Here is a 57,671-nt window from a genome sequence, read left to right as displayed (position 1 = left end):
TCCACAACTACACCTTCTTTCTATTGTCTAGCTTCAGCGCCTAGGAAAAAATGAACTGCATTTTTCCCTGTTCAAGGCGCTTACGCTTTTCTTAAAACTGCAATATAAAATCCATCAGACCCAAAATCTTGGGGGAAAATTTGTAAATCAAAACCTGTAATCAACGGCTGAACGGCTTCAGGCATCCTATCTTTAAAAGAAAGATCTCCTTCAAATTCTGGATTATTTTCTAAAAATGTTTTGACTGTATTTTCATTTTCTTCTTTATCAACGGTGCATGTACTATATACTAGAATGCCACCTTTTTTTAATAATGGAGCAACGGAGGTTAACAGATTTTGTTGAATGGTACTTAACCGTTCTAAATCTTTTTCGGTTTTCGTATATTTCATATCTGGTTTTCTTCTCATTACCCCAAGGCCAGAGCAAGGAGCATCGAGAAGAATTCGATGGAAAGATTCATTGTTAAACTTTTCTTGTAGATGTCTTGAATCAGAGACATTTGTTTTTATATTTGATAACCCTAAACGACGGGCATTATCATTAATTAATTTAACCTTGTGCTGGTGAAGATCAACGGAAATCACTTCACCCGTATTATTTAATTTTTCAGCAATATGCGTGCTTTTTCCTCCAGGAGCTGCACACGCATCAAGGACAAATTCTCCTTCTGATGCACCTAGTGCATAGGTCGCAAGCATCGAGCTCTCGTCTTGAATCGTAAACATTCCATATTTAAAGGCAATGGTAGAAGCTAAGTTTCCCTTTAATGACCTTATCGCCTCAGGAATGATTGGGCTTTTTTCAATTTGAAACCCATCTTCCTCAAGCACCGAAACACATTCATCTCTAGAAATCTTTGTAAGATTAACTCGTGCTGTTTGCATAGGCGCTGTTAAGTTAATTTCACACATTTCTTTTGTTTTATCATAACCAAATTGATTCACCCATCTATTTACAAGCCAAAACGGGTGGCTGGTCTCGAGTGAAAGACGTTCAATAGGATCAACCACTTCACTTAATGCAGGGATTCCTTCTCTTTGAATACTGCGAAGCACTCCGTTTACCAGACTGGCTATCCCTTTATGCCCGCGTTTTTTGGCAATTTCTACCGCCTCAAAAATGGCAGCCCGGTCAGGTATTTTATCAAGATAAACCATTTGATAAAGTGTCATTCTTAGTAAATGATGAATCCAATCCGCTAATTTCTTGTTATCTTTGACAAATGGCTTTAAATAGTAATCCAGAGCCATTCTCCTTTGCAATGTTCCATATGTCAATTCAGTAAGTAATCCGACATCTTTTGGAGATAATTCGTTTTTTTCAATGGTGGTATTTAGCAGCAAATTGCTATATGAATGGTTTTTCTCAATGGTTGTCAAAAGATCCATTGCGGTTTCGCGAACATTGTTTTTCTTTGATGTCATGTTATTCTCCCAGTAGGCTGCCTAGTGAAATTTTTGAGCCTGCTCCTCTTAAAAATTGTTCACTCATCATTTTCGTTTTTCCGGAAGGCTGAAGTTCAAGGATTTTAATAGAGGTATCATTCCCAGTACTCACTGTAATACCATCTGATTCTAGTTTTACAATGGTTCCAGGCACTTGGCTCTTTATACCTAAAACCTTTTCAGCACGCCAAATTTTTAATACTTGTCCATCCATCGTCGTAAAAGCAACAGGCCAAGGGTTTAATCCGCGAATATGATTGTATATATTTTCTCCGGTTTTCCCCCAGTCAATCTTTTCCTGTTCCCGTTTAATATTAGCAGCAAAGGTCGCTTCTCCATCATTTTGCGGAATTGGTTTGAGTTTTCCATCCAATAATAACGGTAATGTTTCTGAGAGCAACTTTGCTCCCGCCTTACTTAACTTATCATGGAGCGTACCAACATTGTCATCTTCCGCGATAGGCACTTCTACTGACGTTAAAATATCTCCTGCATCTAGTTTCTCCACCATATACATGATGGTTATTCCTGTTTTCTTTTTCCCTTGCATAATCGCATAGTGGATAGGCGCTCCGCCGCGCAATTCAGGAAGTAGGGAAGCATGAACATTAATACAGCCATGAGCAGGGGCTTCTAACAGCTTCTTTGGCAGAATTTGGCCAAAAGCAGCCGTTACAATTAAATCTGGGTTTAGTGAGAGGATCTTTTGAAGCTCATCTTCCTGACGGATTTTTTCCGGTTGAAAGACGGGGATCCCTTGTTTTAAGGCTTCCACCTTTACTGGAGGAGGTGTTAAAACTTTTTTTCTTCCTACCGGCCGATCTGGCTGGGTTACAACACCAATTACTTCATACCCATCCGCAAGTATTTGTCTAAGTACCGGAACGGAAAAATCAGGTGTCCCCATAAAAACAATTTTGGTCATTCACTTTCTACTCCTTTTAACTCATCTTCCTCAAGGTATCTTGATACTTTTGTGGTGAATAATATCCCGTCAAGATGGTCGATTTCATGCTGAATGGCTCTAGCAAGAAACTCCTCTGCTTCTAGCGTGTATTGTCTCCCTTTCCGATCGAGAGCTTCTATTTTCACATAATTTGGTCTGGTAACTTCACCATATAATCCTGGAAAGCTTAAACATCCTTCTGGTCCTGTTTGCTCTCCTGATGTAGATAAAATCCGAGGATTTATCATTTCGATGGTTCCTGACTCATCATCAATATCAACGATTGCAATTCTAGCATTTAAGCCTATTTGCGGGGCAGCAAGTCCAACCCCATCATATTCAATCATCGTGTCGTACATATCATCAAGCACTTTCACTAGCTTTCGGTCAAACTTGTCTACTTCTTGGCATTTTAGCTCGAGAATGTCGGCAGGATGAGTCACAATTTTTCGTATTGCCAAAGCTTTTCCTCCAATATTTATCATGGGTATGGTTTTTATTTTATTTTTTCCACTATTACATTAAGATAAACGGGTTTACGTCAATCGAAACCTGAAGCCCTTTTGCTGCATCCTTTTGATGCTGGTCAAGAATGATCTTTAGTGCCGCATTCAGGTTCGGTTCCCGCTTGTATTTTATCAGACATTGATAGCGATATCTATTATTTATCCTTGGTATGGGCGATGCTGCTGGCCCAAGTACAACTGCTTCGCTTGAAACCTGTGATCGGACAAAGTTCACAATCTTTTCCGTCGCTGCTACAACTGTCATAAGCTGCTCATGACTGACAGTGATCAATGACAGATAATAAAAGGGCGGATAATGATGCAATTTTCGTATCATCATCTCACGTTGATAAAAAAGGTCATAGTCTTGCTTACCAGCAAGTTCAATACTGTAATGCTCAGGCGTATAGGTTTGAATAATTACCTCCCCAGGCAATTGATGCCGGCCAGCCCTTCCGCTGACTTGTGTTAACAATTGGAATGTTTTTTCCGAGGACCTAAAATCCGGCAAATGAAGCATCGTATCGGCGGAAAGAACCCCAACAAGTGTTATATTAGGAAAATCTAAACCTTTGGCAATCATTTGGGTCCCTAGTAAAATATCAGCCTTCCCATCCTGAAAATCCTTTAATAACCGTTCATGCGACCCCTTTTTCCCAGTTGTATCGACATCCATGCGAATGACCTTTGCTTCAGGCAATATTTTTCCCAGCTCATCTTCCACCTTTTGTGTCCCCGTTCCAAAATAGCGGATATACTCACTTGAGCACTCGGGACAGACCTTTGGAACATAGGTTTCGTAACCACAGTAATGACATTTCATTTGCCCGCCAGCACGATGGTAGGTAAGGGAGATGTCACAGTTCGGACAATTTACCACATATCCGCAATCCCTGCACATAACGAAGGAGGAATGTCCGCGTTTATTTAAAAATAAAACAGACTGCTGTTTTTTCTCAATCCGGTCTTTTAACATCTCAAAAAGCTTTCGAGAGAACATCGAACGATTCCCTGAGCGAAGCTCTTCCCGCATATCAATGATTTCAACAGAAGGAAGCGTCTGCTTATTCATCCGAGATGGAAGCGTTAAAAGCTGGTACACATTTTTTTGCGACCTGGCAAACGATTCAAGAGACGGAGTGGCACTTCCTAATACGACTGGACAGTTATAGGTCTTCGCCCTTTCGATTGCCACCTCTTTTGCATGATAACGCGGCATTTCCTCTTGCTTATAGCTCGTTTCATGCTCTTCATCTATAATGATGATGCCAAGATTTTCAAATGGGGCAAAAATGGCTGACCTGGCCCCGACTACCACCTTTACTTCTTTTCGCTGAATTTTTCGCCATTCATCATATTTTTCCCCGGCAGACAACCCGCTGTGCAATACGGCAACCAAATCGCCAAATCTTCCTTTAAACCGATTTACCATTTGAGGTGTGAGAGATATTTCCGGGACAAGAACAATTGCTTCCTGACCTTTTTCAATGACCTGTTGAATCGATTGAAGGTATATTTCTGTCTTGCCGCTTCCTGTTACACCATAAAGTAAAAATACCTCATGACTATTTGTTTCGATAGCATTCAGAATCGGTGCAATGGCCTTCGCTTGATCCTCTGTTAATGGCAGGGCTCGAGTTCGTTCAAAAACTCGATTTTCATATGGATCGCGATAAACCTCCATCTCACTCTCTGTCAGCAGCTTCTTATCAATCAAGGCTTTGACAGTTGCAGATGAGATATTAAGGTTTGCAACAAGTTGACTTAATTCGATGGCGTTTTTCTGCTCTAGAAAAAAGGCCAGAACTTTTTTTTGTTTTTCTGCATTTCCGGGCAAACGGTCCATTTCTTCTTTTAACCTATCAGGTGGAACATGCGGCTGAACATATCTTACTTTTTTTTTCTTGACCCTTTCTTTAACCTCGTAAATAACTTCGAGATGCCCCTTTGCTGATTCCCGTTGAAGAAGTGAAACAATTCCACTTTTTAATGCTTCCTCCCAATTCAGCACGCCATTATGTTGAAAATAAGAGTGAAGTACTTCAGGTAAATCTGATATTACAGCACCCGGAGCGAGCTTTACCTTTTTTTCATATTTTGCTTTTAATGCCGCTGGCAGCATGGCCTGGTAGGCAAATATTTTAAAGCAAAGAGTATTTTCCGTTAACCAGTTTCCAAGCTCTAATAATTCTTGATTTAAAACAGGCTTAAGGTCCATAGGCTCTATGATTTCCCGAAGCTGATTAAATTCTGATTCAGCTTTTATTTCCGTAACAAAACCTTGAATATTCCTTGGTCCAAATGGAACAACGACTCTCATCCCAGGCTGGATTGTTTCCCTCCATTGCTCTGGGATGAGATAATCGAAGGATTTATCCGTTTGTTTAGTTGGCACATCAACGATTACAGCAGCAATTTCCATTTCATTTCATATCCTTCAGAAGTGAAGTTGTTTCTTCAATAATTTTTTCGGCCACCGCTGTTTTTGACATCATCGGTAATGTTGCAACTGATCCATCACGCTTGAATAATGTAACAATATTGGTATCCGTTCCAAAACCGGCGCCTTCTGTTTTGACATTATTGGCAACAATCATATCCGCATTTTTCGCCGCTAATTTCTTGCGTGCATATTCTTCTACGTTATCTGTTTCAGCAGCAAATCCAATCAGCAATTGATGTTTTTTCCTTTGGCCGAGTTCCAATAAAATATCTTTCGTTCTTTCTAATTCAATATTAGAGTCCCCGGGCTTCTTTTTCACTTTATAATCAAAAGCGTTTTTAGGGCGATAGTCGGCAACGGCTGCTGTTTTAATGACGATATCTGCTCGTTCATAAAAGCTGAGAACAGCATCGTACATTTCTTCTGCACTTTCTACCCTCACCACATTTATTCCAGCTGGTGCAGGAATTTGTACTGGACCTGATACCAAGATAACTTCGGCACCTTGCTTTTTTGCTTCTTCAGCAAGAGCATATCCCATTTTTCCACTCGAGTGGTTTGAAATAAAGCGAACAGGATCAATTTTCTCTCGTGTGGGTCCTGCCGTTACGATAACTGTCTTACCATTAAGTGGCTTTATTTCTTTTTTTGTAAAAAACTCCCGTACCAATTCAACTATTTTCTCAGGCTCTTCCAAACGCCCTTTTCCGATATAACCACAGGCCAGAAACCCTTCACTCGGTTCAATAAATTGATAGCCGAATTCGGATAAAATCGATAGATTATTTTTCACCGCGGGATGGTCGTACATATGTACATTCATAGCTGGGGCAATCCAGACTGGTGCCGTTGCAGCAAGCAGGGTGGTTGTAATCATATTATCGGCAATACCACCAGCAAGTTTTGCAATCGTATTGGCTGTTGCTGGTGCAACGAGGATAAGATCGGCCCAGTCCGCAAGGTCAATATGGGCGATTACATGCGGATTTTTTTCATCAAAGGTATCGGTATAAACCTCATTTCTAGATAATGCCTGGAAGGTTAATGAGGTAACAAATTTAGAAGCTGATTCGCTTAAAATCACTTTTACTTGCGCCCCTGCTTGTACTAGCTTACTGGTCAATGCGACTGCCTTATAGACTGCAATACCTCCGGTCACACATAATAGTATTTTTTTATCATTTAGCATGTTTTAACCCCCACTTCAAATCCAACACATTTCATCTCTTTCATTATGCTAGAATATAAGCCATTTTTCAAAATAAAAAAGGCTGACCGTTAAGGTGTTAGCCCTTCCAAAGTCACGCCTTCATTAAAGTCTTCATTTTTTTACTCAGCAGGAGTTTCTGCTTTCTTCGCAATCCGATAAGTCAGCTCGCCGCTGTAAATTTCCTCCAGTGCTTTGCCAACATATTTATAAGAAACATACTTCGGTAATCTTTCATCTCTTACTTGGGACATCGCGCGGGCACGCTTCGCGGCAACCGATACAAGCGAGTATTTTGAATCAATTTTTTCAAGCAATGAATCAATAGAAGGATATAACATTTTATTCAACCTCCAGTAATTTTTTATAGCGATGTTCGACTCGTTCTCTGCGGCAATGTTCGGCTACGACAATAGCTTTAACCCGTTCACAGGCACGTTCGACTTGATCATTTTCAACGACATAATCGTATAATTCCATCATTTCAATTTCTTCGCGGGCAGACAGCATCCGATTATGAATAATGTCTTCTGTTTCAGTTCCTCTTGTCACAATCCGGTTTTTTAACTCCGACAAGCTCGGAGGCATTAAGAAGATGAATAACCCTTCAGGAAATTTCTCACGGACCTGCCGTGCACCCTTAACTTCTATTTCTAAAAATACATCTTTTCCGGCATCCAAAGTTTCACGAACATAATCAACAGGAGTGCCATAATAATTCCCAACAAATTCGGCGTACTCTAATAACTTTCCTTGGTCAATTAATGTTTCAAATTCTTCTCTTGATTTGAAAAAATAATCTACCCCATCGACTTCACCAGCTCGCGGCTTTCGGGTTGTCATCGAAATAGAATACTCAAATGCCGTATCCGGATGGGAAAAAATCTCTTTGCGAACCGTTCCTTTACCAACCCCGGATGGTCCTGAAAGCACGATCAATAATCCTTTTTCCTTCATTAGCAGTAATCCTACCCTTCCTCAATTGATTCATCACGGTCCGTTAAGCGATGTGCAACCGTTTCTGGCTGTACGGCAGATAAAATGACATGGTCACTATCCATTACAATCACTGCTCGGGTACGTCTTCCGTATGTAGCGTCTATTAATGATCCCCGATCCCTGGCATCTTGAATGATTCTTTTTATAGGAGCAGATTCCGGGCTTACAATGGAAATAATTCGATTTGCCGATACAATATTTCCAAAACCAATATTAATTAACTTAATCGACATGGTAATCATCCAATCATCAATAATATATTTTGACCGTGTCAAACTGTTTCTAAACAAGGCCTATTCGATATTTTGAACCTGCTCTTTTAACTTCTCGAGTAAGCTTTTCATTTCAACCACCATTTTGGCAATATTTGAATCATTTGCCTTCGATCCAATTGTATTTGCTTCTCTGTTCATCTCCTGAACGAGAAAATCCAGTTTTCTTCCGATGGGTTCCTGGTCGGTTAAGGCTTGCAAAAATTGTTGGATATGGCTCTTTAATCTTGTAATTTCCTCATTAATGTCAGCCTTATCGGCAAAAACAGCAACTTCCGTTAAAATCCTGGTTTCATCTAATTGTCCATTCACGAATTCCACCATTCTTTTTGTTAAGCGCTCTTTAAACGACTGAACAACAAGAGGTGCAAATTTCTGAAGTTCAAAAATAATTGATTCCAATTGGGAGATGATCGCAATTAAATCTTTTTTAATTTCTTCCCCTTCAGAAGTCCGCATTTGTTTCAATAAAAGTACTGCTTCCTCCGTAGCGGCAAGGACTAAATTTTCTAAATCCTCATTCCCAGCTTCACTTTCTTCAATATGTATAAGATCCGAACGATTTAGCAAATCCTGAAGTGTTACTGTACCTTCAATACCATACTTTCCATGTACTTCCTTGATAAATTGATAATATTCTTCAATTAGCTTCCAATCAACATGGAGTTTCCTGGTTACAGCACCTTCGCCCTCTAAGCTTACATAAACTTCTACTCTTCCACGGCGAATATGCTGATTGAGCTTCTTCTTGATTTTATCCTCTATTTTTAAAAGCTGTCTTGGCATGCGAATATTCATTTCACAAAATCGGTGATTGACCGTTTTTACCTCAACGTTCACTGAGAAAGAACCTGAATCAGCCTTCCCTCTTCCAAAGCCTGTCATACTTATAACCATCATTTGCACATCCAATCTTTGAAAAAATGATCGGTTCTAAAAACTAAAATAAACACAAAAGGTAATAGAGGGTTCTATTACCTTTTGGATTATAACATACTTTATTTTGTTTTTCTTAACAAAAATGATCCAGCTAGTAAAAAAGTTGGTATTGATGATAACCCGACAATCAACAGCCAGTCTTTTGCCGCGATCGGCAGCGTATGGAATATTGGCTGTAATGGCGGATAGTAAATAACCACAAACATGAGGGCAAGGGAAGATATGACTGCCCATACTAAATACGGATTTCCAAACGGGTTTCTGGATAGAACTGATTTTTCACTGCGGCAATCAAAAACATGGATTAGCTGTGCCATAACAAGTGTTGCAAAGGCCACCGTTTGTGCATATTTCAATTGGCTAGGATCATTATGATAAACAACGATAAAAGCAAGTAAGGTCACAAGTCCAATCAAAAATCCTCGGGATACAACCTTCCAACCTAGACCACGCGAAAAGACCCCTTCATTCGGGCTCCGCGGCCTCCGTTTCATCACATTTTCTTCTGGGCGGTCAAGACCTAGCGCCATGGCTGGCAATCCATCCGTCACTAAATTTACCCAAAGAATTTGAATAGGTACTAACGGCAGTGGCAGTGCTAAGATCATCGCAAACAACATAACCAATATTTCTCCGACATTGGAGGCAAGCAGATAGCGGACAAACTTTCGAATATTTTCATAGATATTCCGGCCTTCTTTAATGGCTGCTTTAATTGTTGCAAAATTATCGTCCAATAAGACAAGGGCCGAAGCTTCCTTCGCTACATCTGTACCGGTAATTCCCATGGCAACTCCAATATCTGCTGCTTTGATAGCAGGCGCATCATTCACCCCGTCGCCTGTCATGGCCACAATATGCCCTCTATTTTGCAAGGCTTTGACAATTTTCAATTTATGTTCTGGTGAAACCCTGGCAAAGACAGATACATCATCGACGATTTCCTCGAGCTCCTCAACGGACATATCAGACAATGCTTTCCCATCAAGAACTTTACTTTTCTGCGTTAGAATTCCTAACTGTGAGGCAATCGCTTTTGCTGTGATGACATGGTCACCGGTAATCATCACCGTTTTAATTCCAGCCTCTTTACATTCTTTTACGGCTGCTTTAACCTCAGGTCTTGGCGGATCGATCATTCCCTGTACGCCGATAAAAGTTAATTTTTTCTCAGCTTCTTTTTCACTTAAGATAAGTGTATTAGCTGAAACAGGTTTAAAGGCAATTGCAATTGTACGCAGTGCCTGTGAGGCAAGTCCATTGATCGCATCCTGAACCTTCACTTGCGTTTCTTTGTTTAAATATTGAGTCCGTTCATCCCAAAGAATGGATTCACTTATTCCTAAAATGACATCAGGTGCTCCCTTGGTGACGATGAAGTGGCGCCCTTGTTTGTCCTTTACGTGTATACTCATCATTTTTCTGGCCGAATCAAATGGAAATTCATTAATGATGGTAAATTCATCTAATAACTTCTTTCTTGCAAAGCCTGCCTTCATTGCACTTACAAGCAATGCTCCTTCAGTTGGATCCCCGTCGAGAATGTAATCATCATCCTTCATTACTAAATCTGAATGGTTGCAGAGCATCCCGAATATCAGCATTTGCTGCAAGGCTCTCTCGTCTTTTGGCTGAACAGTTCGATCATTCCGATAAAAATTTCCTTGCGGCTGATAGCCCACTCCATCTACTGTCCAAGTATTTCCCCCGCTCCATAAATGGGTAACCGTCATTTTGTTTTGCGTCATGGTTCCCGTTTTATCAGAACAAATAACCGAAGCACATCCGAGCGTTTCGACCGCCGGCAGCTTCCGGACAATGGCATTTTTCTTTATCATTTTTTGCACTCCAAGAGATAAGGCCACCGTCACAATCGCAGGCAATCCTTCCGGTATAGCTGCAACAGCCAAGGATACTCCAGCTAAAAACATCGTGTAAAGGTCATGTCCCTGAATGACACCGACCGTCACAACCAGCACGGTCAAGGCTAGAGCGACTGTTATTAATATTTTTCCAAGCTGCTCCAATCGGCGCTGAAGTGGTGTTTCTTGTGATTCCGCCCTCTGCAGTAAATCTGCAATTTGTCCCATTGCCGTTTTCATTCCTGTGGCAATGACAACTCCGGCGCCGCTTCCCCTTGTAATCATCGTTCCCATGAAGGCAATATTTTCCATATCACCAATACCTGGGTTAGGATTCGTTAAACACTCTATATGCTTTGAAACAGGCACTGACTCACCAGTAAGTGCGGATTCTTCAATTTCTAAACTTCTTGATTCTATGATTCGTACATCGGCGCCAATTCGGTCACCGCTTGAGAATTTTAAAATATCGCCGCTGACAATGTCTTTCGAAGGTAATTTAATCCACTGTCCGTCCCTAAGGACAGAAACTTGCGGCGCTGATAATTCCTTTAATGCCTCTAGCGATTTTTCCGCCCGCCTTTCTTGGAAAAATCCAAGAAACCCATTTATGATCACGATCGCAATAATAGCAATGGCGTCAATATACTCTCCTAACAAACCGGAAATCAAGGTCGCTGCCAGCAGCACTAAAACCATAAAGTCTTTAAATTGACTAAAAAATAAGAGTAAAGCTGATTGCTTTTCTCCTTCGTCCAATTCATTTAGTCCGTACTCTGCGATTCTCCTTTTCGCTTCTTCCTGTGATAATCCAGTTGAAAAGTCGGTTTCTAAGGCCTTTTCTACTTGATCTATCTCCATCTCATGGAACTTCATCCGACCATCTCACTTCCCCCTTGTATAACATGTCTAAAGAAAGCTTATTCAGGGTCGTCCAAAAAAATGCTATCATTAACCTTCTTGCAAGGGGAAAATAGGACAGTTTTTATTGAATTAGGATATAATTAAACATATGTTTGAAGAAAAGGATGTTTTCCATGTCATTTGATGGTCTATTTACAAAAGCAATGGTCGATGAACTTTCCCGTTCATTAAAGGGCGGACGTATAAATAAAGTTCACCAGCCCTATAAAAATGAAGTCATTTTAACAATTAGGGCAAACGGAGTAAATCAAAAGCTGTTATTATCAGCTCATCCCAGTTATGCCCGGGTGCAGTTAACGAATGAGGGATACGAAAATCCCAGTGAGCCGCCAATGTTCTGTATGCTGCTGCGAAAACATATTGAGGGCTATATATTGGAGGATTTATATCAAGTTGAAAATGATCGGATGATTATTTTTGAAATTAAAGGAAGAAATGAAATTGGCGATATCAGCTACAAGCAGCTCATTATTGAAATCATGGGCAGACATAGCAATATCGTATTAGTGGATAAAACACGCAATGTTATTCTTGATAGCATTAAGCATATTTCTTTTGCCGTTAACAGTCACAGAGCGATTATGCCGGGCCAGCCATATATTTTTCCGCCTGAACAAAACAAATCTAATCCTTTTTTTGTTACGGAAGAGGATGTTTTAAAGAAAATTGATTTTAATAGCGGGAAACTGGATCGGCAGCTGGTCGAGCATTTTGGCGGCACTTCTCCGCTGTTTGCAAAGGAAGTCATTTTTCAAAGTGGTCTCGCGAATAGAACGACCCTTCCTCGGACTTTTGTTGGTTTGGTTAAGAAAATTAAGCAAGGCGAGCTATCTCCATCTATCATGTCTTATGGTGGCAAGGAAGCTTTTTATTTATTTCCGCTTGGTCATTTAAAAGGAGAGGTAAAAAGCTTTGGAACGCTTAGTGAAATGCTCGATCGCTTTTATTTTGGCAAAGCAGATCGAGACCGGGTTAAGCAGCAAGGAAATGATATTGAACGGTTCATTATCAATGAAAAAGAGAAAAATGAAAAGAAAATCGAAAAGTTGGAGAATACATTAAAGGAAGCCGAAAAGGCAGAGCAATTTCAGCGTTATGGTGAGCTATTAACAGCTAACCTTTATGCCGCAAAAAAGGGCATGAAAGAAATTGAAGTTCTCAATTATTACGATGAATTGGGAGGAACGATTGCCATTCCTCTTGATCCTCGTAAAACTCCTTCAGAAAATGCGCAAAAATATTTTTCTAGATACCAAAAAGCTAAAAATTCGGTTGCCGTTGTGATGGAGCAAATTGAGAAGGCGCAGCTTGAAGTGGAATATTTTGATAATTTATTGCAACAGGTAGTGTCTGCGTCACCGAAGGATCTTCAAGAAATTCGTGAGGAGCTTGTCGAGGGCGGCTATATCCGCGAACGTCAAAAAAGAAATGGGAAAAAGATCCAAAACGCCAAACCGGTCCTAGACCACTTTTTATCAACTGATGGGACCCATATTATCGTCGGAAAAAACAATAAACAAAATGATTATTTAACCAATAAACTTGCAGCGAGAGATGAGATTTGGCTCCATACCAAGGATATTCCTGGTTCACATGTAGTCATTCGAAGTAAGGAACCATCGGAGGAAACCATTCTTGAAGCCGCCAATTTAGCTGCTTACTTTAGCAAGGCGCGAAATTCCAGTTCGGTTCCTATTGACTTTACAAAGGTTCGCCATGTTAAAAAACCGAGCGGTGCCAAACCTGGATTTGTGATATATGATAATCAGCAGACCATTTATGTTACTCCGAATGAGGAACTTGTGCTTAAATTGAAAAAAAATTAGTAAAGCCCCGGGGGTCCGGGGCTTTTTTAGTTTATTGCCACTTCTTGCTCCATTCACCTGGATCCTTGCTCCAAGAAAGCAAACTTTCTTGATCATTTTGACCAATATACCCATTATCAATAGCCGACTCCACTAACGCGGCAAAATTTGTTAGAGAAAAACTCGTAATTCCTTCCTGCTCAAAAGCCTCTTTACCTTTATCCAGCCCATATGTAAAGATGGATACGACACCAAGTACATCACAGCCAGCCTCTCTTAATGCCTGCACAGCTGTGATCACACTTCCGCCAGTTGAAATTAAATCCTCAACCACGACCACTTTTTGGCCTTGCTCTACTTTACCTTCGATTTGATTTCCTTTCCCGTGCCCTTTTGCTTTTGAGCGGACATAGCACATAGGTAAATCCATTAACTCACTCACCCAGGCTGCATGAGGAATACCAGCCGTGGCAGTCCCGGCAATTACATCCACTGTACCAAAGTATTCAACGATTAGCTTTTGTAAGCCGCTGGCAATTTCCCGACGAACCGCAGGAAAAGATAATGTTAAGCGATTATCACAATAAATCGGAGAACGAAGACCAGAGGTCCACGTAAACGGATCTTGCGGCCTTAACGCAACCGCGCTTATTTCTAATAATTTTTCAGCAATTAAGTGTTTCATTGATGTTCTCCTCTCCATGCTTTCATCCAATCATTATAGCTTTTCAACGGGTCGGCGGACCTTGTTATCGAACGACCGACTACTATCGCACTAACTCCTGTAATTCTTGCAAACGTAGGGGTAGCAACCCTTTTTTGATCCCCAACAAGATCCGTCTCCATACGAATTCCAGGGGTGACAGTTAAAAAGTCAGATCCCAATTGTTCTCGTATCGCGTGAGCCTCCCAGGCTGAACACACGACACCGTCTAAACCAGCTGCTTTTGTTAACGAAGCATAGTGAAGAACGGACTCATTTAAGGTAACAGGAATCAGCTGTTCCTTATTCATTTGTTCTTCGGATGTGCTTGTAAGCTGCGTAACTGCGATACATTTTGGACGGTTCCGCCCGGCAGCAGTTCCAACCTCTAGGCCTTCAAGCGCTGCCTCCATCATTTCTTTTCCGCCCGCCGCATGAACATTAACAAGATCACATTCCAATCTTGCAAGCCCCTTCATGGCACTTTTCACGGTGTTTGGAATATCGTGTAGCTTCAAATCAAGAAAAATCTGATGTCCCTGCTCTTTTAACATATGAATGATGGAAGGACCTTCCTGATAAAATAGCTCCATGCCCACTTTTACAAAAAGCTGTTTACCCGAGAATGGCTGTAAAAACCGGCTTACTTCTGCTCCGTCAGCAAAATCAAGCGCGATGATAAGCGAGTTGTTCATGCTGCTTCCAGCTCCTTCCTGTGCATTCGCTGATATGTTCAAAACCTAATTTTTCTAATAAAATCGGCAATTTTTCAATAATCGTCGGACAAACAAATGGATCCACAAAATTAGCTGTCCCCACGGCTACTGCACTTGCCCCTGCATAAAAGAATTCAATCACGTCTTCTGCAGACTGAATGCCGCCCATTCCGATGATCGGAATATTTACTGCTTGACTGACTTCATAAATCATCCGTATCGCAACCGGTTTAATCGCTGGGCCGGATAGTCCGCCCGTCCGGTTGGCCAGTATCGGTTTCCCAGTTTTTATATCAAGGCGCATGCCAACGAGCGTGTTTATCATCGTCAAGCCATCAGCACCGCCATCTTCAACAGCCTTTGCCATTTCAACGATATTTGTGACATTCGGCGATAGTTTCACATAAACTGGAACTTCAGAAACTTCTTTAACCTTTCTGGTCAATTGCTTTGCTACCTCTGGAATCGTTCCAAAGGCGATACCGCCGGTTTTAACGTTTGGACAAGAGATGTTAAGCTCAAGAGCATGTACGTTTGGAGCTTTAGATATTTCTTTTGCCACTTGTACATAATCTTCTTCTAATGAGCCAGCAACATTCGCAATAATTGGTACATCATATTGCGAAAGCCATGGAAGTTCTTCGGACATGACTTTGTGTAAGCCAGGGTTTTGCAGGCCGATGGCATTTAACATTCCAGCACGTGTCTCCGCCACACGCGGTGTAGGATTGCCAAACCTAGGTTCTACGGTTGTTGCCTTAATCATAATCGCCCCAAGCTCACTCAAATTATAAAATTGGCTGTACTCTCTGCCAAATCCGAAACATCCGGAAGCCGGCATGATTGGATTCTTTAAATTTAAGCCCGGTAACGAAAGTGTTAAACGACTCATATCAGCACCTCCCCAGCACGGAAAACAGGCCCATCACTGCAAACTTTTTTATAAGAAACTCCAGATGGGTCTCCTGCACTTTTACACACACATGCAAAGCATGCACCCACTCCGCAGCCCATCCGTTCCTCTAAGGATAAAAATACTTTTTTATCCTGATATGCCTGTTCGATAGCTCTAAGCATTGGAGTAGGCCCGCATGTATAAATACAATCAAAACTTAAGTCCTTCATAACATCTGTTACAAAACCTTTTTTCCCATGAGATCCGTCGACTGTTGCAACATAGGTTTCACCATTTTTCATAAATTCTTTTTCGTAAAAAACAGCAGACTTTGTTTGAAATCCTAGCACATGAATGACCTTGACACCCTTAGCCGTCAATTGATTGGATAGTTCATAGAGCGGCGGTACACCGATTCCCCCGCCAACGAGGAGAGCCGTATCACCGGTGCTCACTTCCTCAACAGGAAACCCATTTCCTAATGGACCAAGAATATCTACTTCCATTCCCGCTTCCATTTTCGCAAGCAAGGAAGTTCCCTGCCCCTCTTTCCGGTAAATCATCGTAAATTCTTCGTTCGATTTATCATAAGAAGAAATGCTAATCGGCCTCCTTAGAAGGGGGTCCCAGGAATTTGAGACCCGAAGATGAACGAATTGTCCAGGTGCTTGTATGTCATGGGTGAAACTGGCTTTTACAGTAAGCTCGAATATATCTTCTGCAATTTCGTGTTGTGCGACGATTTTGCACAATTCTTTACGGATCATGCAAAAACCGCCTCCTTTTCTGGAGCTTTCATCGCTTCAGCAGAAAAGTTCATTGATTCAATCACTTTTAGAATGGCATCTGCTGTATCCAATGAAGTTAAACATGGCACCCCATTTTCGACGGCTTCTCGGCGAATTCGGAATCCATCACTTTCCGGCTGTTTGCCTTTTGTTAAGGTATTGATGATAAACTGAGCCTCGCCTCCATGAATGACATCCAATAAGGTAGCACCTTCTGAGCCGATTTTACCGACTATTTTTACCGGAAGACCTGCAGCTTCTAAGACAGATGCGGTTCCGCTCGTCGCCATTAAACGGTATCCGATGGCGGCAAACCTTTTCGCAAGCTTTAAGCTTTCCGCTTTATCCTTATCAGCAACCGTGAATAAGACTGTTCCAAACTTGTGAATGTTCATTCCTGATGCAACTAAGCCTTTGTATAACGCTTTTTCAAGGGTAATATCCTTACCCATTACTTCACCAGTCGATTTCATTTCAGGTCCAAGGCTGATATCTACACTTTTCAGTTTGGCAAAGGAGAACACCGGAACTTTGACAAACACGCCATCCTTTTCAGGAACTAAGCCTGCCCTGTATCCTTGATCCAGTATAGAAACTCCCAAAATAGCTTTCGTCGCGATTTTTGCCATAGGAACATTGGTTATTTTACTTAAGAATGGAACAGTTCGGCTTGAACGCGGATTTACTTCAAGAACATATACTTGGTTATCAGATATAACGTATTGAATGTTTAATAGTCCGACAATATTTAAGCCAATCGCTAATTTCTCTGTGTATTCTACTAGCTTTTGTTTAATTTCCGCTGTTAAGGTTTGCGGCGGATATACTGCAATGGAATCCCCTGAGTGTACCCCAGCGCGTTCAATATGTTCCATAATTCCTGGAATCAACACATTCTTGCCATCACAAATCGCATCGACTTCGATTTCTTTACCAGTTAAATATCGGTCGATTAAGACTGGATGTTCCGGATTGATTTTCACGGCGTTCTCCATATAACGGAGCAGTTCATTTTCTTCGTAGACAATTTCCATTGCCCTGCCTCCTAACACATAAGAAGGACGAATCAGAACCGGATAGCCGATTTCCTCCGCAATCAAACGTGCTTCCTCAACAGATAAAGCCGTTTTCCCTAGAGGCTGCGGAATATTTAATTGCTGAAGGGCATATTCAAATTTATCTCTATCTTCTGCACGGTCTAGATCCTCAAGGCTGGTTCCCAAAATTTTGACGCTATTTTCAGCTAGCTTTCCAGCTAGATTAATAGCAGTCTGCCCGCCAAATTGCACGACCACTCCGATTGGTTTTTCCAGGTCAATGATGTGCATAACATCCTCGATGGTAAGTGGTTCAAAATAAAGCTTATCCGAGATACTGAAATCCGTTGAAACTGTTTCTGGATTATTGTTGATAATAATTGCTTCATAACCAGCTTCTTTAATCGCTTTGACAGAATGAACAGTTGCATAATCAAACTCAATCCCCTGACCGATGCGGATCGGACCAGAACCAAGGACAACCACACTTTGTCTGTCGGTAACGATGGACTCATTTTCTTCTTCAAATGTACCATAGTAATATGGCGTTTCTGATTCAAATTCAGCTGCGCATGTATCAACCATTTTATAGACAGGAATAATTTGATTGTTTTTTCTAAAGGTGTAAAGTTCTGTCTCCTTCATTCCCCATAGTTCTGCAATCTTTTGATCCGTAAATCCCTTTTGTTTTGCTTCCAATAAGATTTCAGCGTTTAAAGGATTTTCTAATAGTGTTTCTTCTAGTTTAATAATTCCTTCTAGCTTTTTAAGGAAAAATAAATCTATTTTACTCCATTCGTGAATCGTCTCAATTGAGGTTCCCCTTTTTAAGCTTTCGGCAATGTAGAAGAGTCTTTCATCTCCAGCTTTACGAATTCGCTTTTCGACAAGCTCATCTGCGAATTCATCCGCACCATTCAATTCAAAGTGATAAACCCCCGCCTCAAGTGAGCGGATTGCTTTTAATAATGATTCTTCAAAATTACGGCCAATCGCCATGACCTCGCCCGTTGCTTTCATTTGGGTCCCAAGTGAGCGATTTCCGGATTCAAATTTATCAAAAGGCCATCTTGGAATTTTTGTCACGATATAATCCAGGGCTGGTTCAAAGCTTGCGTAAGTTTTTCCTGTTACAGGGTTCTTCATTTCATCAAGTGTAAGTCCAACGGCAATCTTTGCTGCAAGCTTCGCAATCGGATAGCCTGTTGCCTTTGATGCAAGGGCCGATGAACGGCTTACACGTGGATTCACTTCGATAATATAGTAATTAAAGCTATTTGGGTCTAGTGCAAGCTGTACGTTACAGCCGCCCTCAATTTTTAACGCGCGGATAATTTTCAAAGAGACATTTCTTAATAATTGGTATTCTCGATCACTTAATGTTTGACTTGGAGCGACAACAATGGAGTCACCGGTATGAACCCCAACTGGATCAATATTTTCCATATTACAAACAACAATTGCACTATCATTAGCATCGCGCATGACCTCATATTCGATTTCCTTGAAGCCGGCAATACTTTTCTCCAGCAAGCATTGGTGAACAGGACTGTTCTTTAATCCGCTCGTCACGATTTCTTCTAGTTCTTCTTGATTATGGCAAATACCGCCGCCCGTTCCGCCCAGGGTAAAGGCTGGACGAACAATTACCGGGAACCCAACCCTTTCTACGAAGACTTTTGCTTCCTCTAATTCATGAATGATTTCACTGTCAGGTACCGGCTCCCCTAATTCATTCATTAAATTGCGGAATAATTCACGGTCCTCAGCTTGTTTGATTGCTGACAGTTTCGTTCCAAGAATCTCAACGCCGCACTCATCCAAAACGCCGGAATTTGCTAATTCCACAGCTAAGTTAAGTCCTGTTTGCCCGCCAAGAGTGGCTAATAGGGCATCAGGTCGTTCTTTTCGGATGATTTTGCTGACAAACTCCAGTGTTAAAGGCTCAATGTAAACAGCGTCGGCCATTTCTGTGTCTGTCATAATGGTTGCTGGATTTGAATTGATCAGAATTACACGGTAGCCTTCTTCTTTCAAAGCCATACATGCTTGTGCACCCGCATAGTCGAACTCTGCTGCCTGCCCGATGACGATGGGTCCTGATCCGATTACTAAAATGGAGTTTATATCTGTACGTTTTGGCATGCTGCTGTTCCCTCCTGTTTTTCCGATTCAATCATGTTTAGAAACTGTTCAAATAAGCCGTTTGCATCCTCTGGTCCAGGGGATGCCTCAGGGTGATATTGCACTGTGAAGGCTGGATAATCTAAATGCTTTAAGCCTTCAATCGTATCATCATTTAATGCAATATGAGTAACCGCAAGCCTAGTATTGTTAATCGATTTACTATCAACCGTATACCCGTGGTTTTGGGAGGTTATTGACACTTTTCCACTTGAAAGTTCTTTTACTGGATGATTAGAACCACGGTGGCCGAACTTCATTTTAACGGTATCTGCACCGCAGGCAAGAGCAAATAGTTGATGACCAAGGCAGATGCCGAAAAGCGGAACTTTTCCAAGCACTTCTTTAATCATCTGAATGCCTTCTGGAACATCCTTTGGATCCCCAGGTCCATTTGAGAGCATGATTCCGTCCGGACGAAGCTGAAGAATTTCTTCAGCCGTTGTATGGTATGGAACAACAACAACATCACAGCCCCGTAAATTCAGTTCTCTTAATATCCCGTGTTTCATCCCAAAATCAACAAGGACAATTCTTTTGCCTCTTCCTGGGCTCGGATAGGCATTTTTAGTGGAAACTCTTCTTACTTGGTCAATAGGCAGACGCGTTTGTCTTAATTTCCTCAACACTTCATCCGCATCGTTTTCAATGCTGCAAATAGCTCCTTTTAATGTTCCATACTGGCGAATAATCCGCGCTAATTTTCTTGTATCAATGCCGGCTATGCCAGGAATTTTCTTCATTTTAAAATACTCGTCTAAGGTAAATTCACTTCTCCAATTAGAAGGGAAATCTGCGGCTTCCTTGACAATAAATCCTTTAACGGCAGGATTAATTGATTCAAAATCATCACGGTTAATACCGTAATTTCCGATTAAAGGATATGTTAGCATGACAATTTGTCCGCAGTAGGATGGGTCAGATAGAATTTCTTGATAACCAGTCATACCTGTGTTAAAAACCACTTCACCAAAGGTGTCCATATGGCTTCCAAAACCTTCTCCGATAAAAATCGTTCCATCTTCTAAAATTAGCTGTGCTTTCATGCTGTTACACATCCTTTTTCCCAAACTATTTTTCCTGCTGCGATCGTTAATTCTGGCCAGCCTTTACATTTCCAGCCGCCGAATGGAGTGTTTTTCCCTTTAGATAAAAACTCATCAGGATTTATTTCACGTTCTTCATTTAAGTTTAATAATACGATATCTGCCGGCTCCCCAACTTCAATTTTCCCATATGGAAGTTCAAAGGTTTCAGCAGGCTTTTGAGTCATATAACCAATAAGCTGCTCAAGTGAGATGATATTTTTTAGCACCAAGTTAGTATATAGGAGTGGGAAGGCTGTTTCTAAGCCAACAATGCCAAAAGGCGCTAATTCCATCCCTTCACTTTTTTCTTCCTGTGTATGTGGTGCATGGTCGGTTGCAATAAAATCAAGCGTTCCATCCAATAGTCCTTCTAATAAGGCAAATTTGTCTTTCTCATCCCTTAATGGAGGGTTCATTTTATAATTGGCATCAAGCCCTGGAATATCATCTTGAGTTAATAGTAAATGGTGCGGCGTCACTTCTGCTGTAACTTTAATGCCTGCCCGTTTTGCGTCCCTAATCACACGGACAGATTCTTTCGTACTGACATGGCATACATGGTAATGACAGCCTGCTGCCTCAGCGAGAAGTACGTCTCTTGCAATTTGTACAGACTCACAAATGGAAGGAATGCCATTTAAGCCATTTCTTTTCGAAAAGCTGCCTTCGTGTACACAGCCTTTATTGATGAGAGAATTTTCTTCACAGTGGGCAACAATTGCCATATTTAAATTTGCAGCTTTTTGCATAGCTTCAAGCATCATACTGGCCGTTTGGACCCCTACGCCGTCATCGGTAAAGGCAAAAGCACCAGCGTTTTTCAGCCCCTCGAAGTCGGTCAGTTCCTCTCCTAGCAATCTAGTAGTAATGGAGGCATATGGTAAAACCCTGACCTTTGCCGTCTCTTGAATTCGCCTTTGCACGTCCGCCATAATATTTACATTATCAGGTACCGGTCTGGTATTTGGCATAGCTGCTACCGTAGTGAAACCGCCTTTTGCTGCGGCAAGCGTTCCGGTTGCAATGGTTTCCTTTTTCTCACCGCCTGGCTCGCGCAGATGTACATGCAGGTCGATAAATCCAGGTGATACCAAGAGTCCTTCTGCATCCACTTTGCGATCCACGGTTTCTTCTATTTTTTTCTCGATTTTTGTAATAATCCCATTTTCCATTAAAATATCAGATTGTTTATTTTCGCCATTAGATGCTATGTAGCTGGCGTTCTGTATAAGTATTTTCATTAGTATATCCTCCGTTCATACTTTCGATTGATCTTTTTAATACTGCCATCCTAACATAAACACCGTTTTCCATTTGCTTAAAAATTCTTGAACGCTCACATTCTATTAGACTATCAGCAATCTCCACGTTTCTGTTTACCGGTGCGGGATGCATGATAATGCTTTGTGGTTTCATTTTCTTTTCCCGCTCAAGGGTAAGGCCAAAATTTTGATGATATTCAGAGGAAGTATAGCTTCCCTTTTTCTGGTGACGTTCATGCTGGACACGCAGGAGCATTACAACATCTGCCTCCTGAATGGCTTGGTCAATCGGAATAAATCTGGACGCATGAAGGCTATGATTATCAAACCATTCTTTTGGACCCGAGAAAACAACTTCTGCTCCAAGCCTTGTTAAGGTGTCAGCATTTGAACGTGCCACCCTGCTATGCCGAATGTCACCGATGATGGCTATTTTTAACCCTGTAAAACTTCCGTATTCTTGATAGATGGTTAACAAATCCAAAAGGGATTGTGTCGGGTGGTGGCCGCAGCCATCGCCGCCATTAATGATCGGTATATTCACTTTACCAACAAGTTCATCAAAATAACGATCTTGGCTATGCCGAATCACAATTGTATTTACTCCGATGGATTCGAGCGTTTTAACTGTATCGTATAAGGTTTCTCCCTTTTGAACACTTGAGGTTTGCACTTCAAATGGGATAACACTTAATCCTAATTTTCTTTCAGCCAACTCAAAGCTGCATTTCGTTCTTGTGCTATTTTCAAAAAATAAGTTGGCTGAAAATAATTGACCGTCCGGGCGCCATTCCATGCCATCCGCAAACCGCTGTGCATCGTTTAAGATTTGATAAATCTCTTCCACCTTTAATTCGTTCGTGGTAAGTAAATGATTTAGCAACTCGTTCCCCACCTTTTCCTATTTTTGCAAAAAACACCCTGACCAAATGATCAGGGTGTTTTGAATCCACACATAATCCGCACTAAACAGCGGTTCAAGTGATAACACCCTTATAAGCCTCTCTTGGACTTCTTTTAAAAGGTTTTCTTGTTATGCAATTTTCTTCGTTTCATTCGTTTGTTCTGCTTCAAACATATTTTCTTCTGCACACTGTCTTCCAGGAAGAATGAGGTTTAATAACACCCCAATGATGGCCGCTAGAGCCATACCTTGAACTTGGATATTAAATGGAAGTTTCACGATTGCTCCACCGATTCCAATTACCAAAATGACTGATGAGATAACTAAATTGCGTTTATCACCAAAATCGATTTTACTGTCTACTAACATTCTTAACCCTGATGAAGCAATGATTCCAAACAACAGGATTGAAACTCCACCCATGACAGGTGTTGGTATTGTTTGGATTAATGCTGTTACTTTCCCAATAAATCCGAAGATGATAGCAAGTACAGCAGCCCCTGCGATGACATAAACACTGTAAACCCTTGTGATGGCTAGGACGCCGATATTTTCTCCATAGGTCGTTTTCGGCGGACCGCCAATTAGAGCTGAAATCATTGTTGCAGTTCCATCACCTAGAATTGAACGGTGTAATCCAGGTTCTTTAATATAGTCATGACCTACAACTTTGCTTAATACAAGCTGGTGGCCAATATGCTCAGAAAGAGTAACAACGGCTACTGGAATCATTAATGCGGCTAGATCCCATGTAAATTTCACTTTGTAGCTTACAAACGGAATAATGAATTCCGGCATTTCAAACCAATTTGCTTTCAATACTGGACTGAAATCGACAATCCCGACCATTAAGGCGTAGAGATAACCAACTACAATTCCTCCAAGGATAGGAATGATACTTAACATTTTCTTTGCGTAGATAGAGAAGATAATTGTTGCTGCTAATGTTACAAGCGCTACAGAGAAATGAAGCATGCTGTATTTTCCGGCTGGATTATTCATTGCCATACCTACCGCAGTACTTGATAGGGCTAAACCAATTACTATAATAACGGGACCTACCACGATTGGCGGGAGCAGATTCATAATCCAGCGATGTCCTGCTTTGCTAATGACAAGCGCTACAATCCCATAAACAAGACCTGCTATAAAAGTTCCAACCATCGCTGCGCCAGGGCCCCCTGAAGCTTTTGCCGCTATTACTGGAGCGATAAAGGCAAATGAAGATCCGAGATATGCGGGAACTTGAAATTTTGTAATTAGGAGAAATGCCAGTGTTCCAAGACCGCTCGATATTAACGCAATGGCTGGGCTTAATCCAACCAGGTATGGCACAAGAATTGTCGCACCAAACATCGCGAACAAATGTTGCAAGCTTAAGGTAAGCCATTGTGAAGGTTTCGGAACATCTTTTACGTCTAAGATTGGTTTATTGTTCATATGGATTTCCCCCATTTTTCTTTATTCTGTGATATTTCATAATAAAAAAACCCTCTAAGTCCATGGCAAGACAAAGAGGGTATGGAAAAGCCGTAAAATGATACCGGCCATTTCCCCTTTGTCAGCCTCACAGGACTGCATTTAAAAGGGCAAACTATTTATTTGTCAAATATGCTTACTTGATCAATCTGGTCCACTTCAACCAGTTCGACTACGATTTTTTCATCACTTGATGTTGGGATGTTTTTTCCTACGTAATCGGCGCGAATCGGAAGTTCTCGATGGCCCCGGTCGACTAGTACGGCAAGCTGGATGGCTGAAGGCCGCCCTATATCCATTAAGGCATCAAGGCCTGAGCGGACCGTACGTCCTGTATATAAAACATCATCAACTAGAATGACTTTTTTATCACTTATGCTGACTGGGATATCAGATCCTTTAACTAGCGGCTCTTGATTTTCCGTTTTCTTCGATAAATCGTCTCGATACAGGGTGATATCAATTTCCCCAACAGGTATTGGACTCCCCTCGATTTCCTCGATTCTTGAAGCAAGCCGCTTGGCCAAGTAGATGCCTCTTGTTCGGATTCCCACAAGAATACACTCTTCAATCCCTTTATTTTTTTCAATGATTTGATGGGCAATCCTTGTTAATGCACGGCCAATCGCCTGCTCATCTAAAACAAGAGCTTTCTGATTCATAGGACACCTGCTTTTTATAAAATATAGCTTTTTTAAAATGCCTGTTGATTTCCACTCCAGGCGCTTCGCTTTCCGCGGGCGGTACGGGGAGCCTCCTCGGCGCTAAAGCGCCTGTGGGGTCTCCCCTGTTCCGTACTCCCGCAGGAGTCTCGCGCCTTCCGTTTCAATCAACAGGGTTTCAATATTTAATAATGTTCTTTTATAAATAAAAAACCTCTTACCGATTTGGCGAGAGGTTAACGAGTCATTTCAACTAATAAGGGTATAGATTCCCCCTTAATAGCAACCGTTCCTTCTCAGCCTCACGGGACTGAATTTAAAGGCTTATTAAGCTATAGTTATCTTACAATAATACTAAAATAATGTCAACGATTATTTCGAAGCTGGTCAAGCAGCCTTTCGAAATCTTCAGGAAGTGCTGCTTCAAACTCTAAATATTCATTTGTTCTCGGATGTGTAAAGCCAAGCACTCCAGCATGCAGCGCTTGTCCCTCAATATTAAGCGTTTTTTTCGGCCCATACTTAGGATCTCCTGCAAGCGGGTAGCCGATATATTTCATATGAACACGAATTTGGTGGGTTCTCCCCGTTTCTAATTGACACTCAACAAAGGTAAAATCTTTAAAGCGTTCGATCACATGAAAATGCGTGACCGCATGTTTCCCATTGTCAACCACTGCCATACTTTGTCTGTCCTTTGTATCTCTCCCCAACGGGGCATCAACCGTTCCAAAATCATGTGGAATAACACCATGAACAATTGCTTTATATTTACGGGTTACGGTTTTCTCAACTAATTGATTGACGAGGCTTTCATGAGCCATATCATTTTTGGCGACCATTAAAAGTCCGGAAGTGTCTTTATCAATCCGGTGAACAATCCCCGGTCTTAACACTCCATTAATACCGGATAAATCTTTACAATGCGCCATTAAACCATTTACCAATGTCCCCGTCATATGTCCCGGTGCTGGATGAACAACCATACCTCTAGGCTTATTTACTACTAGAACATCCTTGTCTTCGTAATAAATTTCTAGGTCAAGCTCTTCTGGAATAACATCTAATTCTTCTGGATCGGGAATGGTGATTTCAATTTCATCCTTCAGTGCACATTTATAATTTGTTTTCACTTTTTGTCCATTCACTAAGACATTTCCATCTTTAATCCATTGCTGGACTTGTGTTCTTGACCATTCTTCATCGAGACTCGAGATGACTTTATCAATTCGATCTCCTTTTTGCTCTTCAAGAATGGTGTGTTCCATTTTCTCCATAAGACTTCTCCTTCGATTCCTTCTCTTCTCGAAGCATTTGTATCATTAATAAAATAACTCCTATTACTAATGCTGAATCAGCAATATTGAAGACAGGAAAATTATAGCTAAAAATATATGTGTGGATAAAATCGACAACTTCTTTTCGAATTAAACGATCAATAAAGTTACCGATAGCCCCGCCAAGCATAAAAGCAAGTGAAACTCCCAATAGCCATTTACCTTTAGCTGCTTTGTAAAGATAATACATAATGCCGGCAATAACAAGAATGGTTATTACATAAAAAAGCCACATCTGACCTTGCAGAATCCCCCATGCCGCTCCGCGATTGCGGTGGGATGTAATGTACAAAATATTATCAATGATTGGAATGCTTTCACCTAAGTACATATTTTTTACAATTAACCATTTCGTAAATTGGTCCAAAATAATTACAAAAAAAGCGATTAAGTAATAAAACACTAAGATCCCCCACATTTCGCCTAGACTTATCCTTAGCATTTTAGCATACTTAATCGTAAAACGACAATGGAACATCATAAAAATGACTAATGAATCGTTTTTTTACAAAATACCTCTAGAAACTCTGAATCTTTTACGGTCTTTAAGGTAGGAATCATTTTTAACAAATCATCCGGTAAAAATTCACCTGAAATTTCGCATTGACCAAAATTTCCATCCTTTAGCTTCTGAATAGCACAATTTATGTCAGCCAATTCTTGTTCAAAAATGTCTGTTAACCAATCTTTTTTCTGTTTGTTTTTTAATGAAATTTCAATTTCTTCCTTCGTTTGACGGAGTTCCAAAAACAGCTGTTCCTGCATTGCATTCATAGTTGTTACCTCCGTTTGTCATTTGTAATATTATTTCCCCAAGTATCTTTCTGACACAGGCAAACATTTGTCACAAACAACAACAATTAACGGAGAAGGAAAAAATTAAAAGCCCCGTTTCCACGGGGCTTCATGATTTTAGGCTAAATGTGAATAGTTTTCTTTAACAACTTCTGCACAGCGAGGGCAAAGTGTTTTATGATCTTGGTCTTGACCTACTTCAGGTGTTACCACCCAGCAGCGTTCACAGGTTTCACCTTCTGCCTTAGTGACAACAATAGCAGCTGATTCTAATTTCAGCGCATTCTCAGGTGCTTGATCGTATGCACCTGCTACTTCAAAGCCTGAAACAATAAATAATTGCTGCAGGTTTTCTTCAATCGAATCGAGAAGGGCTTTTGTATTATCATTAACGTACAAGGTCACCTTAGCCGTTAACGACTTTCCAATAACCTTTCCATTTCGTGCTTCTTCTAATGCTTTTAAAACATCATCACGAAGCTTCATAAATGCCGTCCATTTCTCTTCTAAGCCCTCCGCCCCTGGAAGATCAACATATTCCGGTAAATCTGTTAATTGAACACTTTCCCCCTGAACTGCCGGAATGAATTTCCACACTTCATCAGCTGTATGGGAAAGGATAGGAGAAACCAGTTTTGCTAAAGCAAGCAAGGATTCATACAAAACAGTTTGAATCGCTCTGCGATCCTGATGGTCAGCGGCCTCAATGTAAAGTACATCCTTCGCAAAATCTAAATAGAAAGCACTTAAATCAAGGGTACAAAAATTATTAACTGCATGGTAAATCCCAGCAAACTCATAATTTTCATAAGCTTTTCGAACATATTTGATGAGTTTATTTAATTTAACAAGCATGAATTGATCCACTTCACGCAAGTTTTCATAGGCCACTTTATTCACTGTTGGATCAAAATCGGCTAAGTTTCCTAAAAGGAAACGGAATGTATTACGGATTTTCCGGTAAACCTCAGCAACCTGCTTCAAAATTGCATCGGATACCCGAACATCTGATTGATAATCAACAGAAGCAACCCATAAGCGAAGGATATCAGCACCTAATTGATTCATTACCTTTGCTGGCACGACAACATTACCTAATGATTTACTCATTTTTCTGCCTTCACCATCTAGTGCAAACCCATGGCTTAATACACCTTTATATGGAGCCTTTCCGGTCACAGCTACAGCTGTTGATAAAGAAGAGTTAAACCAGCCGCGATACTGGTCAGATCCTTCTAAATACAAATCAGCCGGACGAACTAAATCCTCCCGCTCAAGGAGAACGGCTTGATGAGAAGAACCCGAATCAAACCAAACATCCATGATATCCGTTTCTTTTGTAAAAGTTCCATTTGGACTTCCTGGATGTGTAAAGCCCTCTGGAAGTAATTCTTTTGCCTCACGCTCAAACCAAATATTTGATCCATGTTCACGGAACAAGTTGGAAACGTGGTCAATTGTTTCGTCAGTGATAATCTCCACACCATTTTCCGCATAAAAAACAGGAATTGGAACACCCCAGACGCGCTGACGAGAAATACACCAGTCACCACGGTCGCGAACCATATTAAATAGTCTTGTCTCTCCCCATGCTGGAACCCACTTTGTTTCCTTAACCGCTTCTAAAAGTTCACTGCGGAAGTCTTTAATAGAAGCAAACCATTGAGCAGTTGCACGGAAAATAACCGGCTTTTTTGTTCTCCAATCGTGCGGGTAGGAATGGGTAATAAAAGTAAGCTTTAATAATGCACCTGCTTCTTCCAAAGCCTGACCAATTGGCTTATTGGCCTCTTCGTAAAATACGCCTTCGAATCCAGGAGCTTCACTCGTCATATAGCCTTTATCATCAACTGGGCAAAGCACTTCTAAACCGTACTTTTGACCAACATGGAAGTCATCTTCCCCATGGCCTGGTGCAGTATGAACGCAGCCAGTACCAGCATCAGTTGTAACATGCTCCCCTAACATGACTAAAGAATCACGACCGTATAACGGATGAGAGGCAACAATGTTTTCTAACTCTGAACCTTTTACCTTTTGGACTGTGGTGACATTCTCCCAGCCAACTTCTTTTGAAACAGCCTCCAAAAGGGCTTCAGCAACTAGATACTTGTTCCCATTAGTAGTAACCACGACATAGGTCAGATCCGGATGAACTGAAATACCAAGGTTTGCCGGGATCGTCCAAGGAGTTGTTGTCCAGATTACAATTTGTGTATCAGTATCAAGGACACCTTTTCCATCTTTGACTTTAAAGCCAACATAAATGGAAGGAGAACGCTTATCCTGGTACTCAATTTCAGCCTCTGCTAAAGCAGATTCACTAGATGGAGACCAATAAACGGGCTTAAGACCTTTATAAATATAGCCCTTTTTCGCCATTTCTCCGAATACCTTAATTTGCTGGGCTTCGTATTCCGGCTTAAGAGTGATATATGGATTCTCCCAGTCTCCGCGAACACCTAAACGTTTAAATTGTGTCCGCTGATTATCAATTTGCTCTAGTGCGTAGGTAGTACATAACTGACGGAATTCAGCTACAGTCATTTCTTTACGCTTAACACCTTTATTGGTTAATGCCTGCTCAATCGGCAATCCATGTGTATCCCAGCCAGGTACATATGGAGCATGATAGCCGCTCATTGATTTATAACGGACAATCATATCTTTTAAGATTTTATTAAGAGCATGCCCCATATGGATATCACCATTTGCATATGGAGGTCCATCATGCAGGACGAACATCGGCCGCCCCTTTGTGCGCTCCTGCACTTTTTGATAAATATTCATCTCTTCCCATTTTGCCTGGATATCCGGCTCTCTTTGTGGAAGATTGCCCCGCATCGGAAATTCCGTTTGCGGCATCAATAACGTATCTTTATATTCCATTTTCTTTTCCTCCTGATACTTTCATAGAAACAGAATAGCCAAATGACCAATAAAAAAACCCTCTCATCCCAAATAGGGACGAGAAGGTTTGATTCCCGCGGTACCACCCTGATAAATAGAACGGTTATACTCGTTCTATCCTCTTTAGATTCGTAACGTGAATAACACGCCAAGATCTACTTTTCCATTTAGAAGTTCGACCTTAGGACTCGAGGGTGATTTTCCAATTTTTCTGCTTTACCGGGCTTTCACCATCCCCGACTCGCTTAAAAATAGCCTACTGAAAAATTGTACTGTCCCTTTCATCGTCAATTGCCATCTATTCAGTATAATCTGTTAAAAAATTATATGCTAATTTAACATATTTCGTCAAGCTAATGAATCTTCTTCTTCGTGGATTTTTAATTCTGTGGCATCCACTTCGTATTCTAATAAGTGATCCCAATCATCTGTATTCAGCATATCGAGCTGCGCTTCAATTAACATCTTAAAACGAGTTCGAAATACTTTAGATTGCTTTTTTAAATCCTCGATTTCAAGTGCAATCTTTCTTGCTTTTGAAAGGGATTCGTTTACGATTCTATCCGCATTTTTCTCGGCTTCCTTAATTATGAGCTTCGCTTCCTTTTGAGCGTTACGTTTTACATCTTCACCAGCTTCTTGAGCAATGATGATAGACTTATGAAGTGTTTCTTCAATATTTGTAAAATGGCCCAGCCGCTCTTTCATTTCATTTAAACGTTCTTCCATCTCTTTTTTCTCTCTGAGAACTAGTTCATAATCCTTGATCACTTGATCTAAAAATTCATTAACCTCGTCCTCATCGTAGCCTCTAAACCCTTTATTAAATTCCTTATTATGAATATCTAACGGCGTTAACGGCATGATGCCACCTCCATAAATCTGTTCTAATATATGTATAAGGAAGTATTCGACATGTTTTTCGAAAATCCTGCATAAAATTGAATTATTTTTGTTTTCCAGCAGTAATTCGCCATTTTTCTTTTTTTGTTTTCCCGTCTAAAGACATAATTTTAACTCGTCCATGTCCTCGAACTGAAATCATATCCCCGACTTGACATTCAAATGAAGGGTTCTCGACTAATGACCAATTAACTTTAACAAGCCCTTGTTGTATAAAAAGTTGTGATTTTTGCCGGGAGAGATGATGAATACTAGAAATAACTGCATCCAGTCGTAATGAAGATACTGTTAATTCAATTTCTTCCCAGACTTCTTGAAGGCTAAGGGCCTTATCGAGCGGCGTTTCCACCAATTTAACCCCAGCCCTGCCAATTGTCTGCAAATTACTCTTAATATATTCGCTGATTTCCGCAGCAGCGAAAAATTGAATTTGGTCATTATTGGTTAAGATGTCACCAAATTTACCGCGCTTTAACCCTAAGGACATTAAGGTCCCTAAGACCTGACGATGCTCGATTGTGACAAACTTTTTCGGATAATCAATTTCAAACAGGCGAATCTGAAAATCAGCTTGTTCGGCTGTTAAATAATCAGGCAGCAATAATGCTCTTTTTCTTTCCACTCCATTGCCGCCCCCAAAAAGGGTATATTTTACATCGTCATTTTCACCAATTAACATGGTTAAAATATACTGTTCTCTAGGGTCAAGAAAATCCGTTAGCTTTGGAGTATATTGAGTTTCGACATAATTCTTCCAATGTAATACCTGATCGATATAGTCCCGTTCTTCTGGACGGAAATGCTGATATATGTTCATTCTCGTATACACAACCTACGGTACAGTTTTTATATCCATCTAGATAAAGTGTTAAGTCCGCTTTGAGCGAAATTTAGGACCAAGAAAGCAACAATTGGCGAAATGTCCATCATGCCAATGGGAGGAATTATTTTTCTAAACGGAACTAAATACGGTTCACAAATGTTGGCAAGAAATCGGCCAATTGTTGTCTCCCTTGCATTTGGAAACCAAGACATCAATATATATATAATTAATGCCCACGAATAAATCGATAATAACTGTGAAAGGAGACTAAAAATAAAATCCATTTAGTTTACCACCTCGTTATTTGATTTTCAGAGTCAGGAAAAAGTTCCGAAATATTTCCTGAAACCTCGACATTATCAGGGGTACATAAAAAAATGCTCGTGCCGATCTTCTGGATGTCCCCGCCGATAGCATAAACAGCACCGCTTAAAAAATCGACAATTTGTCTGCCTTGTTCATTATCGATGCGCTGAAGGTTCACCACTACCGCACGGCGATTTTTTAAGTGGTCCGCAATCTCAGTTGATTCAGCATAAGCATGAGGTTCAACTAATATTACTTTTGATCCTTTTGAAGAAGTGTTGGAATTTGCAGGTTTTGGGACACTTTGCAGACTGACAACATTTTGTGGTTTAACAGGCTGCTTTTTTTGTTTTATGGGTTCAACTGATTCAACATAACCATCATTGTTATCATCATATTCATCATCTAAAAAGAAAAATGTTTTTAATTTCGATTTAATCGTCATTTTTTTCTCTCCTAACCATCTTCACCGACAAGTGCTGTGCCAATTCTTACCATTGTAGCTCCTTCTTCAATCGCAATCGTAAAATCATTGGACATTCCCATTGAAAGCTCTGTGCATGGAGCAAAATCTAAATTATAAGCCTTTACTTGTTCCTGAAGCTCTCTCAGTTTTCGAAAACATTCACGCAGAACCATTTCATCATCCGTAAATGGAGCCATTGTCATTAAACCCTCTACACTTATATTTTCAAATGGTCGGAGGGATTCAATAAACGTAATTGCCTCATCGGCATTTAATCCATGTTTGGATTCTTCCTGTGACACATTTACTTGTACCAAACACTTTATCTTCCGTTTCGCGCGTTTATTAATTTCTTCAGCCAGCGAAAGTCTGTCCAAGGAATGAATATATTCAACTTTATCGATAATATTTTTCACCTTTCGAGTCTGAAGTGATCCAATAAAATGCCAATTAGGCTTGTCCTGCAGCACTTCCCACTTTGCAAGAAGTCCTTCATCACGATTTTCACCCAGATTATAAATGCCCGCATCTAATGCTTCTTTCGCTCTTTCGGTGCTGACATATTTCGTTACGGCAATCAACTTTATTTCTTCAGGATCCCTATTTACTTTTAGGCACGCCTCATTTATTTGTTGTCTGATTTGTTCTAACTTTGCTGCTACCTTCATAAATGATTGTTAGTCTCCTTCCAGCCAATAAAACTTAACATTCTTCCAGTACTGCCTTGATCACGACGATGGGAAAAAAATAAATCATGATGACAGCTTGAGCAAAATCCAGTTATGCTTATATTTTTATCAGGGATTCCTGCATTTAGAAGTATTTGCCGATTCACTTCACGTAAATCTAAAGAATATTGGCCATCCCTAATTAGATTATATGGTTTTCCTTCGACATCTTCTAGTGTATTTTCAACTAAGTTAATGACACGATCATCCACAATATAACATTTTTCGCAAATACATGGTCCGACTACGACAAATATCTGTTCTGGGTCTATACCTTCTTCTTTCCAAGCTTCAATCATCTTTCCTGCTATTTTTCCAACTGTACCCTTCCAGCCGGCATGGGTGGCTCCAATCATACGTGCCTGTGGAGCAATAAAGAAAAGAGGGACACAGTCAGCAAAACAAAGAGTTAGAAGAATTCCCTCTTCATTTGTATAAAAACCATCCGTCCCCTTGAAAGACTGTTCATAGGAAGCTGCCCCTAGACCACGATCTGCTTTTGAAACTTTTTTAATAAAAGTATCATGGGTCTGTTCGGCACCTACCCAATTATTGATAGAAAAATCAAGAAGGTCGGAAACTATTTCTCGGTTCGAACCTACATCATTAACATTATCATTAACATGAAAGCCGAGATTTAATGTTTCAAAGTTCCCTTTACTTGCCCCCCCGTTCTTCGTTGTCATTCCGGCAACAAGTCCAGGATATCGCTCGGTCCAGGTGTCAATTAATAATATTGAATTGTTTTTTAAAACAAAGGGTTCCATGTTCATACCTCTAATGTTTTTCTTTAGTTTATCATGAATTAAAAAATTGGTCACCGTTAATGACAAAGCTTAAACTTCTGCTTCCTCTGAAATTTTCTCTACACTTCCTTTATGCCTTACCAAAATGACATCCTCACCAATTTTAATGATATTTTTCCAAGGAATGACGATGTCCTCATCCTTCCCAAAAAAGCCCAGCACCCTCCCACTGCCAGAGATTACGACTGCTTCTATTTTTCCAGTGGTTAAGTTGATCTCAATATCGCCAATATTACCGAGCCTTTTACCATCTGCTACATTTACGACATCTTTTATCTGGAAATCCGAAATTTTAACCATACACATACCACTCCCAGTTCCTTTACTATTAAAGAATATATGATAGTGCTGGTCGATTTAGTAACAGAAAAAGCTGCCCCCATTGGACAGCTTAGCTTTGGATATTCTTATTCATTTGTCTTATCGCTGCTTTTTCTAATCGGGAAACCTGCGCTTGGGAAATTCCGATTTCATCAGCGACCTCCATTTGTGTTTTACCTTGGAAGAATCTTTTACGCAAAATTAATTTTTCACGCTCGTTTAATCGACGCATACCTTCTTTTAAAGCGATTTCCTCGATCCAGTGGATATCTTTATTTTTCTCATCACTTAATTGATCCATAACATAAATCGGGTCGCCGCCATCATTGTAGATTGGCTCAAATAGGGACACTGGGTCCTGTATAGCATCGAGGGCGAAGACAATTTCCTCATGTGGTACCTCTAAAACCTTCGCAATTTCTTCAGCGGTCGGTTCACGTGAGGTCTCGCTCATGAGTCGTTCCCTAACCTGAAGGGCTTTATAAGCAATATCCCTTAAGGAGCGGGACACACGAATAGGGTTATTATCCCGCAAATATCTTCTTATTTCTCCAATAATCATTGGTACGGCATAAGTGGAAAACTTTACGTTTTGACCTAAATCAAAGTTATCAATCGATTTCATTAACCCAATACAGCCTACCTGAAATAGATCGTCGACAAATTCACCTCGGTTGTTAAAGCGCTGTATCACGCTTAGTACAAGGCGTAAATTTCCATTGACGAGCTTTTCTCTGGCGGATATATCGCCCTCTTGCATTTGCTTGAAGAGAATTCTCATTTCTTCGTTTTTTAATACAGGAAGTTTTGATGTGTCCACACCGCAAATTTCAACTTTATTTCGAGTCAATTCTTTTTCCTCCTCACAGGAGCTGCTGTACAAAAAACAGTATTTCCTTGAGGAGGAAAAATATGCACCTGTCCATACGAGTGAACAGGTGCATGATTGTCGAAAATTGCTATAAAATCAGGAAATAATAGGTTTTTTTGGTAGAAAAAAATTTCTTAAACCATCTTATTGAACTCTTTTCGTAATCTTTTAATAATTCTTTTTTCTAACCGTGAAATATAGGATTGGGAAATTCCAAGCATATCGGCTACATCCTTTTGCGTTTTTTCCTCGCCATTAGTTAAGCCAAAGCGAAGCTCCATGATTTGTTTTTCACGATCTGTTAGCTGGTGCAAAGCTTTAGTGAGCAGCTTTCGATCTACATTGGCTTCTAAGTCCTTAGTGATGATATCATCATCAGTGCCCAGTACATCTGATAACAAAAGCTCATTCCCATCCCAATCAATATTCAATGGTTCATCGAACGAAACCTCTGACCTGATTTTATTATTACGCCTTAAGTACATTAGAATTTCATTTTCAATACATCTTGAAGCATATGTAGCAAGTTTGATTTTCTTTTCAGGATTAAAGGTATTGACCGCTTTAATCAGGCCAATCGTGCCAATGCTAATTAAGTCCTCGATATTAATGCCTGTGTTTTCAAATTTTCTGGCAATATAGACAACTAGACGCAGGTTCCTTTCAATTAAAATTGACCTTGCTGCCTTGTCACCGCCGGGAAGCTTCTTTAACAACATCTCTTCTTCATCTTTGCTTAAAGGAGGCGGCAATGCTTCGCTTCCGCCAATATAATATACTTCATCTGTTTTTAAACCTAATTTTATTAATATTTTATACCAATAGTAGGATAAGCGAAGTTTCCACTTTTTCATTCTTGTTCCTCCTTCTAAAATATGTTTTTCTGAGTATAGTATTATTAACTTACCTTCACGGTCCCTCCTTGCTGCTTTGGACCTGTCAGCATTTTCGGATGAACGATACATTGGAAAGCATCATCTGCCGAAAGCTGCTGCATCGTGAAGGATACAAGACCCTTTTCGCATAAATACTGGTCTCCATTTTGTTCAATTAATATGTTATCGGGCTTAATGGCCACAATGAGCTGATGCTCTTGTCCCACTACCCGGCAAGGAACAATTCTTAGTCTATTTTGCCATTCATCTGGAACTTCCCCGCTCCCCATTATGAGCGGTTCCGGATCAGCTGCAATTTTTTTGATTTCCTCTGGTATAGCATCCAATTGATTTTTAATGGAAACAAACATAACGGGAAGCCTTGACAACGGGTCATAAAGTTGATTGCCGCTATCAACTAATCCTTTAAAAACAAATGTTTCACTGCCTATTTTCAAGCTGACATTGACGATTTGTTCAAATTGGATTTTCGTCATTTCCATACCTTCCATATGTCTCCTTGAAAAATGCCAGGCAACCGGGAAACCAATCAGGACGAATAACCAGCTGACTGGGTCACCAAAACCCTTCACACTCGACATTAAGACCTTTGTGGTTAACTCAGGATCGTATTGAATGAAATAATGGGCGCCTAATAAGGCTCCACCAATTAAAAAAGTAGCAACATATAACGTCATTAACGCTTTGAGAAAATAAGACAACCGTTTATACCCAAATGCTGCAAGCACCATCATGACAGAGCATAACAGTTTTGCTATTGGATGGTTTGAGTAGACATTTATTGGAGTAAAGGCTAATAGAATAATTAGTGAGCCAATAAATCCTCCAGCCAATAATCTCCAGATTCGTATGCTTCTTTTTAGAAAAATAGCTGTTAAATAAAGAAGAAGGCTATCAAAAAACAAGTTAAGAGCCCAAATTACATCTAAATAAACAACCAAACAGCTTCCTCCTTATTGGCAGTTCTATTAATCTGTTACGAAAAAGTATAACGTAGTAGAGGACTAAAAGTGTGTCACTTTCTGTAATCAAAAAAACAGAAATTTTCACTATTCATTAAGGAATTTGTCAGATAATATTTTGAATAAATGCTCTTTTTTAACAAGGCTGTTGATTTGCGCTCCAATCACAGAGTTAATAATCAACTTTTCTTTTTCACAACAAAAAAAAGGCATAGCCCCATTTTTCTGGGCTATGCCTTTATTAATATTATCGTCTTCTGTTACGATTACGAAGGAATGTAGGAATATCAAGAGTTTCTTCTTGTGAAGAGTTGTTATTGCGAACTGGTTCTTGATGAACTTCTTCGCGCTTTGGCTGTTCTCTCTTAATCGGATTTACTGGAGCTTTATTATTCTGTCCAAAAGTAGGACGGGTTACCTTTGGCTGAATGACTTCTTCATTAAAGCCAGTTGCAATAACGGTAACGATAATTTCATCTTTTAAATTTTCGTTGATAACCGAACCGAAAATCATGTTTACTTCCTGATCCGTTGCCGTTGCAACGATATCAGCTGCTTCTTGAACTTCGTAAAGACTTAAGTTCGTCCCGCCAGTAATGTTCATTAAAACGCCTTGTGCTCCATCGATTGATGTTTCTAGTAAAGGTGAATTAATGGCTTTCTTCGCTGCTTCAGTAGCACGGCTCTCACCGGAAGCTACACCAATACCCATTAACGCTGAGCCTTTATTTGACATAATCGTTTTTACATCAGCAAAATCAAGGTTAATAAGACCAGGTGTTGCAATTAAATCCGAAATACCTTGAACCCCTTGACGAAGGACATTGTCTGCTTCGCGGAACGCCTCAAGCATCGGAGTACTCTTATCAACAATTTCAAGAAGCCGGTCATTTGGAATAACAATCAAAGTATCGACTGCCTCTTTCATTGATCCAATTCCGCCTGAAGCTTGATTTGAACGTTTTTTACCTTCAAAAGTAAATGGACGGGTAACAACACCAACGGTTAAAGCACCAAGGTCGCGGGCAATCTGAGCAATAACTGGTGCTGCACCTGTACCGGTTCCGCCGCCCATTCCTGCTGTGACGAAAACCATATCCGCTCCGCGCAATGCTTCCTCGATTTGCTCCTTGCTTTCCTCCGCAGCCTTCTTTCCAACCTCTGGGTTCGCACCCGCTCCAAGACCTCTGGTCAGCTTTGCACCAATCTGCATTTTCACTTCAGCTTTTGAAAGATTCAATGCTTGTGCGTCAGTATTTACTGCGATAAATTCTACACCTTGTACGCCATGTTCAATCATTCTGTTTACGGCGTTGTTACCCCCGCCGCCAACTCCGATTACTTTTATGGTTGCAAGAGAATCTAAATTTGTATCAAATTCTAACATGACAAATCCTCCTAATTCGTCGATATTCCTTTTCGATTATGCCTATTCGAAAAAGTAACCAAGGAATTTTTTTACTTTTGATGACATCTTTTCTTCCGGATGTTTTTCTACTTTTGCTTTTGGTTGATGTTGTTTTGGTACTCTCTTTTCGATTGGCTCAGAAACTGATGATGAAGAGCTGATTGTGCCACCTGGTAATCTAGCATTCTTATAGGCATATTTTATTAAGCCAACCGCTGCTGTATATTGAGGTTCTCTTACACCAATGTAATCTGGTACTGCAATTCGAACTGGATTTTGAAACATATCTTGTGCAAGCTCCAAAACTCCTTGCATGTTGGCACCGCCGCCCGTTAAAACAAATCCTCCCGGCAGACTGGTGACGCCCATTCTCTTTAATTCATGGGCAGCCAACTCAAAAATTTCTTCCATTCTTGCTTCAATAATTTCAGAAATTTCCAACTGGTTAAATTGTTGGTGTTGATCGCTGCCGATAATCGGAACACTGAATACTACATCTTCTGATGCCTCATCATAGAAGGCATGTCCATGCTTCATCTTAATTTTTTCAGCGTCCTCAGTTGAAGTTCGGAGACCGACAGACAGATCCTTTGTGATATGGTCACCGCCAACTGGAATGACACCAGTTGCAGTTATAAAACCATCTTGAAAAACCGAGATGTTTGTGGAACCGCCTCCTAGGTCAATCAAAGCAACACCAAGGTTTTTTTCATCCTTGGATAAAGCATACTCACCTGCTGCCAGAGGCTGCAGGATAATATCAGAAAAACTAAGACCAGCGCGCTCGACACAGCGTATGGTATTGGCCAAAACGGAATTTGAACCGGTTATCAACGTTCCATCCATCTCCAAACGGACACCAATCATTCCGCGCGGGTCATTTATTTCATCTTTACCATCTAAGATAAATTGCCTTTGGATTACTCCCATATTTCCCCTCTCTGGAGGAATTGATCCGACATGGGAAGCTTCTATGACACGAATAACATCTTCATTTGTAATTTCTCTATTTTGGCCAGAAACAGCTACAATACCGTGACAAGGCTGAAGCATAACATGGTGTCCTGGAATTCCAACGACAACTTCCCTGATTTCCATTCCTACCATTCTTTCCGCCTGTTCAATTGCCCGCTTAATAGAATGAACCGTATCATCCATATCGACAATCGAACCTTTACGCAGCCCTTCAGATTTTACATTTCCGACACCTATAATATTTAACGAGCCTTTTCCTGAATCATGAACCATTTCACCAATGATTACTTTTACACTGGATGTACCGATGTCAAGGCTAACATATATTTCATTGCTGTTCATTCTCTGGCACCTCCTTTATTTTTCCTAAAATAGAACAACAATTTTCTTGTTCAATTAATTTCCAAGTCATATCTTATAAAAATATTCGTCACAATTAAATGATTCCCTTTAAAAATTTTCAACTTTTTTCTAATTTTTCTTTGTTTGTTGACCATTTCGTCAATAATATTCGACGAATTACGGCAATATTCTGAAACAATCTGACCCCAAACGCAAAAACTGCTGCTAAATACAAGTCTACACCAAGATGAACACCGAGAAAAGCTAAACTTGCAGCAAGGACAATATTAAAAAAGAAGCCTGATACAAACACCTTTTCATCATAAATATTTTGCAAGTATGCTCGAATTCCACCAAATAACGTGTCGAACGCGGCTAAGACAGCAATCGACAAATAATTTGAATATTCTTCAGGAATTCGGATCTCAGTCAATAAACCAAGAATGATTCCAATGACAAGTCCCATAACCGGAAGCCACATTAGGTACCGCCCCCTTCTTTAATCGGTTCCAAAAACCGAATACGAATTGGATTATCATAGGCTGGCACCTTAATATTCGGAATAGGAGCCGAGACATTCAGCCTCAAGCCTTCAGTAAAAAATTCATCCCTTGCTTTTGATACTTTCATCCGATTATATAATTTTTCAGCCGTAGTTGAATCAGCAACAGCCACCTTCACCTCTATTGGTAAACTTTTAATAGAATGGCCATCAATTTTTGTTTCTTTATTGATATCCCTGATAACGGTTGTATTAATAATTCGTTGACCGTCAATGGATACATATTTCGCTTCATACATATTTAATTCGTTCAACAATCTCTTCAATAATTCTGGGGAAACAACCCTTGTAACTGGGTCTCCTAATTGAATATCTTCAACTACAGGTTCAATTTCTAACGTAATTCCTGGGCCAGTTACCTCAGTTAAACCAGCCTCGATCTTTAATTCCTGCAATGTATCCCTTAAGGCCTGTTCCTTGCTTTGCTTTCGCTTAGATTCATAAGCTGATAGCTTTTCTTCATTAGAACGAATTTCAGTCAATAAATTAGACTGCAGCTCTTTTTCTTGCAGCAGGGCTTCCCGGAGCTGCCAAATGTCTCTAGTATCCCGTTCTTCAGGTTTTTTCACGGTTTGAAATTGAATCGCAATCATAAAACCCACAACCGCTGCTACCAAGGTAAAACTAATATTTAATTTTTGTTTGTCCACTTTTTTCACCTTGCCTTCTTTGTTTTTCGTGGACAGCAAAATCCTGTTTTATTAGCTTCCTAAAATTGGATTGAGCGTAATGTCACTTTCTTTCTCCAAAGAAAAAATAATATTATCATTAACCAACTGGTCTTTTACCCCGCCGGTTAAATTTAATGAAGACGAGAGCACGTCTGGGTCACCAATAGCTGTAATGATAAATGGTGCAGGATGCTGAATTCCATCGACTGTTATGACTGGGCCATTACAGACAATATAAGAATGACTTGTTAGTCTTTGCCCATTTATCGAAACTGCATCTGCGCCCGATATATAAAGTTCATTGACTACTTTAAATACGTGATGCTCATGGACGAGATAATTATTAATATTATCTTCTTTAGGGTCGTAAGCCCCATCGGTAAGGGTAACCTTTACCCCGCTGCCTTTTACTTTTACCTTACCAAGATACATCCTGTATTTTTCTGCATCCTCAGCTAAATTTTGAAACACCTGGGCCTCTTTTGCGAGATTTTTTTCATTTTTTTGTACTTTATCCTGCTTTTGATTTAATTCCTTTTGCAGTTTTCGGTTGGTCTCCTCTTGAGCAATCAATTGATTTCTAAGTGTAAGTGTTTTTTCATATTGTTTTCCTGATAGATTTGGCTTTTCTTTTTGTTTTTCGATTTGCGTCAAATGATAGGAGAAAGCAAGCATAAATCCTAAAACAAGGCAGACAAAAGACAGAATAACGTGTTTCCCCTTCACCTTCATCCTATTCAACTTTCTTTTCCTCCACTTCCGATTCAAAAGCCCTAAAATAAGACCCTACTTCTAAGTCGATAATTCCTTTTTTATTTGGATCTAATTGGCCAATAATAGAAGGATAATGGACCATCTTTTCTGAAAAGCTTTTTAATGTGGCACTAACCTCGAAGCCATCATTCATAAATAAGGAAACGTGGTACCGATCTGTTTTTTTAGGAGTGTAATGAATTTCAGAAATGGAGTTTGTTATTTCAATTGGAAGCTTTTTTAGCTCTTTTACCATTTCGTTCAGAGCTGCCCCTTCTTTAAAATCGAAAAGAATCGGAGAATTTACTGGAACCATTTCTGTTTTTCTTTCTTTAAGTATCTTTCCATTTTCCATTACTGGTAAGTAGGACGTGTCCTTTTTTAAATAGGCAATTCTCTTATGCTCTACTACTTGGATTATAATCGTGTTGGGCCACTTTCGCTTTACAACAGCCTTATTAATTTCAGGGAGCTGCTCCACTTTAGAAGCGACAGCATCCTTTCTAACTTTCCAAATATTCGTATTATTTGAAAGGCCGCTTTTATTGATGATTTCATCTTTAGAATAGATCTCATTACCTTTAAGTGTAATCGTCTTAACATGACTAAGTGGTGATTGTGTATAGGCTACCGCAACGATCATCATAAAAAACAAAATAAGCAAAAGCACAAGCCGTCTGTTTGCTTTACGCCTTCTTTGTTCTTTCAGTTTTGGAATACGATCCTCAAGAGCAACGATTTTACCATTTTCCATTCACAATTCCCCCAACATAAAAGCAGCTGCTCCAAAATAACAACAAATATGCTTGTCCATTAACTCTTTAAATGATAGCTTGAAAAGAGAAACAACGGCACGAAAAATCATGCCGTCATTCGTTTACCTAGAGAGTTCGCACCTATAATATTATCAGTAATTATACCACAATATTTGTCATTCGTAAGATAATTATTACCATAAAAGTAAGGATAAATTTAGTAATTAAATTCTATTTCCTTCCAATTATCTCAACTTCTGTTTCCATTCTAACTTCATATAGGTTATAGATGGTATCCTTCACATGCTGGATTAAGGCAAGCACATCTCCTGCTGTTGCATTTCCAGCGTTGATGATAAAATTCCCATGCATTTCAGAGATTTTTGCTCCGCCAATACTGAAGCCTTTTAAACCGGCTACTTCTACTAGTTTTCCTGCATAATTAGGCAATGGGTTTCGAAAAATACTTCCTGCACATGGGTAATTCCAAGGCTGCGTTTCTTTTCGATAATCCTTATTTTTTAGCATCTGTGCTACAATATTTCCCTTTTCACCTTCATCTAGCTGAAAAACTGCCTCAACAACGATGCCGGGACGCTTTTTCTGCAAGACAGAGGTCCTATAGGAGAATTCCATTTCTTCATTTGACAGCCATTCCATTGTTCCATCTTCAAACAAAATATGAGCTTTCGTTAAGATTTTACTAATATCTGATCCATGTGCTCCTGCATTCATATAAACAGCACCACCGATTGACCCGGGGATACCACTAGCGAACTCAAGGCCTGAGAGCCCTTTTTTACTAATAAGCGTTGATAAACTAACAAGGGAATGGCCGCCCCCTACTGTGATTTCCGAACCATTTATATTAAGATGATCAATGCCTGAACCGAGTTTTATAATGGCCCCTTCAATCCCTTTATCAGAAACCAAAAGATTCGATCCTCTTCCTATGGCTCGCCAATTTACCTGATGATTCTTAATGATATCCATAACTATCTTTAAGTTTGCTACAGATGTTGGCTCTATAAAAATATCGGCAGGACCGCCAATCTTAATTGTGGTGTGATGGGCAAGAGGTTCATTTTCCTTCACCTTTCCGATTTTTGAAGCTTGCAATTCCGCTACGATACCGTCCAAATTTACCACCTAACTTTCCAAACATACGTATATTTTAGTCTATGCAAAAAATGAATATGGGCTACTTTTGTTCACCCTTAACTAGCTGGTCCATAACCTGATATAGCCTGCTAGCGGAGTCGGGAACACCCATTTTTTTAGCTTTTAATTTCATTTCCTTAAGATTTTCGCTATTTAAAAGAATTCGATCAATATGTCCAATTAAACTTTTACTGTTTAACTCTTTTTCTAATAAAAGCTGTGCTGCTCCATGATCACTTAAAGCACGGGCATTTTTTTCTTGATGATTATTTGTTACATATGGGCTGGGAATTAGGATGCTTGGAATGCCCAGTGAAGTAATTTCGGCTAAAGATGTTGCACCAGCCCTTGAGACAACTAAATCAATACCTGCCAAAACTTCTGGCATATTATGAATAAATGGCTTTATGACAACATTTTGGGGATTCCCAACTAGCTCCACTTCTTTTTGAACATCTTCAAAATGCACATCTCCAGTAACATAGAGAATCTGGTATGGTTTTTCAGCAAAGTCCGATAAAGACTTGATAACAGCTTCATTAATTGGTCGTGCACCGCGGCTACCGCCAAAGATGAGCACTGCTGGCTTTGTAGTACTCAGGCCCGCTGAAAGTCTCCCTTTAATTCCATCCTTGCCAATTACCTCAGAAGCGCGAGGATTTCCCGTAAAAACAACTTTTTCCTTTGGAAAAAAATCTTTTGCTTCATCAAAGCAAATGGCTACTTTGTTTACATAGCGGCTTAAAAATTTATTTGTAAGTCCAGGGACACTATTTTGTTCGTGAATGATCGTTGGAATACGCAGCTTTGAAGCTGCATAAACAACAGGTCCACACACATACCCGCCAGTCCCAATGACAATGTCCGGTTTAAACTCTTTTAAAATTTTTTTACTGTCCTGAACACCTTTAAGAAATCGAATAACGGTTTTCACATTTTCAAAGGAGAGCTTCCTTTTAAAACCCGTAATATGGATGGATTTAAAAGCAATATTTTCTCTCGGAACAATTTTACTTTCCAAACCATTACTGGTGCCTATGTATAAAAACTCAGCTTGATTGTTTTCTTTTTGGATTTCTCTAATGAGGGCGAGTGCAGGATAGATATGTCCGCCAGTTCCCCCGCCACTTACTACTATTTTCATTTTTCCACCTCATTAACGATTTAAAACCTGAATGCATTCCTATCTTACTATAAAAAGCTTATAAAGAAAGCAAATGACAAAAGAATGTTATCTAATTGTAAAATAAAAAGAACCCTGCCACCACAGGGTATCCTTTAATATCTAGAATAGCGGCTAATATTTAAGAGAACACCTATCGCCATCAGCATCAAAGTAAGAGATGATCCTCCATAGCTTAAAAATGGCAAGGTAATTCCTGTAACCGGCATGAGCCCTGTCACAACCCCGATATTGATCATGACTTGAATGGCGACCATTGCGATAATCCCCACGGCAAGAAAACTGCCATATAAATCAGGTGCCCCTAAAGCGATACGAATTCCTCTCCATAAAAGAAGCGCAAATAATAGCAAGATAAACGAGCCGCCAATAAAGCCTAATTCCTCAGAAAGAATCGCAAAGATAAAATCTGTTTGCGGTTCAGGTAAGTAAAAAAACTTTTGCCTGCTTTCACCAAGTCCGAGTCCAAATAAACCTCCAGGACCTATGGCATAAAGTGATTGGATGATTTGGAATCCGCTTCCCAATGGGTCGGACCAAGGATCTAAGAAAGAAGTAATCCTTTTAATACGATACGGCGCGGATGCAATCAAACCAACAAACCCTGCCACTCCTAATAGTCCCAAAAAGGCAAAATGGCTTACTCTGGCACCTGCAATAAAAATCATCACCACGCAAGTACCAATCATTACTGTTCCAGTGCCTAGGTCAGGCTGCAGCATAATCATGGCAAAGGCGACAAAGGCAAGTCCTAATGAGGGCACAAGACCCTTCTTAAAGGAGGTAATTAATTTCTGCCGTTCAGACAAATACTTGGCTAAAAAGGCAATCATCGCAAGTTTCATAAATTCAGAAGGCTGGATGGAAAATGCGCCAACTCCTATCCAGCTTCGCGAACCATTACGTACATTTCCGATTCCTGGAATTAAAACCAAAATTAACAATACGAAACAAACAATTAGAATCGTTTTCGCCCATGTTCTCCATGTCCAATAGTTTATGTTCATGATAAAAAACATGGCAGCAATCCCTACCCCTGCAAACAGGGTCTGCCTTTTGGCAAAGAAAAAGGAATCATTGAATTTATACTCCGCCCAAATAGCGCTAGCACTGTAAACCATGATTAGCCCAATTGCCAGCAGCGTAAATGTAACAATCATTAGAATAAAATCAGGAGTCGTTTTCTTTGTCGGCACCACTAAACACCTCAACTGCAAGTTTTAGGGCTTTATGTTGAGTGAGAAATAATTATGTCCAGCTACAGCGCCTAGGGGCTCGAGGACATAAGCCAATCCGTCGAGAAGGTTAAAGAACAACCTTCCCGCCGGATCGTCTTATGCTTGTCGCCCCTTGGCAAGGCGCTTCCGCTTTTCTTTGTAAGACAAGCCCTTACTTAAGCTTATGCACCGCTTCGATAAAAATGTCTCCCCTGACTTCAAAAGTTTTGTATTGATCCCAGCTGGCACAAGCAGGAGATAACAGGATGACATCACCTGAATTTGATAAATCAAATGCTTCAGGCACGGCCTTAGCCACATTATCGACATGCTTGATTACTTTTATTCCTGCCTCACGGCCAACCCGCTCAAGCTTCTCTGCTGTTTGCCCGAAGGTGATTAATGCTTTTACATTGTTTAGATACGGCTTAAGTTCATCAAACTCATTGCCGCGATCGAGCCCACCTGCTAGTAAAACAATTGGGGTTTCAAAGGCAGCCAAAGCTTTAATAGTTGCTAAAATATTGGTAGCTTTTGAGTCGTTATAAAATTTTCTGCCGTCAACTTCCTTAACATATTGTAAGCGATGCCTTACCCCGGTAAAGGTCCGGAGTACTTCCTGAATCGCTTTGTTCTCCACACCAGAAAGCTTTGCAGCAGACATTGCACATAAAATATTTTCTAAATTGTGTACTCCTGGTAATGCAATTTGATCCATTTCCATTACTTTTTCATCATTAAAGTAAATCCATCCGTCACGGATAAAGGCACCCTCAGCCAATTCCTTCTTCGTAGAAAAAGGAATGATTTTTGCCTTAGACTGACGGGCAATTTCAAAGGTTTCATCCTGATCTGCATTAATAATCAAATATTCCAGTTCAGTTTGGTTTTTCGTGATATTCGCCTTCGCTGCTTTATATTCCTCTTTAGTCCCATGATAATCCAAGTGAGCATCATAAAGATTGGTAATAATCGCGATTTTAGGATTAAAAGTTTCAATTCCCATTAACTGAAAGGATGATAACTCGATCACGATTGTGTTATCCTTCGTTGCCTTTTCGGCAACCCCTGATGCAACGGTTCCAATATTACCGGCAATTAATGGCTTTTTGCTGCCTTCATTCAACATCTCATAAACAAGTGTTGTCGTCGTTGTTTTACCATTTGTACCGGTAATTCCTATAAAGGGAGCTTCCGAGATTTCATAGGCAAGCTCAACCTCTGTAATAACTGGAATTCCCATATTAACTGCCCCTTCAATCATCGGGTTGTTATAAGGAATCCCTGGATTTTTTACAATCAACTCAAAACCCTCATCAAGGAGTTCAACAGGATGATCCCCGCAAATCACTTTAATCCCCTGTTCGAGAAGGCCTTGGGCTTCAGGATTTTCAGATAATGGTTTTTTATCATTAACTGTTACAAATGCACCAAGCTTATGTAGTAATGCAGCAGCTGTTACACCGCTTTTGGCTAAGCCAAGAACAAGAATTTTTTTATGACGATACTTTTCAATCTGCTTCAATTACAACCACACCTCTATATAGATTCCAAGAATAGCAAGTATTAATCCAACACTCCAAAACGTTACAACAACTCTCCACTCCGACCAACCCACCAGTTCATAATGATGATGCAGCGGACTCATTCGGAAAATTCTTTTTCCCGTTGTTTTAAAGGAAGCTACTTGCAGTATAACTGATAAAGTTTCAATCACAAATACTCCGCCAATAATAACAAGCAATAATTCAAGCTTTGTCAGAATCGCAATGGTAGCAATCGCCCCCCCAAGAGCAAGCGAACCTGTATCTCCCATAAAAACCTTTGCTGGATGGGCATTGAAAACGAGGAATCCTAAAACAGCACCCACAACAGCCACAGAAAAAATCGCTATTTCCATTTGAGATTGACTCCATGCAAGGACAGCAAAAGCCCCAAATGCAATGGCTGCCGTTCCTGACACCAAGCCATCGAGTCCATCTGTAAGGTTGACAGCATTAGAGAATCCGACAAGCCAAAATATAATGAAAAAGATGAAAAACCACCCTAAATCAAAGGATGCGTCCGTAAATGGAATACTTACTTCAGTAGAAAAACCATTTTGTTTATAAACTAAATAAAAAATGACAGATATAATAATTTGACCTAAAAGCTTTTGTTTAGAGGTTAATCCTAAATTTCGTTTCAACGCGACTTTGATAAAATCGTCTAAAAAGCCTAGTAATCCAAATCCAAGGGTTACAAGCAAAAGCAAATAGGTTTTTACGGTTGGTTCTGAAAATTTCCCAGTCATGACGATTGTTGTGATGACAACAGAAAATAAAATCATAATTCCGCCCATTGTCGGCGTTCCCGTTTTCTTTTGGTGCGATTTAGGACCTTCTTCCCGAATGCTTTGTCCAAATTTCAACCTTCTTAAGAAGGGAATAAATATTGGAGAAAGCAATACGGTAACGAGAAAGCCCATAATGATTGTGAAAAAAATAACTTGCTCCAGCAATTTACTCCCTCCCTTCAGAATCAATAACATGTTGTTTTGTTAACTTTTTTAGCATCACAGCAATATCATATGTTTCTCTATTTTTATTAAGAAGTTCTTTATTTGAAAATTTAAAGTTAGTTATCTCCATTGTCTCTTCTATTTCTCCATTTAATTTTTCAAGATAGTGTTGTAATAGATTTTGTATTGCTTCAACGCTATCAGAAGTAAAGAATACCGGAAACTGATTCGGCGTATAATGGGGCAGTTTTTTACCATGCTCCCAAATAGCTGCAATTGCGCCATTTGCCATTGCCTCCGCAAGATCTTCAGTTCCCCCATTTACCGAAACGAACAAGCCTTTTGGCTGTATGACATTCGCTTGGTCAGTAACCGTATAAAACAAAAATTCATCTTGTACGCCCAGATGGTCTTTAAACAGAACGGACAAGTCTGATAAAGCTAAAAACATACTTATCTCCCCTTAATTGCATCAAGTGCCACTAGCCGGTCATCAAAATCATAAACTTGTGTTCCAATGATTTGATAGGTTTCATGGCCCTTCCCGGCAATTAAGACCACATCACCAGCATCCGCCTGCTGTATTGCACTTTTTATTGCTTCTTTTCGATCAGGTATGATGGTATAGACGTATTGGGGATGCTTAACCCCTGCTTCCATATCTTTTAAGATGGCTAGCGGATCTTCGCTCCTTGGATTATCTGAAGTAAAAATTGGATCCGTTGCCAATTTACACGCAATCTCAGCCATTAAAGGGCGCTTTGTCCGATCTCTGTCCCCCCCACAGCCTACGATAACGAAAATCTTTTTCTTTGCAAAGTGCTTAATTGTTTTCAATACATTTTCAAGGCTGTCTGGTGTGTGGGCATAGTCAACAATGACCGTAAAATCCTGCCCAGCATTGACCAGTTCAAATCTTCCGGAAACGCCTTCTACATTTTCGATAGACTTTATAATATCTGCTAATGGTATTTTTGAAACGTAAGCTGCTGCAATGCTCGCCAAAACATTATAAACACTGAATTTACCGATTAACTGCATGTTAATCGAATATTTGCTCTTTCCTATTACGAGTTCAAAATTTGTACCAGCAGATGTCATCTGAATGTTTGTTGCCTGGAAATCGGCTTTTTCCTCAATCCCATATGTAATAACATGAGCCGCCGTAGACCTTCTAAACATATCTGAAGCCGGGTCATCTGCGTTCAAGACCGCAAATTTTGGATTACTATATTCATATGTATTGCCAAGTTGAGCAAACAATAAGCTTTTTGAGCGCTGATATTCTTCCATTGTTTTATGATAATCTAAATGGTCTTGTGTTAAATTTGTGAATACCGCCACATTATAGTCACAGCCATGGACCCTCCCTAAATCAAGTGCATGGGAAGAAACCTCCATTACTGCTGCTTCGACGCCTTCATCAACCATATGCTGAAACGTCTTTTGGAGTGTTAAACTTTCTGGTGTGGTATTTTTTGTCTCCATTACCTTATCAGCAATTTTGGTATACATTGTTCCGATTAGGCCAGTTTTCTTCTTTTGGTCTGATAATATTTTTTCAATTAAATGACTGGTTGTTGTTTTTCCATTCGTTCCTGTAATTCCAATCAAATGCAGTTTTTTTGTCGGCTGGCCGTAAAAGGCATCAGCAAGTACTGCCATTGCTCTTGTTGTATCCTGAACTATGATTACTGGAACCTTTAATGGCAATGGACGTTCTGCAAGTATAGCCACGGCTCCCTTTTCTACTGCTGAATCCGCAAAATCATGTCCGTCCACGGTGTAGCCCTTAATACAAATTAATAAGCTCCCGTTTTGCACCTTACGATTATCATTTTCAATTGAAATAATATCCGGGTTTTCTCCCTCATAAGGAGTTAATAAGTGCAAATTCTCAAGCAGCTTGTGTAACTTCATTGATCTCAAATCCTCTCATGCCCCTGCATACAATTTTGCCAGCATAAATATCCTTTAATCTGCTGACGAAAGTTCCATCTTATTTTACATTAAAACATTTTATTTTGCTATTTAGTAATGGCTATTTTCGCATATATAGTTGTTTTTCGTTAATGTTTACCCACCCGTATAAAAGATTCTTCGTGGCCTCTTTTCGTAAGTACTTTTGCGAAAATTGCCTAGTAACTTTGTAAATGACCCTTAATAAGTTTCAAAAGCTACAGAGTTTACGAAAAGAGCCTTAGTAATCAAAGCGTAAAGAAAAATTAGGCGGCGGAAAATTTTCCGGCCGCCCATTAGTTGGTTATCATTCATCTATTCTTTTTCCTTACCAAAGTAAAGTCTAATTTTTGACCCTTCTTTTACCTTTGTACCTGGTGCAGGAGACTGTCTCACAACTACATCCCCCTCACCACTGGCATCAATTTTTAAATTAATGAACTGTTCTTGGAGTTCTAATTTAGATAATCCAACAAAATCAGGCAGCTTTATTAATGGGGTATCCGGCCATTTAATTTTTTTCTCTATTTGATCTTTTCGAGGCGGCACTCCTAAGGCAGTCAATCCATCCTTCATTATATTTCCCACAATTGGCGCACTAACGGTTCCACCAAAGGCTGTAACTCCTTTTGGGTTGTCTACTGCTACGTACACAACAATCTGCGGGTCATCAGCTGGGGCAAAACCAATAAACGAAACGATAAAGTTATTTTCTAAGTACCTTCCGTTTTGCGCTTTTTGGGCTGTACCTGTTTTTCCCCCGACACGATATCCATCTACAAATGCCCTTCCGCCTGTTCCTTGTGCGACAACACTCTCAAGGGCACGACGAATTTCTTTCGAAGTGTTTTCAGAAATAACCCGTCTTTTTTCAACAGGAGAATTCCTCATTACAACCTCTTTTGTAACAGGATCAATTAACTCCTTTGCAATAAAAGGCTTATATAAAATCCCGCCATTAATTGCCGCTGACACTGCCGTAACTTGTTGAATCGGAGTAACTGATACACCCTGTCCAAAAGCAGTGGTCGCTTGTTCCACAGGACCTACACGGTCTAAGTTAAATAAAATCCCTGTTCCTTCTCCCTGCAAATCGATCCCTGTTTTTTGCCCGAAGCCAAAATCCTTAACATATTTAAAAAGCTTTTCTTTTCCTAACCGCTCCCCTAGTTCCACAAATCCAGGGTTACAGGAGTTTTGTACAACTTCTAAAAAAGATTGGCTGCCATGGCCGCCCCTTTTCCAGCATTTTAATCTAGCTCCAGCAATTTGGACTGAGCCGGAATCATGAAAATGTTCTTTTTCTAAATTTACTTTACCTTCATTTAATGCTGCAGCCAAGGTGATAATTTTAAAGGTAGAACCAGGCTCATAGGTTGACCAAACAGGCAAATTGCGATTATAGACTTCTTGCGGAACATTCTGGAAATTAGCAGGGTCAAATGTTGGTCTGCTTGACATCCCCAGGATTTCCCCGTTATTTGGGTTCATGGCAATCGCGATAATGCCATCCGGATTATATTTAGCCTCGGCATTATCTAATTCCCGTTCCATTATGGTTTGGATTTTTGAATCAATTGTCAGTTTTAAATCTAAACCATTAACGGGGTGCTCATAATCATCCGCCATACTATTCATTCGTTCACCCTTAGCATTGGCGTAAAATTTTACTGCACCACGTTCGCCGCTTAACTCTTTATCATAATATTGTTCTAAACCCATTAGTCCCTGGTTGTCCACTCCAGTAAAACCTAAAACATGAGATAGATAGCTGCCATATGGATAATAACGTTTGGAGTCTTCACCAATATATACACCTTCAAGACCTAAAGCTCTGATTTCCTTTGCCTTATCATGAGAGATTTTTCTTCCTTCTTTAATCCGGACTGACGAAGCTTTTTTGGTTATATCCCGATAGGCCTTTTCTTTAGACATATTCAACACCGTAGCAAGCTTTTCTGCCGTTGCTGCCGGATCTTTGATTTGTCTAGGAATCACATAAACGGTTGGTGCACTAATATTGGTTGCAAGTGGTACCCCATTGCGGTCTACTATTTGGCCCCGTTCGGGTTCAAATGGGATATTCCTGCTCCAGGACCCTTTTGCTCGTTCAGTCAACGTATCTCCTAGAAAAAATTGAACATATCCAAGCCGGACATCAATAATTAAGAAGGTTAGAATCCCAATAAATAGGGCAATCATTAGTCGTTTTCGAACAGTTACATTTGACACACGCATAGTATGAACGATCCTCCTTTTCTTATCGTTCATTTATATGCTTGTACTTATATGATTAGACCGCCAAACAGACTTGATTTCACCAGTAAAAATCCCGCTTTATTCAGCGGGATTTAAAACTAATCCTTTATCTTTTCTTCCGATTTTTCCTCTTTTGTTCCTTGCTCATCTTTTTTAGCGTTATTCTCAGCGTCCCATTGTTCTTCTGGTGTTTTTAAATCCACAATAAGGAAATCGCCTTTTTTTAATGGCGTTTTGGGCTTGATATTCTGCTGGTCGACATAACCTTTGCCCTTAGAATTTAGTTTCAGCCCAGCTATGTTGGCTATTTTCATTACATCTCTCAAGGACCATCCCAGCATATCCGGTGCAAGAGACTCCCCATCCGTTTGAATAATGATTTTCTCACCTTCTAAAACAGTGGTTCCTGCCTTAGGCATTTGATTAACGACTTCTTTGCCATTGCCTATAACAACGGGCTCTACACCTTGTGATTTGAGCGCTTTTACTGCTTCATCAACCGTCTGACCCTTTAGGCTTGTAATTTTATTGACAGTTGTTTTCTCAACTGTGGAGGGCTGGATATTTAAATAATGCAGACTATTTTTCATGACTGGGTTAAAAACCTCGGATACAGGCAAAGCACCTTGGCCGGTTCCATCAAGATCCGGCTGCTGAACAGCCACATACACAATGAGCTTTGGGTCATCCTTTGGTGCCATTCCTAAAAAAGAAAACATATAATTGTCTGCGCCCTTCAAATACTTCCCATCAGGACCAGGGATATTGGCAGTCCCTGTTTTCCCGGCAACATCGTACCCATCTATTTTATAGCGAACTCCTGTGCCTTTAGGTGATGTTACAACCGTTTCCAGAATGTCGCGGACCGTTTTTGCTGTTTCTGCAGAAATTGGGGTTGACACCACTTCCGGAGATTCCTTTTTAATTATTTCTCCCGTATCATGATTGACAATTTTTTCGACTACGTGCGGCTTCATCATTTTCCCGTCATTGGCGATTGCTGTAGCTGCTTGAATTTGTTGAATCGGTGTAATTGCTGTCCCCTGACCATATGCCGTTGTAATCTTTTCAATTGGATAAGTGTATTGAATTTTCCCGGAAGTTTCATCCGGCAATTCAATACCTGTTGGTTTATCAAAGCCAAACTTCGTTAAATATTCTCTAAACTTTTCAAAACCCAATTTTTCCTTTGCTATTTTTGCAAAGGCAACGTTTGATGAACGCTGAACGCCTTCAAGATATGTGATTGTCCCCCAACCCGATCCATTATGGTCGTGGATAGCCTTATCTTTGTTTGTTACCTGATAAGAACCAGACTTATATTGCTCATTAGGATTAAAAACATTTTCCTGAACAGCAGCAGCAAGTGTAAAGATTTTCATCGTGGATCCAGGTTCAAAGGAAGTTTCAACGGCTTCATTATGCCATCCATCCTCAATACCTTCTTTTGTTTTTGGATGGAACGATGGTCGTTGACCCATTGCTAAAATTTCTCCAGTTTTCGGATCAGCGACAATTGCAATAATTTTTTTCGGTTTATAATCTTTAGCCGCCTTATTCATCGCATCTTCTAAAAAGGTTTGTATCTTTTGATCGATGGTCAAATAAATATCATTTCCATCTTGTGCTGCTTTGATTTTTTCTTTCCCATCCGGAAGGATATACCCCCACAAATCGCTTTCATAATTGATTTCGCCATTTTTCCCGGTTAAATTCTTGTTATATTCTTGTTCAATCCCCATTTTCCCAATCGATTTATACGAGCCATCCTTCTGTTCAATCCTGTCAGCATATCCAACTAGATGTGAAGCAAATACTCCGTTAGGATAAAATCGTTTCGAATCACGGGTAAAGGTAATTCCCGGAAGCTTTAAGGCTTCAATTTTTTTCTTTGTTTCATGGGAAATATCTTTTCCGTACCGGCCAAACTCCACCTGAAACCGTTTCTTTTTTTTTCCATCCGCTAAAATTTTATAAATATCTGATTTATCCAAGTCAATGTATTTAGCCAATTCTTCTGCTGTTTTATTAAAATCTTGTACATGTTTCGGTTCTTTTGGATTCGTTGTCATTTTTTTATCAAGAATGGCAATCAATTTATAAGCAGTCGTATCTTCGGCAACGACCTCACCATTGCGATCAAATATGGTTCCCCTTGTTGCTTGTAAGATTCCATTGCGGCTATATTTTTGCTCCGCCTTTGCGGCGAGAGCTTGACCATCCACTTCTCCGGTAATTTGAATCGAAAAGTACCTGAATAACAATACAAAAAAGAGCAGGCCGAAGAGTGCAAACAAACAGGCTGCTCCTAAATTCATATATGGCTGTTTCTTGTTCATTTATTCTGCACAACCTTGACGTCATTTTCATTTATTAAAAGACCCATTTTCTTAGCCTTTTCAAAAATCCGTTCGTATGAACTTAATTCACTGACTTGGTCCTGTAGATCTCGGTTTACCTTTTGCTGTTCGTCTACTTTCGTTTCAACCTTTTGAATATCCTTATTGATATCGTAAATTTTAGCTTGGTTTGAAATAAGGTGGATGGCCCCAAAACACACTAACCCTGCAAAAGCCACCCCAATTATTTTTTCCCCTGGAGTGAGCCAGGATTTTTTTATTTTTATTTTGCTCCTGTCTTGTACTGTTTTTTCGACACGCTGCTGCTGTTGCTGCTCCAAATTCCTGGCAAGATTACTCATTCTTTCCCCTCCGGATTATTTTTTTGTAAGTTTCCCTATAGTTTCTCTGCAATTCGAAGCTTTGCAGACCTGGCACGATTATTTTGTTCTAATTCTTCATCTGATGGAAGAGTCGGTTTTCGAGTAACCAGCTTTAAAATGGGCTTGTACTCATCTGGAATAATTGGTAAGCCTGGAGGTAAATCAGGGGTTTCACTTGCCTTTTTAAAGGCAGCCTTGCAAATCCTGTCCTCTAGGGAGTGAAAAGTAATGACACTAATTCTCCCTTCAGGGTTTAACAATTCTATCGCTTGGTTAAGTGATTTCTCAAAGACAGCCAATTCATCATTTACTGCAATTCTAATTGCTTGAAAAATCCGCTTGGCAGGATGACCGCCCTTTCTTCTGGCAGGTGCAGGGATTGCATCTTTAATCAGTTCAACCAACTCTGCAGTTGTTTCAATTGGTTTTACCATTCGGGCTGCTTCGATTTTCCGCGCAATTTGCTTTGAGAATTTTTCTTCTCCATATCGAAAAAAGATGCGAATCAAATCTTCATATGACCAATGATTTACGACATCATAAGCTGACACATCAGCTTCATTGTCCATCCTCATATCCAACGGAGCATCATGGTGGTAGCTAAAGCCTCTTTCCGGTGTATCCAGCTGTGGGGAGGACACTCCTAAATCATAAAGGACTCCATCTACTTTAGTGATTCCTCGAAGTTCAAGTTCTTCTTGTAAATACAAGAAATTGCTTTTAATAATGATTAATTGTTCTCCGTATTGGGACAGCTTCTCTTTTGCATTTGCTATCGCTGTTTCGTCCTGGTCAAATGCAAACAGCCTGCCTCCTGCTTCAAGTCTTGAAAGAATAAGAGAGCTATGGCCTGCTCCGCCTAGAGTACAATCAACATAAATACCATTTGGCTTAATCTTTAAGCCGTCAACAGCTTCTTCTAATAACACAGTTGTATGTTTAAACATATACGTACCACCTTTTCCAATCAAACGATAATCTGGACAGAAAATATATTAATATAACTTATCCATTATATATCAAAGCCAATCATATTTTCTGCAATTTCCGCAAAAGATTCTTCTGATTCTGAAAAATAATCTTCCCAAATCTGCTTGCTCCAAATTTCAATTCGATTGGAAACACCCAAAATCACACATTCTTTTTCCAGCTTTGCATATTGCAATAGTGGTGCAGGGATATTGATTCTTCCTTGTTTATCCAGTTCACTCTCGGTTGCTCCAGAAAAGAAGAATCTAGTAAAAGCACGGGCATCTTTTTTTGTAAGTGGCAAGCCTTTCAACTTTTCTTCAATCAGCTCCCACTCTGATAACGGGTATCCAAACAAGCATTGGTCCAAACCTCTTGTGATGATAAACATTTCACCTAGTTCATCTCGGAATTTGGAGGGCACGATCAAGCGGCCTTTATTATCAATGCTGTGATGGTATTCACCCATGAACATACCCATTACCCCCACTTTCTATTAAAAATGTACCACATTCCCCCACTTTCCACCACCTATTTTTTAACTATTCGTTCTAAAATCATGAAATCCCTTTTTAATCCAAGTAATTTTTTACAAAAAAAGAAAAACCCCACAATGATGTGAGGTCAAACTGGTCTGTTGATTAGCGCTCCAGGCGCTTCGCTTTCCGCGGGCGTGCCGTGGAGCCTCCTCGTCGCTTCGCTCCAATCAACACAGTGTTTTCAACGTGAAAAATGCTTTAAAAATTTAGAAAGGAAAAAAATAAGCGAAGCTTCATAGACTCAAAAGAGCTTTGCGGGCTTCGCTACTGCAGGTTAAGGGAAATTAAAGAATATAAGGGAAAGGCCCTCATTAACCCAGGCTGCAAAAATATAAAAATGTTGAAACACGTTTAGTAAGGTAAAAAAAGTGTGTTGCAATACCTTTGATTAATCTACCTACCTGTTGATTGGAGCGGAGGGCACTCGACTCCTGCGGGATATAGAGGTCACTGGAGACCCCGCAGGCGCCAAAGCGCCGAGGAGGCTTCAGGACCTCCCCGCG

At 40.1% G+C, this 57,671-nt stretch carries 54 protein-coding genes and 1 other annotated feature; of the genes, 1 reads left to right on the top strand and 53 read right to left on the bottom strand.

Going from position 1 to position 57,671, the window contains the following annotated elements:
• Positions 1–80: 80 nt before the first annotated feature.
• The 10 genes from rsmB to V7161_RS12255 all read right to left on the bottom strand — a co-directional run bounded on the left by rsmB (position 81) and on the right by V7161_RS12255 (position 11,498).
• Positions 81–1,427 carry a 16S rRNA (cytosine(967)-C(5))-methyltransferase RsmB gene (gene rsmB, locus V7161_RS12300; RefSeq protein WP_335445427.1) on the bottom strand — a complete coding sequence of 449 codons (1,347 nt, stop codon included), beginning with the start codon at positions 1,425–1,427 and terminating at the stop codon, positions 81–83.
• Position 1,428: 1 nt separating this feature from the next.
• Positions 1,429–2,373, bottom strand: a complete 945-nt coding sequence (gene fmt / locus V7161_RS12295) for a methionyl-tRNA formyltransferase (protein WP_335445426.1) — start codon at positions 2,371–2,373, stop codon at positions 1,429–1,431.
• Positions 2,370–2,855 (bottom strand): peptide deformylase, encoded by a 486-nt coding sequence (def, locus tag V7161_RS12290; RefSeq protein WP_335445425.1) that lies wholly within the window; start codon positions 2,853–2,855, stop codon positions 2,370–2,372. Before def ends, fmt begins: the two co-directional genes overlap by 4 nt.
• A gap of 55 nt (positions 2,856–2,910) precedes the next feature.
• On the bottom strand, positions 2,911–5,322 hold the full coding sequence (priA, locus tag V7161_RS12285) for a primosomal protein N' (RefSeq protein WP_335445424.1): 2,412 nt from the start codon (positions 5,320–5,322) through the stop codon (positions 2,911–2,913).
• 1 nt (position 5,323) lies between these two features.
• A complete protein-coding gene (gene coaBC, locus V7161_RS12280) occupies positions 5,324–6,532 on the bottom strand; it encodes a bifunctional phosphopantothenoylcysteine decarboxylase/phosphopantothenate--cysteine ligase CoaBC (RefSeq protein ID WP_335445423.1) in 1,209 nt (402 codons plus the stop codon).
• Positions 6,533–6,672: 140 nt separating this feature from the next.
• On the bottom strand, positions 6,673–6,891 hold the full coding sequence (gene rpoZ, locus V7161_RS12275) for a DNA-directed RNA polymerase subunit omega (RefSeq protein WP_335445422.1): 219 nt from the start codon (positions 6,889–6,891) through the stop codon (positions 6,673–6,675).
• A 1-nt stretch (position 6,892) separates the two neighbouring features.
• A complete protein-coding gene (gmk, locus tag V7161_RS12270) occupies positions 6,893–7,507 on the bottom strand; it encodes a guanylate kinase (protein ID WP_335445421.1) in 615 nt (204 codons plus the stop codon).
• 11 nt (positions 7,508–7,518) lie between these two features.
• The gene (remA, locus tag V7161_RS12265; RefSeq protein WP_223588583.1) at positions 7,519–7,782 is read right to left on the bottom strand and encodes an extracellular matrix/biofilm regulator RemA; all 264 of its coding nucleotides are present in this window, start codon (positions 7,780–7,782) and stop codon (positions 7,519–7,521) included.
• Between the two features lie 60 nt (positions 7,783–7,842).
• Positions 7,843–8,718 (bottom strand): YicC/YloC family endoribonuclease, encoded by an 876-nt coding sequence (locus V7161_RS12260; RefSeq protein ID WP_223588722.1) that lies wholly within the window; start codon positions 8,716–8,718, stop codon positions 7,843–7,845.
• A gap of 101 nt (positions 8,719–8,819) precedes the next feature.
• Positions 8,820–11,498: a calcium-translocating P-type ATPase, SERCA-type gene (locus tag V7161_RS12255; protein WP_335445420.1), complete on the bottom strand. Its 2,679-nt coding sequence runs from the start codon at positions 11,496–11,498 to the stop codon at positions 8,820–8,822.
• A 161-nt stretch (positions 11,499–11,659) separates the two neighbouring features.
• Here V7161_RS12255 and V7161_RS12250 point away from each other — a divergent pair, with 161 nt between their 5' ends.
• Complete coding sequence (locus V7161_RS12250) at positions 11,660–13,372, top strand: Rqc2 family fibronectin-binding protein (RefSeq protein WP_335445419.1); 1,713 nt, start codon at positions 11,660–11,662, stop codon at positions 13,370–13,372.
• A 31-nt stretch (positions 13,373–13,403) separates the two neighbouring features.
• Here V7161_RS12250 and pyrE read toward each other — a convergent pair whose 3' ends face one another.
• The 43 genes from pyrE to V7161_RS12035 form a co-directional block, all read right to left on the bottom strand.
• Complete coding sequence (gene pyrE / locus V7161_RS12245) at positions 13,404–14,036, bottom strand: orotate phosphoribosyltransferase (protein ID WP_335445418.1); 633 nt, start codon at positions 14,034–14,036, stop codon at positions 13,404–13,406.
• The gene (gene pyrF, locus V7161_RS12240; RefSeq protein WP_335445417.1) at positions 14,033–14,749 is read right to left on the bottom strand and encodes an orotidine-5'-phosphate decarboxylase; all 717 of its coding nucleotides are present in this window, start codon (positions 14,747–14,749) and stop codon (positions 14,033–14,035) included. Before pyrF ends, pyrE begins: the two co-directional genes overlap by 4 nt.
• Entirely contained in the window at positions 14,721–15,662 is a 942-nt protein-coding gene (locus V7161_RS12235) for a dihydroorotate dehydrogenase (protein WP_335445416.1), read from the bottom strand. Before V7161_RS12235 ends, pyrF begins: the two co-directional genes overlap by 29 nt.
• Positions 15,659–16,432: a dihydroorotate dehydrogenase electron transfer subunit gene (locus tag V7161_RS12230; protein ID WP_335445415.1), complete on the bottom strand. Its 774-nt coding sequence runs from the start codon at positions 16,430–16,432 to the stop codon at positions 15,659–15,661. Before V7161_RS12230 ends, V7161_RS12235 begins: the two co-directional genes overlap by 4 nt.
• Positions 16,429–19,635: a carbamoyl-phosphate synthase large subunit gene (gene carB, locus V7161_RS12225; protein WP_335445414.1), complete on the bottom strand. Its 3,207-nt coding sequence runs from the start codon at positions 19,633–19,635 to the stop codon at positions 16,429–16,431. Before carB ends, V7161_RS12230 begins: the two co-directional genes overlap by 4 nt.
• A complete protein-coding gene (locus V7161_RS12220; protein WP_335445413.1) occupies positions 19,614–20,720 on the bottom strand; it encodes a carbamoyl phosphate synthase small subunit in 1,107 nt (368 codons plus the stop codon). Before V7161_RS12220 ends, carB begins: the two co-directional genes overlap by 22 nt.
• The gene (locus V7161_RS12215) at positions 20,717–22,003 is read right to left on the bottom strand and encodes a dihydroorotase (protein ID WP_335445412.1); all 1,287 of its coding nucleotides are present in this window, start codon (positions 22,001–22,003) and stop codon (positions 20,717–20,719) included. Before V7161_RS12215 ends, V7161_RS12220 begins: the two co-directional genes overlap by 4 nt.
• On the bottom strand, positions 21,963–22,907 hold the full coding sequence (locus tag V7161_RS12210; RefSeq protein ID WP_335445411.1) for an aspartate carbamoyltransferase catalytic subunit: 945 nt from the start codon (positions 22,905–22,907) through the stop codon (positions 21,963–21,965). Before V7161_RS12210 ends, V7161_RS12215 begins: the two co-directional genes overlap by 41 nt.
• A 150-nt stretch (positions 22,908–23,057) precedes the next feature.
• Complete coding sequence (locus V7161_RS12205; RefSeq protein WP_335445410.1) at positions 23,058–24,368, bottom strand: solute carrier family 23 protein; 1,311 nt, start codon at positions 24,366–24,368, stop codon at positions 23,058–23,060.
• Positions 24,369–24,526: 158 nt separating this feature from the next.
• Complete coding sequence (gene pyrR / locus V7161_RS12200) at positions 24,527–25,069, bottom strand: bifunctional pyr operon transcriptional regulator/uracil phosphoribosyltransferase PyrR (RefSeq protein ID WP_223588599.1); 543 nt, start codon at positions 25,067–25,069, stop codon at positions 24,527–24,529.
• Between the two features lie 365 nt (positions 25,070–25,434).
• The gene (locus V7161_RS12195; protein ID WP_335445409.1) at positions 25,435–26,346 is read right to left on the bottom strand and encodes an RluA family pseudouridine synthase; all 912 of its coding nucleotides are present in this window, start codon (positions 26,344–26,346) and stop codon (positions 25,435–25,437) included.
• A complete protein-coding gene (lspA, locus tag V7161_RS12190) occupies positions 26,318–26,809 on the bottom strand; it encodes a signal peptidase II (RefSeq protein ID WP_223588602.1) in 492 nt (163 codons plus the stop codon). The genes V7161_RS12195 and lspA overlap by 29 nt, the downstream gene beginning before the upstream one ends.
• An 86-nt stretch (positions 26,810–26,895) precedes the next feature.
• Entirely contained in the window at positions 26,896–27,180 is a 285-nt protein-coding gene (locus V7161_RS12185; RefSeq protein WP_335445408.1) for a hypothetical protein, read from the bottom strand.
• A 138-nt stretch (positions 27,181–27,318) separates the two neighbouring features.
• Complete coding sequence (gene ileS / locus V7161_RS12180) at positions 27,319–30,090, bottom strand: isoleucine--tRNA ligase (RefSeq protein ID WP_335445407.1); 2,772 nt, start codon at positions 30,088–30,090, stop codon at positions 27,319–27,321.
• A gap of 71 nt (positions 30,091–30,161) precedes the next feature.
• Positions 30,162–30,405, bottom strand: a binding site (T-box leader).
• A gap of 54 nt (positions 30,406–30,459) precedes the next feature.
• A complete protein-coding gene (locus V7161_RS12175) occupies positions 30,460–30,975 on the bottom strand; it encodes a DivIVA domain-containing protein (protein ID WP_335445406.1) in 516 nt (171 codons plus the stop codon).
• Positions 30,976–31,057: 82 nt separating this feature from the next.
• Positions 31,058–31,831, bottom strand: coding sequence for an RNA-binding protein (locus tag V7161_RS12170; protein WP_335445405.1), 774 nt, complete (start codon positions 31,829–31,831; stop codon positions 31,058–31,060).
• Positions 31,832–31,860: 29 nt separating this feature from the next.
• The gene (locus V7161_RS12165; RefSeq protein WP_335445404.1) at positions 31,861–32,121 is read right to left on the bottom strand and encodes a YggT family protein; all 261 of its coding nucleotides are present in this window, start codon (positions 32,119–32,121) and stop codon (positions 31,861–31,863) included.
• Between the two features lie 5 nt (positions 32,122–32,126).
• Positions 32,127–32,588 (bottom strand): cell division protein SepF, encoded by a 462-nt coding sequence (locus V7161_RS12160; RefSeq protein ID WP_335445403.1) that lies wholly within the window; start codon positions 32,586–32,588, stop codon positions 32,127–32,129.
• Positions 32,589–32,599: 11 nt separating this feature from the next.
• Positions 32,600–33,277, bottom strand: a complete 678-nt coding sequence (locus V7161_RS12155) for a YggS family pyridoxal phosphate-dependent enzyme (protein WP_335445402.1) — start codon at positions 33,275–33,277, stop codon at positions 32,600–32,602.
• Positions 33,274–34,104, bottom strand: a complete 831-nt coding sequence (pgeF, locus tag V7161_RS12150) for a peptidoglycan editing factor PgeF (protein ID WP_335445401.1) — start codon at positions 34,102–34,104, stop codon at positions 33,274–33,276. Before pgeF ends, V7161_RS12155 begins: the two co-directional genes overlap by 4 nt.
• 69 nt (positions 34,105–34,173) lie before the next feature.
• Complete coding sequence (locus tag V7161_RS12145) at positions 34,174–34,443, bottom strand: YlmC/YmxH family sporulation protein (RefSeq protein WP_289982343.1); 270 nt, start codon at positions 34,441–34,443, stop codon at positions 34,174–34,176.
• A gap of 91 nt (positions 34,444–34,534) precedes the next feature.
• Positions 34,535–35,314, bottom strand: coding sequence for an RNA polymerase sporulation sigma factor SigG (sigG, locus tag V7161_RS12140; protein ID WP_040204876.1), 780 nt, complete (start codon positions 35,312–35,314; stop codon positions 34,535–34,537).
• A 155-nt stretch (positions 35,315–35,469) separates the two neighbouring features.
• The gene (gene sigE / locus V7161_RS12135) at positions 35,470–36,189 is read right to left on the bottom strand and encodes an RNA polymerase sporulation sigma factor SigE (RefSeq protein ID WP_223588615.1); all 720 of its coding nucleotides are present in this window, start codon (positions 36,187–36,189) and stop codon (positions 35,470–35,472) included.
• Between the two features lie 44 nt (positions 36,190–36,233).
• The gene (gene spoIIGA, locus V7161_RS12130; RefSeq protein WP_335445400.1) at positions 36,234–37,172 is read right to left on the bottom strand and encodes a sigma-E processing peptidase SpoIIGA; all 939 of its coding nucleotides are present in this window, start codon (positions 37,170–37,172) and stop codon (positions 36,234–36,236) included.
• Between the two features lie 268 nt (positions 37,173–37,440).
• Positions 37,441–38,580: a cell division protein FtsZ gene (ftsZ, locus tag V7161_RS12125; RefSeq protein ID WP_223596028.1), complete on the bottom strand. Its 1,140-nt coding sequence runs from the start codon at positions 38,578–38,580 to the stop codon at positions 37,441–37,443.
• A 42-nt stretch (positions 38,581–38,622) separates the two neighbouring features.
• On the bottom strand, positions 38,623–39,918 hold the full coding sequence (gene ftsA, locus V7161_RS12120) for a cell division protein FtsA (protein WP_335445399.1): 1,296 nt from the start codon (positions 39,916–39,918) through the stop codon (positions 38,623–38,625).
• 118 nt (positions 39,919–40,036) lie between these two features.
• The gene (locus V7161_RS12115) at positions 40,037–40,399 is read right to left on the bottom strand and encodes a small basic family protein (RefSeq protein ID WP_335445398.1); all 363 of its coding nucleotides are present in this window, start codon (positions 40,397–40,399) and stop codon (positions 40,037–40,039) included.
• Positions 40,399–41,130, bottom strand: coding sequence for a DUF881 domain-containing protein (locus tag V7161_RS12110; protein WP_335445397.1), 732 nt, complete (start codon positions 41,128–41,130; stop codon positions 40,399–40,401). The genes V7161_RS12115 and V7161_RS12110 overlap by 1 nt, the downstream gene beginning before the upstream one ends.
• Before the next feature lie 51 nt (positions 41,131–41,181).
• Complete coding sequence (locus V7161_RS12105) at positions 41,182–41,883, bottom strand: DUF881 domain-containing protein (RefSeq protein ID WP_335445450.1); 702 nt, start codon at positions 41,881–41,883, stop codon at positions 41,182–41,184.
• Position 41,884: 1 nt separating this feature from the next.
• The gene (locus tag V7161_RS12100) at positions 41,885–42,658 is read right to left on the bottom strand and encodes a cell division protein FtsQ/DivIB (protein WP_335445396.1); all 774 of its coding nucleotides are present in this window, start codon (positions 42,656–42,658) and stop codon (positions 41,885–41,887) included.
• A 232-nt stretch (positions 42,659–42,890) separates the two neighbouring features.
• Positions 42,891–43,799, bottom strand: coding sequence for a UDP-N-acetylmuramate dehydrogenase (gene murB, locus V7161_RS12095; protein ID WP_335445395.1), 909 nt, complete (start codon positions 43,797–43,799; stop codon positions 42,891–42,893).
• A 61-nt stretch (positions 43,800–43,860) separates the two neighbouring features.
• Positions 43,861–44,964 carry an undecaprenyldiphospho-muramoylpentapeptide beta-N-acetylglucosaminyltransferase gene (gene murG, locus V7161_RS12090; protein ID WP_335445394.1) on the bottom strand — a complete coding sequence of 368 codons (1,104 nt, stop codon included), beginning with the start codon at positions 44,962–44,964 and terminating at the stop codon, positions 43,861–43,863.
• A gap of 134 nt (positions 44,965–45,098) precedes the next feature.
• Positions 45,099–46,199, bottom strand: a complete 1,101-nt coding sequence (gene spoVE / locus V7161_RS12085) for a stage V sporulation protein E (RefSeq protein WP_335445393.1) — start codon at positions 46,197–46,199, stop codon at positions 45,099–45,101.
• A gap of 193 nt (positions 46,200–46,392) precedes the next feature.
• A complete protein-coding gene (gene murD, locus V7161_RS12080; RefSeq protein ID WP_335445392.1) occupies positions 46,393–47,745 on the bottom strand; it encodes a UDP-N-acetylmuramoyl-L-alanine--D-glutamate ligase in 1,353 nt (450 codons plus the stop codon).
• Positions 47,746–48,720, bottom strand: a complete 975-nt coding sequence (gene mraY, locus V7161_RS12075) for a phospho-N-acetylmuramoyl-pentapeptide-transferase (protein ID WP_335445391.1) — start codon at positions 48,718–48,720, stop codon at positions 47,746–47,748. It lies immediately after the preceding gene.
• Position 48,721: 1 nt separating this feature from the next.
• Positions 48,722–49,171 carry a hypothetical protein gene (locus V7161_RS12070; RefSeq protein WP_335445390.1) on the bottom strand — a complete coding sequence of 150 codons (450 nt, stop codon included), beginning with the start codon at positions 49,169–49,171 and terminating at the stop codon, positions 48,722–48,724.
• Between the two features lie 2 nt (positions 49,172–49,173).
• Positions 49,174–50,640, bottom strand: a complete 1,467-nt coding sequence (locus tag V7161_RS12065) for a UDP-N-acetylmuramoyl-L-alanyl-D-glutamate--2,6-diaminopimelate ligase (protein WP_335445389.1) — start codon at positions 50,638–50,640, stop codon at positions 49,174–49,176.
• Positions 50,641–50,994: 354 nt separating this feature from the next.
• Entirely contained in the window at positions 50,995–52,917 is a 1,923-nt protein-coding gene (locus tag V7161_RS12060) for a stage V sporulation protein D (protein ID WP_335445388.1), read from the bottom strand.
• A gap of 119 nt (positions 52,918–53,036) precedes the next feature.
• Positions 53,037–55,277 carry a penicillin-binding protein gene (locus tag V7161_RS12055; RefSeq protein WP_335445387.1) on the bottom strand — a complete coding sequence of 747 codons (2,241 nt, stop codon included), beginning with the start codon at positions 55,275–55,277 and terminating at the stop codon, positions 53,037–53,039.
• Positions 55,274–55,639 (bottom strand): cell division protein FtsL, encoded by a 366-nt coding sequence (ftsL, locus tag V7161_RS12050; protein WP_335445386.1) that lies wholly within the window; start codon positions 55,637–55,639, stop codon positions 55,274–55,276. Before ftsL ends, V7161_RS12055 begins: the two co-directional genes overlap by 4 nt.
• A gap of 35 nt (positions 55,640–55,674) precedes the next feature.
• Entirely contained in the window at positions 55,675–56,607 is a 933-nt protein-coding gene (rsmH, locus tag V7161_RS12045; RefSeq protein ID WP_335445385.1) for a 16S rRNA (cytosine(1402)-N(4))-methyltransferase RsmH, read from the bottom strand.
• A gap of 65 nt (positions 56,608–56,672) precedes the next feature.
• Positions 56,673–57,104 carry a division/cell wall cluster transcriptional repressor MraZ gene (mraZ, locus tag V7161_RS12040; protein WP_289982362.1) on the bottom strand — a complete coding sequence of 144 codons (432 nt, stop codon included), beginning with the start codon at positions 57,102–57,104 and terminating at the stop codon, positions 56,673–56,675.
• A gap of 375 nt (positions 57,105–57,479) precedes the next feature.
• A partial coding sequence (locus tag V7161_RS12035; protein ID WP_335445384.1) for a hypothetical protein occupies positions 57,480–57,671 on the bottom strand: 192 nt, incomplete at its 5' end.

Origin of the sequence: Neobacillus drentensis (assembly GCF_036965425.1) — a bacterium.
GTDB classification, from domain to species: Bacteria; Bacillota; Bacilli; order Bacillales; family Cytobacillaceae; genus Neobacillus; species Neobacillus drentensis_F.
The sequence above is the reverse complement of the archived record's forward strand: the minus strand, read 5'-3'. Positions and strand labels throughout refer to the sequence as shown.

What these genes read in the sequence shown, in the direction of transcription:
- rsmB (WP_335445427.1), bottom strand. Translation starts at nt 1,427, where the DNA reads ATGACATCAAAGAAAAACAATGTTCGCGAAACCGCAATGGATCTTTTG.
- fmt (WP_335445426.1), bottom strand. Translation starts at nt 2,373, where the DNA reads ATGACCAAAATTGTTTTTATGGGGACACCTGATTTTTCCGTTCCGGTA.
- priA (WP_335445424.1), bottom strand. Translation starts at nt 5,322, where the DNA reads ATGGAAATTGCTGCTGTAATCGTTGATGTGCCAACTAAACAAACGGAT.
- coaBC (WP_335445423.1), bottom strand. Translation starts at nt 6,532, where the DNA reads ATGCTAAATGATAAAAAAATACTATTATGTGTGACCGGAGGTATTGCA.
- rpoZ (WP_335445422.1), bottom strand. Translation starts at nt 6,891, where the DNA reads ATGTTATATCCTTCTATTGATTCATTGCTTGAAAAAATTGATTCAAAA.
- gmk (WP_335445421.1), bottom strand. Translation starts at nt 7,507, where the DNA reads ATGAAGGAAAAAGGATTATTGATCGTGCTTTCAGGACCATCCGGGGTT.
- remA (WP_223588583.1), bottom strand. Translation starts at nt 7,782, where the DNA reads ATGTCGATTAAGTTAATTAATATTGGTTTTGGAAATATTGTATCGGCA.
- V7161_RS12260 (WP_223588722.1), bottom strand. Translation starts at nt 8,718, where the DNA reads ATGGTTATAAGTATGACAGGCTTTGGAAGAGGGAAGGCTGATTCAGGT.
- V7161_RS12255 (WP_335445420.1), bottom strand. Translation starts at nt 11,498, where the DNA reads ATGAAGTTCCATGAGATGGAGATAGATCAAGTAGAAAAGGCCTTAGAA.
- V7161_RS12250 (WP_335445419.1), top strand. Translation starts at nt 11,660, where the DNA reads ATGTCATTTGATGGTCTATTTACAAAAGCAATGGTCGATGAACTTTCC.
- pyrE (WP_335445418.1), bottom strand. Translation starts at nt 14,036, where the DNA reads ATGAAACACTTAATTGCTGAAAAATTATTAGAAATAAGCGCGGTTGCG.
- pyrF (WP_335445417.1), bottom strand. Translation starts at nt 14,749, where the DNA reads ATGAACAACTCGCTTATCATCGCGCTTGATTTTGCTGACGGAGCAGAA.
- V7161_RS12235 (WP_335445416.1), bottom strand. Translation starts at nt 15,662, where the DNA reads ATGAGTCGTTTAACACTTTCGTTACCGGGCTTAAATTTAAAGAATCCA.
- V7161_RS12230 (WP_335445415.1), bottom strand. Translation starts at nt 16,432, where the DNA reads ATGATCCGTAAAGAATTGTGCAAAATCGTCGCACAACACGAAATTGCA.
- carB (WP_335445414.1), bottom strand. Translation starts at nt 19,635, where the DNA reads ATGCCAAAACGTACAGATATAAACTCCATTTTAGTAATCGGATCAGGA.
- V7161_RS12220 (WP_335445413.1), bottom strand. Translation starts at nt 20,720, where the DNA reads ATGAAAGCACAGCTAATTTTAGAAGATGGAACGATTTTTATCGGAGAA.
- V7161_RS12215 (WP_335445412.1), bottom strand. Translation starts at nt 22,003, where the DNA reads ATGAAAATACTTATACAGAACGCCAGCTACATAGCATCTAATGGCGAA.
- V7161_RS12205 (WP_335445410.1), bottom strand. Translation starts at nt 24,368, where the DNA reads ATGAACAATAAACCAATCTTAGACGTAAAAGATGTTCCGAAACCTTCA.
- pyrR (WP_223588599.1), bottom strand. Translation starts at nt 25,069, where the DNA reads ATGAATCAGAAAGCTCTTGTTTTAGATGAGCAGGCGATTGGCCGTGCA.
- V7161_RS12195 (WP_335445409.1), bottom strand. Translation starts at nt 26,346, where the DNA reads ATGGAGAAAATGGAACACACCATTCTTGAAGAGCAAAAAGGAGATCGA.
- V7161_RS12185 (WP_335445408.1), bottom strand. Translation starts at nt 27,180, where the DNA reads ATGAATGCAATGCAGGAACAGCTGTTTTTGGAACTCCGTCAAACGAAG.
- ileS (WP_335445407.1), bottom strand. Translation starts at nt 30,090, where the DNA reads ATGGAATATAAAGATACGTTATTGATGCCGCAAACGGAATTTCCGATG.
- V7161_RS12175 (WP_335445406.1), bottom strand. Translation starts at nt 30,975, where the DNA reads ATGCCGTTAACGCCGTTAGATATTCATAATAAGGAATTTAATAAAGGG.
- V7161_RS12170 (WP_335445405.1), bottom strand. Translation starts at nt 31,831, where the DNA reads ATGAACATATATCAGCATTTCCGTCCAGAAGAACGGGACTATATCGAT.
- V7161_RS12165 (WP_335445404.1), bottom strand. Translation starts at nt 32,121, where the DNA reads ATGGATTTTATTTTTAGTCTCCTTTCACAGTTATTATCGATTTATTCG.
- V7161_RS12160 (WP_335445403.1), bottom strand. Translation starts at nt 32,588, where the DNA reads ATGACGATTAAATCGAAATTAAAAACATTTTTCTTTTTAGATGATGAA.
- V7161_RS12155 (WP_335445402.1), bottom strand. Translation starts at nt 33,277, where the DNA reads ATGAAGGTAGCAGCAAAGTTAGAACAAATCAGACAACAAATAAATGAG.
- pgeF (WP_335445401.1), bottom strand. Translation starts at nt 34,104, where the DNA reads ATGGAACCCTTTGTTTTAAAAAACAATTCAATATTATTAATTGACACC.
- V7161_RS12145 (WP_289982343.1), bottom strand. Translation starts at nt 34,443, where the DNA reads ATGGTTAAAATTTCGGATTTCCAGATAAAAGATGTCGTAAATGTAGCA.
- sigE (WP_223588615.1), bottom strand. Translation starts at nt 36,189, where the DNA reads ATGAAAAAGTGGAAACTTCGCTTATCCTACTATTGGTATAAAATATTA.
- ftsZ (WP_223596028.1), bottom strand. Translation starts at nt 38,580, where the DNA reads ATGTTAGAATTTGATACAAATTTAGATTCTCTTGCAACCATAAAAGTA.
- ftsA (WP_335445399.1), bottom strand. Translation starts at nt 39,918, where the DNA reads ATGAACAGCAATGAAATATATGTTAGCCTTGACATCGGTACATCCAGT.
- V7161_RS12115 (WP_335445398.1), bottom strand. Translation starts at nt 40,399, where the DNA reads ATGTGGCTTCCGGTTATGGGACTTGTCATTGGAATCATTCTTGGTTTA.
- V7161_RS12105 (WP_335445450.1), bottom strand. Translation starts at nt 41,883, where the DNA reads ATGAAGGTGAAGGGGAAACACGTTATTCTGTCTTTTGTCTGCCTTGTT.
- V7161_RS12100 (WP_335445396.1), bottom strand. Translation starts at nt 42,658, where the DNA reads ATGGAAAATGGTAAAATCGTTGCTCTTGAGGATCGTATTCCAAAACTG.
- murG (WP_335445394.1), bottom strand. Translation starts at nt 44,964, where the DNA reads ATGAAAATAGTAGTAAGTGGCGGGGGAACTGGCGGACATATCTATCCT.
- V7161_RS12070 (WP_335445390.1), bottom strand. Translation starts at nt 49,171, where the DNA reads ATGTTTTTAGCTTTATCAGACTTGTCCGTTCTGTTTAAAGACCATCTG.
- V7161_RS12065 (WP_335445389.1), bottom strand. Translation starts at nt 50,640, where the DNA reads ATGAAGTTACACAAGCTGCTTGAGAATTTGCACTTATTAACTCCTTAT.
- V7161_RS12060 (WP_335445388.1), bottom strand. Translation starts at nt 52,917, where the DNA reads ATGCGTGTGTCAAATGTAACTGTTCGAAAACGACTAATGATTGCCCTA.
- V7161_RS12055 (WP_335445387.1), bottom strand. Translation starts at nt 55,277, where the DNA reads ATGAACAAGAAACAGCCATATATGAATTTAGGAGCAGCCTGTTTGTTT.
- ftsL (WP_335445386.1), bottom strand. Translation starts at nt 55,639, where the DNA reads ATGAGTAATCTTGCCAGGAATTTGGAGCAGCAACAGCAGCAGCGTGTC.
- rsmH (WP_335445385.1), bottom strand. Translation starts at nt 56,607, where the DNA reads ATGTTTAAACATACAACTGTGTTATTAGAAGAAGCTGTTGACGGCTTA.
- mraZ (WP_289982362.1), bottom strand. Translation starts at nt 57,104, where the DNA reads ATGTTCATGGGTGAATACCATCACAGCATTGATAATAAAGGCCGCTTG.